Annotated in this window: 49 protein-coding genes (2 of these 49 running past the window's edge); 28 read left to right on the top strand and 21 right to left on the bottom strand. The window is 33.2% G+C overall.

The features are described 5' to 3' along the window. From porU to ACTU6T_RS03085, 7 genes are all read left to right on the top strand, one after another. On the top strand, window positions 1-3,720 hold the 3' portion of the coding sequence (porU, locus tag ACTU6T_RS03115) for a type IX secretion system sortase PorU (RefSeq protein WP_460219807.1). The gene continues 114 nt to the left of window position 1, outside the view; the window shows 3,720 of its 3,834 coding nt (coding positions 115-3,834); its start codon lies off the left edge, out of view; it ends in the stop codon at window positions 3,718-3,720. Between the two features lie 65 nt (window positions 3,721-3,785). After that, window positions 3,786-5,015 carry a type IX secretion system outer membrane channel protein PorV gene (gene porV, locus ACTU6T_RS03110; protein ID WP_460219806.1) on the top strand — a complete coding sequence of 410 codons (1,230 nt, stop codon included), beginning with the start codon at window positions 3,786-3,788 and terminating at the stop codon, window positions 5,013-5,015. A 72-nt stretch (window positions 5,016-5,087) separates the two neighbouring features. After that, window positions 5,088-5,570, top strand: a complete 483-nt coding sequence (cdd, locus tag ACTU6T_RS03105; protein WP_460219805.1) for a cytidine deaminase — start codon at window positions 5,088-5,090, stop codon at window positions 5,568-5,570. An 89-nt stretch (window positions 5,571-5,659) separates the two neighbouring features. Continuing rightward, entirely contained in the window at window positions 5,660-6,658 is a 999-nt protein-coding gene (gene pdhA, locus ACTU6T_RS03100; RefSeq protein ID WP_460219804.1) for a pyruvate dehydrogenase (acetyl-transferring) E1 component subunit alpha, read from the top strand. A 3-nt stretch (window positions 6,659-6,661) separates the two neighbouring features. After that, window positions 6,662-8,284, top strand: coding sequence for a 2-oxo acid dehydrogenase subunit E2 (locus tag ACTU6T_RS03095; RefSeq protein ID WP_460219803.1), 1,623 nt, complete (start codon window positions 6,662-6,664; stop codon window positions 8,282-8,284). Window positions 8,285-8,394: 110 nt separating this feature from the next. After that, entirely contained in the window at window positions 8,395-9,372 is a 978-nt protein-coding gene (locus ACTU6T_RS03090; RefSeq protein ID WP_460219802.1) for a M20/M25/M40 family metallo-hydrolase, read from the top strand. Next, on the top strand, window positions 9,359-10,048 hold the full coding sequence (locus tag ACTU6T_RS03085; protein ID WP_460219801.1) for an SDR family NAD(P)-dependent oxidoreductase: 690 nt from the start codon (window positions 9,359-9,361) through the stop codon (window positions 10,046-10,048). The genes ACTU6T_RS03090 and ACTU6T_RS03085 overlap by 14 nt, the downstream gene beginning before the upstream one ends. A gap of 23 nt (window positions 10,049-10,071) precedes the next feature. Here the strand turns inward: ACTU6T_RS03085 and ACTU6T_RS03080 are convergent, their stop codons facing one another. The 3 genes from ACTU6T_RS03080 to ACTU6T_RS03070 all read right to left on the bottom strand — a co-directional run bounded on the left by ACTU6T_RS03080 (window position 10,072) and on the right by ACTU6T_RS03070 (window position 14,608). After that, window positions 10,072-13,020 (bottom strand): ELWxxDGT repeat protein, encoded by a 2,949-nt coding sequence (locus ACTU6T_RS03080; protein WP_460219800.1) that lies wholly within the window; start codon window positions 13,018-13,020, stop codon window positions 10,072-10,074. A gap of 150 nt (window positions 13,021-13,170) precedes the next feature. Further along, window positions 13,171-14,157, bottom strand: a complete 987-nt coding sequence (locus tag ACTU6T_RS03075) for a peptidase associated/transthyretin-like domain-containing protein (protein WP_460219799.1) — start codon at window positions 14,155-14,157, stop codon at window positions 13,171-13,173. Window positions 14,158-14,260: 103 nt separating this feature from the next. After that, window positions 14,261-14,608, bottom strand: a complete 348-nt coding sequence (locus ACTU6T_RS03070; protein ID WP_460219798.1) for a DUF6249 domain-containing protein — start codon at window positions 14,606-14,608, stop codon at window positions 14,261-14,263. Window positions 14,609-14,748: 140 nt separating this feature from the next. Here ACTU6T_RS03070 and ACTU6T_RS03065 point away from each other — a divergent pair, with 140 nt between their 5' ends. Both ACTU6T_RS03065 and ACTU6T_RS03060 read left to right on the top strand, forming a co-directional pair. Beyond that, the gene (locus ACTU6T_RS03065) at window positions 14,749-15,339 is read left to right on the top strand and encodes an RNA polymerase sigma factor (RefSeq protein ID WP_460219797.1); all 591 of its coding nucleotides are present in this window, start codon (window positions 14,749-14,751) and stop codon (window positions 15,337-15,339) included. Further along, window positions 15,320-15,718 carry a hypothetical protein gene (locus ACTU6T_RS03060; protein ID WP_460219796.1) on the top strand — a complete coding sequence of 133 codons (399 nt, stop codon included), beginning with the start codon at window positions 15,320-15,322 and terminating at the stop codon, window positions 15,716-15,718. Before ACTU6T_RS03065 ends, ACTU6T_RS03060 begins: the two co-directional genes overlap by 20 nt. Here the strand turns inward: ACTU6T_RS03060 and ACTU6T_RS03055 are convergent. The 4 genes from ACTU6T_RS03055 to ACTU6T_RS03040 all read right to left on the bottom strand — a co-directional run bounded on the left by ACTU6T_RS03055 (window position 15,715) and on the right by ACTU6T_RS03040 (window position 20,761). Then, window positions 15,715-17,034 carry a hypothetical protein gene (locus ACTU6T_RS03055; protein WP_460219795.1) on the bottom strand — a complete coding sequence of 440 codons (1,320 nt, stop codon included), beginning with the start codon at window positions 17,032-17,034 and terminating at the stop codon, window positions 15,715-15,717. The two genes, ACTU6T_RS03060 and ACTU6T_RS03055, sit on opposite strands and share 4 nt — an antisense overlap. 58 nt (window positions 17,035-17,092) lie before the next feature. Further along, window positions 17,093-18,328: a DEAD/DEAH box helicase gene (locus ACTU6T_RS03050; protein ID WP_460219794.1), complete on the bottom strand. Its 1,236-nt coding sequence runs from the start codon at window positions 18,326-18,328 to the stop codon at window positions 17,093-17,095. Window positions 18,329-18,411: 83 nt separating this feature from the next. Continuing rightward, window positions 18,412-19,044: an MOSC domain-containing protein gene (locus ACTU6T_RS03045; protein ID WP_460219793.1), complete on the bottom strand. Its 633-nt coding sequence runs from the start codon at window positions 19,042-19,044 to the stop codon at window positions 18,412-18,414. Between the two features lie 64 nt (window positions 19,045-19,108). Further along, complete coding sequence (locus tag ACTU6T_RS03040; RefSeq protein ID WP_460219792.1) at window positions 19,109-20,761, bottom strand: serine hydrolase; 1,653 nt, start codon at window positions 20,759-20,761, stop codon at window positions 19,109-19,111. A gap of 274 nt (window positions 20,762-21,035) precedes the next feature. On the opposite strand from ACTU6T_RS03040, the gene ACTU6T_RS03035 reads away from it, so the two are divergent. After that, a complete protein-coding gene (locus tag ACTU6T_RS03035; protein WP_460219791.1) occupies window positions 21,036-22,412 on the top strand; it encodes a vanadium-dependent haloperoxidase in 1,377 nt (458 codons plus the stop codon). Between the two features lie 148 nt (window positions 22,413-22,560). Here ACTU6T_RS03035 and ACTU6T_RS03030 read toward each other — a convergent pair whose 3' ends face one another. After that, entirely contained in the window at window positions 22,561-23,145 is a 585-nt protein-coding gene (locus tag ACTU6T_RS03030) for a Crp/Fnr family transcriptional regulator (protein ID WP_460219790.1), read from the bottom strand. A gap of 239 nt (window positions 23,146-23,384) precedes the next feature. On the opposite strand from ACTU6T_RS03030, the gene ACTU6T_RS03025 reads away from it, so the two are divergent. Next, window positions 23,385-23,831, top strand: coding sequence for a hypothetical protein (locus tag ACTU6T_RS03025; protein ID WP_460219789.1), 447 nt, complete (start codon window positions 23,385-23,387; stop codon window positions 23,829-23,831). A gap of 112 nt (window positions 23,832-23,943) precedes the next feature. Here the strand turns inward: ACTU6T_RS03025 and htpG are convergent, their stop codons facing one another. Further along, complete coding sequence (gene htpG, locus ACTU6T_RS03020) at window positions 23,944-25,857, bottom strand: molecular chaperone HtpG (RefSeq protein ID WP_460219788.1); 1,914 nt, start codon at window positions 25,855-25,857, stop codon at window positions 23,944-23,946. Between the two features lie 185 nt (window positions 25,858-26,042). Here htpG and ACTU6T_RS03015 point away from each other — a divergent pair, with 185 nt between their 5' ends. Then, on the top strand, window positions 26,043-27,053 hold the full coding sequence (locus ACTU6T_RS03015) for a 3-oxoacyl-ACP synthase III family protein (protein WP_460219787.1): 1,011 nt from the start codon (window positions 26,043-26,045) through the stop codon (window positions 27,051-27,053). A 476-nt stretch (window positions 27,054-27,529) separates the two neighbouring features. Here the strand turns inward: ACTU6T_RS03015 and ACTU6T_RS03010 are convergent, their stop codons facing one another. Beyond that, on the bottom strand, window positions 27,530-30,013 hold the full coding sequence (locus ACTU6T_RS03010) for a TonB-dependent receptor (RefSeq protein WP_460219786.1): 2,484 nt from the start codon (window positions 30,011-30,013) through the stop codon (window positions 27,530-27,532). 160 nt (window positions 30,014-30,173) lie between these two features. Here ACTU6T_RS03010 and ACTU6T_RS03005 point away from each other — a divergent pair, with 160 nt between their 5' ends. Then, a complete protein-coding gene (locus ACTU6T_RS03005; RefSeq protein ID WP_460219785.1) occupies window positions 30,174-30,536 on the top strand; it encodes a CoA-binding protein in 363 nt (120 codons plus the stop codon). Here ACTU6T_RS03005 and ACTU6T_RS03000 read toward each other — a convergent pair. Beyond that, window positions 30,520-31,995: a sodium:solute symporter gene (locus ACTU6T_RS03000; RefSeq protein WP_460219784.1), complete on the bottom strand. Its 1,476-nt coding sequence runs from the start codon at window positions 31,993-31,995 to the stop codon at window positions 30,520-30,522. The two genes, ACTU6T_RS03005 and ACTU6T_RS03000, sit on opposite strands and share 17 nt — an antisense overlap. A gap of 145 nt (window positions 31,996-32,140) precedes the next feature. On the opposite strand from ACTU6T_RS03000, the gene ACTU6T_RS02995 reads away from it, so the two are divergent. From ACTU6T_RS02995 to ACTU6T_RS02980, 4 genes are all read left to right on the top strand, one after another. Then, window positions 32,141-34,642 (top strand): T9SS type A sorting domain-containing protein, encoded by a 2,502-nt coding sequence (locus ACTU6T_RS02995; RefSeq protein WP_460219783.1) that lies wholly within the window; start codon window positions 32,141-32,143, stop codon window positions 34,640-34,642. Window positions 34,643-34,738: 96 nt separating this feature from the next. Beyond that, entirely contained in the window at window positions 34,739-35,356 is a 618-nt protein-coding gene (gene recR, locus ACTU6T_RS02990) for a recombination mediator RecR (RefSeq protein ID WP_460219782.1), read from the top strand. Between the two features lie 3 nt (window positions 35,357-35,359). Then, on the top strand, window positions 35,360-36,457 hold the full coding sequence (locus tag ACTU6T_RS02985; protein WP_460219781.1) for a glycosyltransferase family 2 protein: 1,098 nt from the start codon (window positions 35,360-35,362) through the stop codon (window positions 36,455-36,457). Window positions 36,458-36,547: 90 nt separating this feature from the next. Next, window positions 36,548-37,876, top strand: a complete 1,329-nt coding sequence (locus ACTU6T_RS02980) for a dihydrolipoamide acetyltransferase family protein (protein ID WP_460219780.1) — start codon at window positions 36,548-36,550, stop codon at window positions 37,874-37,876. A gap of 202 nt (window positions 37,877-38,078) precedes the next feature. Here the strand turns inward: ACTU6T_RS02980 and ACTU6T_RS02975 are convergent, their stop codons facing one another. Beyond that, window positions 38,079-39,266, bottom strand: a complete 1,188-nt coding sequence (locus tag ACTU6T_RS02975; RefSeq protein ID WP_460219779.1) for an acetyltransferase domain-containing protein — start codon at window positions 39,264-39,266, stop codon at window positions 38,079-38,081. A gap of 128 nt (window positions 39,267-39,394) precedes the next feature. On the opposite strand from ACTU6T_RS02975, the gene ACTU6T_RS02970 reads away from it, so the two are divergent. The 9 genes from ACTU6T_RS02970 to ACTU6T_RS02930 all read left to right on the top strand — a co-directional run bounded on the left by ACTU6T_RS02970 (window position 39,395) and on the right by ACTU6T_RS02930 (window position 45,126). Continuing rightward, entirely contained in the window at window positions 39,395-40,171 is a 777-nt protein-coding gene (locus ACTU6T_RS02970; protein WP_460219778.1) for an exonuclease domain-containing protein, read from the top strand. A 9-nt stretch (window positions 40,172-40,180) separates the two neighbouring features. Then, entirely contained in the window at window positions 40,181-40,792 is a 612-nt protein-coding gene (locus ACTU6T_RS02965) for a fumarylacetoacetate hydrolase family protein (RefSeq protein ID WP_460219777.1), read from the top strand. Window positions 40,793-40,794: 2 nt separating this feature from the next. Next, complete coding sequence (locus tag ACTU6T_RS02960; protein WP_460219776.1) at window positions 40,795-41,136, top strand: Hpt domain-containing protein; 342 nt, start codon at window positions 40,795-40,797, stop codon at window positions 41,134-41,136. Then, entirely contained in the window at window positions 41,136-42,383 is a 1,248-nt protein-coding gene (locus ACTU6T_RS02955; protein ID WP_460219775.1) for a competence/damage-inducible protein A, read from the top strand. Before ACTU6T_RS02960 ends, ACTU6T_RS02955 begins: the two co-directional genes overlap by 1 nt. An 80-nt stretch (window positions 42,384-42,463) precedes the next feature. Further along, entirely contained in the window at window positions 42,464-42,700 is a 237-nt protein-coding gene (rpmB, locus tag ACTU6T_RS02950; RefSeq protein WP_460219774.1) for a 50S ribosomal protein L28, read from the top strand. A 28-nt stretch (window positions 42,701-42,728) separates the two neighbouring features. Further along, window positions 42,729-42,911 carry a 50S ribosomal protein L33 gene (gene rpmG / locus ACTU6T_RS02945; RefSeq protein WP_007648529.1) on the top strand — a complete coding sequence of 61 codons (183 nt, stop codon included), beginning with the start codon at window positions 42,729-42,731 and terminating at the stop codon, window positions 42,909-42,911. An 8-nt stretch (window positions 42,912-42,919) separates the two neighbouring features. Continuing rightward, entirely contained in the window at window positions 42,920-43,072 is a 153-nt protein-coding gene (locus ACTU6T_RS02940) for a DUF4295 domain-containing protein (protein ID WP_008271041.1), read from the top strand. 287 nt (window positions 43,073-43,359) lie between these two features. Continuing rightward, the gene (gene ftsY / locus ACTU6T_RS02935) at window positions 43,360-44,334 is read left to right on the top strand and encodes a signal recognition particle-docking protein FtsY (protein ID WP_460219773.1); all 975 of its coding nucleotides are present in this window, start codon (window positions 43,360-43,362) and stop codon (window positions 44,332-44,334) included. 42 nt (window positions 44,335-44,376) lie between these two features. Continuing rightward, a complete protein-coding gene (locus ACTU6T_RS02930; RefSeq protein WP_460219772.1) occupies window positions 44,377-45,126 on the top strand; it encodes a hypothetical protein in 750 nt (249 codons plus the stop codon). Between the two features lie 115 nt (window positions 45,127-45,241). Here the strand turns inward: ACTU6T_RS02930 and ACTU6T_RS02925 are convergent, their stop codons facing one another. Continuing rightward, entirely contained in the window at window positions 45,242-46,300 is a 1,059-nt protein-coding gene (locus ACTU6T_RS02925; RefSeq protein WP_460219771.1) for a hypothetical protein, read from the bottom strand. 172 nt (window positions 46,301-46,472) lie between these two features. On the opposite strand from ACTU6T_RS02925, the gene ACTU6T_RS02920 reads away from it, so the two are divergent. Together ACTU6T_RS02920 and rimO are read left to right on the top strand one after the other, a co-directional pair. Next, window positions 46,473-48,161, top strand: coding sequence for an amidase family protein (locus tag ACTU6T_RS02920; protein WP_460219770.1), 1,689 nt, complete (start codon window positions 46,473-46,475; stop codon window positions 48,159-48,161). A 39-nt stretch (window positions 48,162-48,200) separates the two neighbouring features. After that, a complete protein-coding gene (rimO, locus tag ACTU6T_RS02915; RefSeq protein WP_460219769.1) occupies window positions 48,201-49,505 on the top strand; it encodes a 30S ribosomal protein S12 methylthiotransferase RimO in 1,305 nt (434 codons plus the stop codon). A 96-nt stretch (window positions 49,506-49,601) separates the two neighbouring features. Here rimO and ACTU6T_RS02910 read toward each other — a convergent pair whose 3' ends face one another. From ACTU6T_RS02910 to ACTU6T_RS02875, 8 genes are all read right to left on the bottom strand, one after another. Next, the gene (locus tag ACTU6T_RS02910) at window positions 49,602-51,308 is read right to left on the bottom strand and encodes a serine hydrolase domain-containing protein (protein ID WP_460219768.1); all 1,707 of its coding nucleotides are present in this window, start codon (window positions 51,306-51,308) and stop codon (window positions 49,602-49,604) included. A 9-nt stretch (window positions 51,309-51,317) separates the two neighbouring features. Next, on the bottom strand, window positions 51,318-52,079 hold the full coding sequence (locus tag ACTU6T_RS02905) for a type 1 glutamine amidotransferase domain-containing protein (RefSeq protein WP_460219767.1): 762 nt from the start codon (window positions 52,077-52,079) through the stop codon (window positions 51,318-51,320). A 91-nt stretch (window positions 52,080-52,170) separates the two neighbouring features. Next, window positions 52,171-53,211 (bottom strand): helix-turn-helix domain-containing protein, encoded by a 1,041-nt coding sequence (locus tag ACTU6T_RS02900; protein ID WP_460219766.1) that lies wholly within the window; start codon window positions 53,209-53,211, stop codon window positions 52,171-52,173. A gap of 125 nt (window positions 53,212-53,336) precedes the next feature. After that, window positions 53,337-53,879 carry a DUF4287 domain-containing protein gene (locus ACTU6T_RS02895; RefSeq protein ID WP_460219765.1) on the bottom strand — a complete coding sequence of 181 codons (543 nt, stop codon included), beginning with the start codon at window positions 53,877-53,879 and terminating at the stop codon, window positions 53,337-53,339. Window positions 53,880-53,882: 3 nt separating this feature from the next. Beyond that, complete coding sequence (locus ACTU6T_RS02890; RefSeq protein ID WP_460219764.1) at window positions 53,883-54,470, bottom strand: SRPBCC domain-containing protein; 588 nt, start codon at window positions 54,468-54,470, stop codon at window positions 53,883-53,885. A 60-nt stretch (window positions 54,471-54,530) separates the two neighbouring features. Further along, on the bottom strand, window positions 54,531-55,361 hold the full coding sequence (locus ACTU6T_RS02885) for a DUF6597 domain-containing transcriptional factor (RefSeq protein WP_460219763.1): 831 nt from the start codon (window positions 55,359-55,361) through the stop codon (window positions 54,531-54,533). 104 nt (window positions 55,362-55,465) lie between these two features. Beyond that, complete coding sequence (locus ACTU6T_RS02880; protein WP_460219762.1) at window positions 55,466-56,422, bottom strand: cadherin repeat domain-containing protein; 957 nt, start codon at window positions 56,420-56,422, stop codon at window positions 55,466-55,468. Between the two features lie 225 nt (window positions 56,423-56,647). Then, window positions 56,648-57,671: the 3' portion of a tetratricopeptide repeat protein gene (locus ACTU6T_RS02875; RefSeq protein WP_460219761.1), read on the bottom strand. It continues 905 nt past the right edge of the window; the window shows 1,024 of its 1,929 coding nt (coding positions 906-1,929); the start codon falls outside the window, past its right edge — the gene reads right to left on this strand; its stop codon occupies window positions 56,648-56,650.

Raw genomic sequence — 57,671 nt, 5'->3', positions numbered from 1 at the left:
ACTATTGAAATTCCGAGTTTTGATAGAAAGCATTTTAATTTTTCTAGAGAGCAAGGAATTGTTTTTTATGCGCAATGGGAAAGTTCTTCATTAGTTGATGAAAATTCAGTAGAATTAAGTCAAGTCGTTTATCAAAACATAAGTGCTAATGATCTTAAAGATTTGCCTTTATCTACAATACAAAGCGAGCCTGAAGCTAGATTGCGAAATGCTATTGATAGAGATAAAATATACACATATCTTGAGATTTCACCAATTATAAATGACAGAGGTGTGTATAAAAAAATAACAGCATTTACGATTAATTATCAAAATGGTGTTCAAAATAGAACCAACCAAACTACAAATGAAATAACGAATTCAATTCTGAGCTCTGGCGATTGGCATAAATTTTATGTTGATAAATCTGGAGTGTTTAGATTGAGTAAGAGTTTTTTGAATTCATTAGGGGTGAATACAAATGTTGACCCAAGAACGATTAAAGTCTATGGTAATGGAGGCGCAATGCTTCCTTTGGCTAACAATGAGTTTTATCCATTAGATCTTACAGAAAATGCAATTCGTTTTATAGGAGAAGAAGATGGTGTATTTAATGATAGTGACTATATTTTGTTCTATGCTGAAGGTCCTAGAGAGTACAATCAAGAAAGTGATACTAACATTAATTTATATACTGATAAATCATATTATTTTATCAATACCGGAGGAGGTTTAGGTAAGCGTATCGAACCAATGACTCAGCCTGAAGAAGATGAGACAATTGAAATTAATACATTTCAGGATTATCAGTTTCATGAGTTAGATGAAGAGAACATAGCAAAATTAGGGAGGCGCTGGTTTGGAGAGCGATTTAACATAGAAAATGAACAGAGTTTCTCTTTTAATTTTCCAAATTTAATAAGTGAGGAGCCAGCAAGAGTGAAGGTGTTAGTTGGAGCGGTGAGTCAAAGTCCAACCCCTACGATGCAAATTGTTTTAAACGGAACCTTGGTTAGTACTTTAGGCTTTTCTGCTATTGATGATCCTATATTAGCATCAGGAAATATCTATTCTGAAAATGTACTTTTATCATCACCTGAAGTGACCATAGATTTGATATCTAATAATAATGGTAACCCATCTGGTTCAACCTATTTAGATTATATATCTATTGAAGCTACTAGAAGTTTAATTTTTGAAGGCACCCAACTAAGATTCAAAAATAAAGATGTGGCTCTCAGCTCAGGTGTCGTTAAATACAATTTAGAAAATGCTACTAATGTTCAAGAGGTTTGGGATATTACAGATAAGTACAATGTAACTACTGTTTCTAACGCAGAGCAAAGTCAAACATTTAGTTTTAAAGATATTGCTGGCACGAGTAAAACTTATATTACAGTTTCTAATTTAGACTATTTTCAACCCTCAAGAGATAGTAATACCACTGTTGCTAATCAAAATATTAAAGGGACTATCTTTTTAAATAGCCAGGGAGAGTTTGAAGATATAGATTATATTATCGTTGCTAGAAATGATTTTGTGTCTCAAGCTGAACGGTTGGCTCAAATAAATAGGGATATACACAACCTTAATGTGAAGGTCGTAACACTTAATGAAATCTACACCGAATTTAGTTCAGGAAACCAAGATATAGGAGCTATTAGAAACATGGTAAAGTATGTCTATGATAATGCTAGTAGCCCAACAAACCGTATTAAATATCTTTGTCTTTTTGGCGATGCGTCTTTTGATCCGAAAGACAGAATTTCAAATAATACTAATATTGTTCCTATTTGGGCTTCTCAACAAAGTTTTAGTTTAACATCTTCATTCATCTCTGATGACTTCTATGGGATGATGGATGTTAATGAAGGACAAATGACGTCTGGTGATTTGTTAGATATAGCTGTGGGACGTATGTTAGTAGATACACCACAGAGAGCAAAAGAGATGGTTGATAAAGTTGAAGGCTACTATGCTGAAGAAGCTTTTGGGAGCTGGAGAAATAATATCATAACAATTTCAGATGATGTTGATATTCCTACTTGGGAATTTATTTTGCAAAACACAACAGATGCTATTGCTAATGAAGTATCGCAAGAAAAGCCATTTATTAATGCTGTTAAAATTCATACAGATGCTTTTCAGCAAGAATCTACAGCTAGTGGTGAACGTTACCCAGCTGTTAATAAGGCAGTAAAAGATGCTATTGAAGTAGGCGCATTGGTAGTGAATTATTTTGGACATGGAGGTGAAGATGGATTAGCAGCTGAGCGAATTTTTACAAAAAATGATGCTCAAGATATAAGGAATGTGTGTAAATTCAATGTATTCATCACAATTACATGCGAGTATACGAAATTTGATAATCCACTACGACAAACAGCAGGAGAGTTTACTTATTGGAATAAGGAAGGTGGTTCTATTGCATTAATTACAACAACACGACAAATTTTCGTGACCACAGGTGTGGGCTATAATGTTGTGCTTGAAGAATATTTATTTAGTTATGGATCTAACGAATATCCTTCAATAGCTGAAGCACTGAGATTAACAAAAAATGACCCTTCAATTTCAGGAAGTTCTCAAAGATCATTAGTGTTTTTTATTGGAGATCCGGCGATGAAATTAGCTATTCCAAGACCCGAGATTAGGTTAACAAAAGTGAATGATGTTTCTATAGATCAACAAACCGATATCTTGAAAGCTTTGGATAAAGTTAAATTATCTGGTGAGGTTTATGATACTGCAGGGAATTTTCTTTCCAATTATAATGGTATTCTAACAGCAACTGTTTTTGATAAAGAAATAGACAGACAAACATTAGGAAATGATAATGGAGATGCTGTTATTTTAGATTTCAAAACTTTAGGTGAAACTATTTTTAAGGGACAAGCAACAGTGACTAATGGTGCATTTGATTTTGAATTTGTTGTGCCTCGAGATATTCTTATTCCTGTAGGTCAAGGTAAAGTGAGTTTTTACTCTAAACAAGATAATATTTTAGATGATAAATCTGGATACAGTTTTGATATTCAAGTTGGAGGGATTAATGAAAATGCTGAAGAAGATAATACAGGACCGTTGATTAGTTTATTTATGAATGACGAAAACTTTGTGTCTGGTGGTATTACCAATGAACAACCCACTTTATTGGTTAAACTTCAAGATGAAAATGGGATTAACACTGCTAGTGGTATTGGACATGATATTGTTGCTGTCCTCGATGGAGATGAAACCAATCCATTTATACTCAATGATTATTATGAAGCAAATGTTGATGATTATCAAAGTGGAAAACTGAGTTATTTATTTAGAGACTTAGAATCAGGGTTACATACATTATCCTTAAAAGCTTGGGATGTATATAATAATTCTTCAACAGCTGAAATTGAGTTTTTAGTGAAAGATAAAGATGAAGAATTGGTAATAACGAATGTGTTAAATTATCCAAATCCATTTATTGATTACACAGAATTTTGGTTTAACCACAATAGTTCCGATGTTTTAGACGTTTCAGTACAGATATTTACTGTGTCAGGTAAATTGGTTCGAACTTTAAATGGTCAAACCTCTGGAGGAAGTAAAGTTACCAGCTCACTATCAAAAGATATTGTATGGGATGGAAGAGATGATTTTGGTAGTAAAATTGGAAAAGGGGTCTATATTTATAAACTAAAAGTGAGATCTAACCGTTTAAATAAACAAGTCGAAAAAATCGAAAAACTTGTGATACTATAATAAAGATTTATATTTGCTTAATATATGCAGTGTAGAAATACATTGATATAAACATGAATTTACATATGAAAAGATACATTTTAGCCCTAATTGCACTTACAGTTTTTAATACCGCTAAGGCTCAAGAAACAATAACATTTGATAACCAATCAACAGTAATTACTACAGGTGTGCCTTTTATGCTTATTGCTCCAGATGCACGTGCTGCTGGTATGGGAGATATGGGAGTTGCGACTTCAGTTGATGCTTATGCACAACAATGGAATGCTGCTAAATATACATTCTCTGAAGCTAAATCGGGTATTGCTGTAAGTTACACACCTTATTTAAGTAAATTGGTAAATGATATATCAATTGCTTACTTAACCTATTTCAATAGAATTGATGAAAGAAGTTCTTTTGGATTTAGTTTTAAATATTTTGGATTGGGAGAAATAGAGATTCGTCCTGATGAATTTTCTGAACCATTAATTGAGAAACCAAACGAATTTACTGTAGATGCATCTTATTCATTACGTTTAGCTGATCAATTTGCAATGTCTGTTGCATTAAGATATTTACGCTCAGATTTAAGAATTCAAGCTGTAGATGCTAATGCCCAAGCAGCAGGTTCTTTTGGAGTTGATATTTCAGGATATTATCAAAGTGAAGAAGAGGCTTATAATAGTTTTAATGGTAGAACTCGTTTTGGATTTGCAATTCAAAACTTAGGTCCTAAAATTAAATATGATGATGGCGGACGAGAAAACTTTTTACCAACTAACTTAAGATTGGGTGGTGGTTTTGATTTCATTTTTGATGATTACAATAAATTAGCTGTTACAGCTGAAGTAACAAAATTATTAGTGCCAACTCCACCATTATTCGGTTTTGTGGATACCAATGGAGATGGAGAACAAACGTCTGATGATCCTGCAACTGCAGATATAGATGAAAGTGAGCCAACAATCATTACTGAAGGTCAAACTAACGATGTAAGTTTCTTGTCAGGCGTATTTCAGTCTTTTGGTGATGCTCCAGGAGGCTTTAGTGAAGAATTAAAAGAATTTACTTGGGCATTAGGAGCTGAGTACTTATATCAAGAATCTTTTGCTTTTAGAGCTGGTTATTTTAATGAAAGTGATGAGAAAGGAGCGAGAAAGTTTTTTGCTTTAGGAGCTGGATTTAAATACACAACTATTAATATCGATTTGTCATACCTATTCTCAGCATCGAAAGTTCAAAGTCCGTTAGAAAATACATTGCGTTTTTCTCTAACATTTAATTTTGGAGATGGAGAATATGATGAATATTAATCGTTATAGTAATTCGAATACAAAACTATTGTTTCTCAAAAGCAATAGTTTTTTTGTCTAAATACATATCTAATGAAAGACATAAAAATAGAATCGACGCTTACGGTTTATGAGCGTATTGATGAGCTTCCAGAAGCCATAACTTCACTTATGGAAAAAGCCGTAGAAGCAAGACTTAAGGCGTATGCGCCTTATTCTAAATTTTTAGTTGGCGCTGCACTTTTATTAGACAATGGAGAAATCATTACTGGCAATAATCAAGAAAATGCATCTTACCCTTCGGGCTTATGTGCTGAGCGTACCGCAATTTATTATGCAGGCGCTCAATATCCAGATGCAAAAGTTTTAAAAATGGCGTTAACTGCTGGTTCTCAACTGCAAGAAACCTCTACACCAATTCCACCTTGTGGAGCTTGTAGACAGGCCATAGCTGAATATGAAGTAAAGCAAGACACACCCATAGAAATTTTCTTCATGGGAGAAACAGGTAAAATTGTAAAATCAGCTTCACTAGCAAATTTATTACCACTCGGTTTCGACAGAAGTTTTCTATAACGTTTTCGTAATAAATTTACGATTTTCAGTTTTTTCATTACTAACTAAAGTGTTACTTTTGTTATTCGTTTAAATAATTAGCGTCACCAATGCAAAAAATCACAAAAGAAGTTTACCTTAAATGGTATGAGGATATGTTGTTCTGGAGAAAGTTTGAAGATAAGCTTGCTGCAGTATATATTCAACAAAAAGTAAGAGGATTTCTTCATTTATATAATGGTCAAGAGGCTGTATTAGCTGGAGCGCTCCATGCTATGGATTTGACTAAAGATAAAATGATTACCGCATACAGAAATCACGTACAGCCAATTGGAATGGGTGTGGATCCAAAACGTGTTATGGCAGAATTGTACGGAAAAGCAACAGGAACTTCTCAAGGTTTGGGAGGCTCTATGCATATTTTCTCAAAGGAACATCGTTTTTATGGAGGTCATGGTATTGTAGGTGGGCAAATTCCACTTGGAGCTGGAATTGCGTTTGGTGATAAGTACCATGGGAGTGATGCTGTAACCTTATGTTGTTTTGGTGATGGTGCTGCACGTCAAGGATCGCTTCATGAAACATTTAACTTAGCAATGTTATGGAAATTACCAGTGGTATTTGTTTGTGAAAACAATGGTTATGCTATGGGAACGTCTGTAGAACGAACAGCGAATCATACCGATATTTGGAAACTAGGTTTAGGTTATGAAATGCCTTCTGGACCTGTTGATGGAATGAATCCAATTAAGGTGGCTGAAGCATTTGATGAAGCCATTGGAAGAGCTAGACGTGGAGAAGGTCCTACATTTTTGGAAGTGAAAACATATCGTTATAGAGGACATTCAATGTCTGATGCGCAACATTATAGAACTAAGGAAGAGGTTGAAGAATATAAAAAAATAGACCCAATTACTCAAGTTAAAGATATTTTACTTGAGAAGAAGTACGCCTCAGAAGATGATATTAAAGTCATAGATAAACGTGTGAAAGATTTGGTTAAAGAATGTGAGAAATTTGCAGAAGAGTCTCCATATCCAGACAAAAACGTTATGTATGATGCCGTTTATGAGCAAGAAGATTATCCATTTATACAACACAAAATATAAGCTATGGCTGAAGTAATTAACATGCCGCGTTTAAGCGATACGATGGAAGAAGGTACGGTCGCGAGCTGGCTAAAAAAAGTTGGAGACAAAGTTGAAGAAGGCGATATTTTAGCTGAAATAGAAACCGATAAAGCGACAATGGAGTTTGAATCGTTCAATGAGGGTACATTACTTCACATAGGTATTCAAGAAGGAGAAACGGCAAAAGTAGATACTCTTTTAGCTATTATTGGTGATGCTGATGAAGATATATCTGGATTAATAAACGGAAGTAATTCTGGATCAGAAACTAAATCTGAAGAAGTTAATACAGAGTCTTCTGAAGATACAACAGAAGTTGTTGATAGTAGTGATGGTCAAGATTCGCAAGAGTTACCTGAAGGAGTCATTGTGGTTACAATGCCTCGTTTAAGTGATACCATGGAAGAAGGAACTGTGGCCACATGGTTAAAGCAAGTTGGTGATGAGGTAGAAGAAGGCGATATTTTAGCTGAAATCGAAACCGATAAAGCCACAATGGAGTTTGAATCTTTTCAATCAGGAACTTTATTGCACGTAGGATTACAAGAAGGTGAATCAGCAAAAGTAGATTCCTTATTAGCAATTATTGGTCCTACTGGAACAGATGTTTCAACTATTGCTAAAAACTTTAAAATAGAAGGTAGTCAGCCTACTGAATCTAAATCGGTTGAAACTCCAAAAGAAACACCAAAAGTTACGGAAGCGCCTAAACAAGAAGCGCCTAAGGTAATAAATACATCATCTAATACTAATGGTAGAATTTATGTGTCACCTTTAGCTAAGAAGATGGCCGAAGAAAAAGGTATTAATTTATCCCAAGTTAATGGAACAGGAGAAAACGGAAGAATTGTTAAACGCGATATAGAAAACTATACGCCAGTATCTCAATCAGCATCAGTTGGTAAGTTTGTACCAACAGGTCAAGAAGATTTTGATGAAGTAGCCAATTCTAATATGCGTAAAGCGATTGCTAAGAATTTAGCTAAATCTAAGTTTTCAGCGCCACATTATTATTTAAATGTGGAGTTTGATATGGAGAATGCTATGGCGTTTAGAGCACAATATAACTCACTTCCTGATACTAAAATTTCATATAATGATATGATTGTGAAGGCTTGTGCTTTGGCGTTAAAAGCGCATCCTCAAGTAAATTCACAATGGTTTGATGATAAAATGCGTTTAAATAACCATGTTCATATTGGTGTTGCAGTAGCTGTACCTGATGGATTAGTAGTGCCTGTAGTTCGTTTTGCTAATGAGCAAAGTTTAACTCAAATAGGTGCTGCTGTTAAGGAGTATGCGGGAAAGGCTAGAAATAAAAAGTTAAGTTTAGACGAAATGGAAGGCAGTACATTTACGATTTCTAATTTAGGAATGTTTGGTATTGAAAGTTTTACGTCAATTATCAATCAGCCTAATTCAGCAATTTTATCTGTTGGAGCAATTGTATCTAAACCTGTTGTTAAGGATGGACAAGTTGTTCCAGGGCATACAATGAAGTTAACGATGGCTTGTGATCATAGAACTGTAGATGGTGCTACTGGAGCTCAATTCTTACAAACCTTGAAAGGCTATATTGAAAATCCAGTAACAATGTTAGTATAAAGATTTAGATAAATCCTTCTGATGTTGATTCAGAATCTATAATATTTTTAAATCCTGATTTGATGTATTCAAGTCAGGATTTTTTATCTTTAAACGCAAATAAAAACACTATGAAACATATTTTATCCCTAACACTTTTACTGCTTATTGTAAGTTGTAAATCTGAACCCAAATTAGAAACCGTAACTATTACTAGCGATGAAGTTAAGGCAGCCGTGAACTATTTAGCTTCCGATGAGTTGCAAGGTAGACATACTGGGAGCAAAGGCATTGAAGATGCAGCATCATACATTGAATCTCAGTTTAAGTCGTTTGGTATAAAGCCTTACTACGAGTCCTATAGAGATCATTTCAAGGCTGATAGTTTAGATGCTTTTAATGTGATTGGTTTTATAGAGGGAACAGATGAAACACTAAAAGATGAAGTCATTATTTTGGGGGCACATTACGATCATATTGGACATGGTGAAGATGCCAGAAAGAAGAGTAGAAAAGGTAACATTACTGTATCAGATTCTATTGCCAATGGAGCTAATGATAATGCTGCAGGTACAGCAGGTGTAATTGCCATGGCTCGGTATTTTGCTGAAAGAAAAAATAATAAAAGAAGTATCATATTTGCTTTATTTTCGGCTGAGGAAATGGGACTGTTAGGTTCTAAACATTTGGCAAAACGTTTAAAATCTGAAAACCTAAACTTATATGCAATGGTGAATTTTGAGATGATTGGTGTGCCATTTAAAGACCGAGACTATGAAGCGCTTTTAACAGGTTATCAATTGTCGAATATGGCTGGAAAAATAAATGAATATGCAGGAAGGAACCTACTAGGAGAGTCAGACGTTGCTAAAAAGTATAATTTATTCAACAAATCTGATAATTTTCCATTTTATGAGGCATTTAATTTACCATGCCAAACGATATCATCCTGTGATTTGTCTAATTACAATTACTATCATCACGCAGAAGATGAGATTAATGAGTTAGATTATGAGTTTATGGCAAGTTTAATAAATAATACCGTTCCTGCTATTGAAGAAATGAGTAATACTGCTACTAAAGAGATTGTGATGTATGAAGCCAATTAAAAATATTATCATAACAGGAACGAGTCGTGGTATTGGTTTTGAATTGGTGCATTTATTTGCCAATCAAGGGCATAATGTGTTGGCTCTATCTAGAAATGCACAGCCCGTAAACAATTTACATTTTGAGAATATTTCTTCATTTGCATTCGATTTATGTAATCAGGACGATTATCAAAAGGTAGAACAGTTTGTTAAAAATGAGTGGAATCATGTTGATATTTTGATCAATAATGCAGGAATGCTCTTAAATAAGCCATTTTCAGAAACGACCTTTAAAGATTTCTCTAAAGTTTATGAAACTAATGTGTTTGGTGTATCTGAAATGACACGAATCGTTTTACCATTCATGAAGAATGACGGACATGTTGTAACTATAAGCTCGATGGGAGGAATACAAGGCAGTATGAAATTTCCTGGATTGGCGGCTTATAGTTCTAGTAAAGGCGCAGTAATTACTTTAACTGAATTATTGGCAGAAGAATATAAAGCCAGTGGCCCACAGTTTAATGTATTGGCGTTAGGCGCAGTACAAACGGAGATGTTAAAAGAAGCTTTTCCTGATTATCAAGCGCCTACGACTGCCTTAGAAATGGCCCAATATATTCAAGAGTTTTCTCTTAGCGGAAATAGATATTACAACGGAAAAGTGCTTCAAGTATCTAATTCGACGCCATGAAAATATAATTTTAAACAGTTCTATTATTGCTTTAAAATTTTACTATTATAGCTTTTCCCATTTAGTTCGAATTCAATGATGTAAAGCCCAGCAGTCAATTTTGAAATGTCTATTGTATTATTATTAATCCTATCAAATATATTGATTAGTTGTCCATTTATGTTGAAAATACTAGCGTTAGTAACGGATTGAGTCGTATTAAAGTGAATTGTATTTTTTGAAGGATTAGGAAATATTGATACTTCGGTAGTTACTTCTATAGACTCATTGCTTAATGTCTCTCCAGCAATTTTCCATAATTGTCTACCATGAGTTTCAGTAACAGCTGTAAAGAAAAGATCACCTTCAGAGGAAATAATATCTCTAGGGACTGATCCTGAAACACCAGGACTTATATCATCAGTTACATTTAGAGTTCCTGCTTCTGTACCATCGGTTTTCCATAACTCAGAACCTTGTGAAGCTTCGAATGCTTGAAAATATATGGTATTATTAATTTTTACAAATTCAGTAGCGTTAGAACCGCTAATACCAGCGTTAATATCTTTTATCAATACAGTCCCAGCTTCAGTACCATCTGTACGCCATAGTTCTGTGCCAGTAGAACCATCATTAGCTGAGAAATAAACAAATTCATCTGTAGTAAAAAACTCAGAGTTAAAGTCTAGTCCACTATTAACTCCAGCGAATATGTCTTTTAACAATGTAGTGCCACTTTCAGTACCATCTGATATCCATAATTCTCTTCCGTTTTCATTTGTAAAAGCAGAAAAAATTACACTATCTCCAAAAGCAATTAATCCATGTGGGATTGATGAATAGCCAATGCCAATATCCTTTACTAATTGAGTGCCTGCAATAGAACCATCTGTTTTCCAAAGTTCGATTTCACCATTTAAAACTTCTTGAGTTGAGAAAAAAGTATAATTATCTGTAACTGTAATATCGTTTATCGATTTATGAGTAGCTAAATTTGTTGTGCCTTCGATGTCACCATCGCTTACCCAAAGAAGAGAATCAAGGTTATTTGTATCAATTAGACTAATATAGATTAAACCATTTTTTTCAATCATATCTACTGCAAAAGTACTACCAAATGATTTTATTAATGTTCTATTGGTTCCATCAGTACTCCACAGTGATGGGGAATTTCCAGCTAGAAAATATAATAACCCTTGAGATTCTAAAAGATACCTTGGGTCTGAGCTTGATGATCCATTAAAAACATCCTGATTAATCACTGTTCCATTGATTGTGCCATCTGTTCTCCATAATTCCTCACCATAAGTTGGATTATAAGCACTAAAATAAATGTCGTTATCATACTCAAAATAACCACTTATCAATCCACCAGAAAATGAACCATTATTACCCGAATTTATATCCTGTAATAATGTGACGGTATTATCTGTATTATTATAAACTCTTGGTTCATCACCATTCGTATCATCCTTAGCGCCAAATACGATTTTGTCATTTATAACTGCAATATCATTTTTTCTTAAACCAGTAAAATTCCCATTATACTCCCTAAACCCTTCGTGATACGGATTTATATTATCAATTTGAATGCTTGTGTTACTTGTTGTATCATATTTCCAAAGCTCATTGCCTTGATCTACTGTTGGATAAGAGAAAAATAAATCGTCGTTATAGGAGGAAATTATTTCCAAATTGTCTAGTTCAGAAACTCTATTTGTTGATGCTTCAGTTAGGTTTGAAAACCAAGCTTCATTTTCATTGTTATTAGTTGGGATGCTTATATAGTAGGTGTTCGAATTTACTGTTTTTAAGGTGCCATAGTCTGCATAACTGTCGGCTGTTAATTCTTTTATCTCATTGACGCTGTAATCATTTAGATTAACACTTAGTAATGCGGTATTGTTTAATGAATTTGGTCCGCAAAAAAACAATGAATTCCCATTTGTTATTAAATCCGAAGTATGAAATATATCATTACGCTCTTCATCATATATAGTTTGAGCACTTTGAGTAATCAAATCTACCTCATAAATATGTAATTTATTTGGGCTAAATCTAGCAAATGAAATATAGATTTTATTATTAAGTTCAATAATTCTTGAAAAGTCTGAACCATAATAAATTGAAATATCGAATAGACCTACAACAGGAACAGTATTAGGAATGGTCCCATCAGTTTTCATTATTCCAACATTTTTTTGAGGGTCACCAAAATCAATAGAATTGCTGTGCACAGTGAAGTACAATTCATTGTTAAATTTAAAAAAGAGTGAGTTGTCGTTGAGATTTATAGAGAAAGCACTATTTAAGAAAGAAATAATTTGATAAGTTCCCTCATTAGTACCATCGCTTCTCCAAATTCTTAAACTTTCAACACCAAAAGTGGCAAAAATAAAAGTGTTATTTATTTTACTATAATGATGAGGTAGATTACTAAACTCTAAATCTCCTTTTACTAATATAGTACCAGAGCTAGTTCCGTCACTTTTCCATAATTCTTTAGTTTGCCCACTCCTTCGGATAAAGAAAAATAGTTCGCCGTTCACAAGAGTTAGTTGTTCAACATCATGATTTAAGAAATCTGTTATTCTAACTGTACCATCAGTCGTGCCATCAGTTTTCCATAATTCTCCATCAGAATTTCCGTCTGTTGCAATAAAATAAAGTTCATTATTTAAGATGGCTGTTTGTGTTTGGAATTTTCTAGATTGCGAGTTGGCTACAAAAGGATAACTAGTACCATTTTTACTACCTGGATTAATGTCTTTTAATAGAGTAGCACTACCTATTTCACCATTGGTTACCCAAATTTCTTCGCCATAAATATCATTCTCTGCTAGAAAGAATAATTGATTATTGAATTCAAAAAAGTCTGTTGGGTCAGCATCTTTATCTGCTGTTAAATCTGCAAAAGTAGTAAGTTGCTCCTGAGCCTGGCTTGATAATATAGAAAGTAAAATTAAAAAAATAGAAATTGAGACCTTTTTCATGCAAGTAGTTTAGATTGATAAGTTATTCAAATATAGAAAATAGTTTAAGAATTTCACTGCCGAGATTGAATTTAACTTAGACTAATAATTATTCAGTTTTATAAATGCCAAAACCCAATTCGTTACTTAATAATTACCCATAACCAAAGATTATTCATCCTTGTAGATATTATAGTTAATCCCGACGCCGTAATTGTTAAGGTTGGTTTTTAGCAAACTTGATTCAATACCATTACCTTTTTTAAATTGCACCCAATTATTGCCACTTATAAACACCCGTTTAATAAATGTATTATGTTCACTTATTTCATCTGTAAAAGGTAGGAGCGGTCTAAAATTAGTTGGAATTTTTACAATACCGTTTCTGCCTTTAATTTCTTTGTATTTTTTATTCGGGAGAAGTTTTCCATTTTGATCTGTGTAGCCCAATACTTGAATGGAGACAAAAAAGCCATCATTTGGTATAAATAAATCATGTTCTGAAACATCTAATTCAAACTCATCGCCGTTTTTTTCAGTAGCTCTAAAAACAATGTTTGTATAAGTCATGACATCGCTAGGGATTCCATTGTCATTTTTATAAAATTTCACCTTAAATAAGGTTGAGAATTTGCGTTTGTCTGCATTAGATCGTTTACGCTTTTTCCAATCTCTAGATTCTAAAGTAATAGGAAATAAAACCGATGTGATTTTTTTTAACTGTTCATTTTTATTTGGGAAAAATACGGCAATCTCACTCTCTATTGTTGGTAACCAACATTTGTAATAATCGTCATCAAGATAGGGTTTGATTGTTTCTTTTTTAAATTTTCGATTAACTATGGCAGTAACCACAACTTCATCTAATGTATTAGTTTCTATATCTAATTCTATAGTCTTTGGTAGGTTTATTGTCGAAATCGCTAAGTCTTTATAGCCGAGTGCAGATATGTATAAGGAATCAATATCTGGATACAATTTTTTTGTAAAAAGAAACATGCCATCATCATCTGCAAATAATCCTTGTCCGTCACCAAAAGATACGGTAGCGTATGATACAGGATATTTAGTTTCTTGATCTAATATTGTGGTTTGTGCAGATGCATTCAGTGTAAAAAGAAAGCTGAACGTAACAATGATTTTGATGAGATATTTCATTTTAGGGCAATAATTATAGGTCTAAATATACATATTAACTATTGGTAAATAAAAAAACCACTGTTGATTAACAGTGGTTTAAGATTGATTGGTTAGGTTTGGTTTATTCTTTATCTAAGTTTTTGGTCATATTAAAGCCTATAAACAATCCAACACCAGCCATAAAGAAAATCACTGCAGGGTAAATAGCATCTTCATCTAATGTAGAATAATTATCTATTACCGATGCAATAAAAGTGCCTAATCCTATACCCATTAATAAGAGTGCAAGATTTAAGATAAGTACTTTCCAAATGGGAGCTGTATGAGATCTTCCTCTCGTAAAAATTGTTGCATCTGCACCTTTTTCGATGAGTGCTAATCGTTCTTTGTTTCTTGTTGAAAGATATAAGTATATCACTCCAAACATTGCAAGAAACATACTAATTGGTATTAAAATTTCTCCGTCCATAATCGTGTTTTTTAATTGATTAATTTTATGTGTTACTGAGCTTATGACGATAGCAACTTAATTTTGGTTACACTTTATTAAAAAAAAAGTTTTTTGAAAATCATGTAACCATATAAAGAATAAGATCGTCTTACCCTAAAATGACCACCAACACCGATCAAATACTCATCAATCAAATCATCGATGGCGATACAAGTGCCTTTTCGGTATTGGTTGATACGTATAAAGATTTGGTGTTTACATTGGCATTAAGAATGTTGAAAAATAGAGAAGAAGCTGAAGAAGTTGCACAAGATACCTTTATAAAAACCTATAAGTCGCTTCATAAATTTAAAGGAGATTCGAAATTTTCAACATGGATTTATAGAGTAGCATATAATACGTGTTTGGATCGTATAAAAAAGAATAGAAAGTATTTAAACGATGTGGAAATCAATGAGTTTACGACGCATCAAGTCAAAACCATTGACAACGCTTTAGATAAATTAGAATTAGAAGAGCGCAATGAAGCCATACAGCGATGTATTAATCATTTGCCAAGTGAAGATAGTTTTTTATTGACTTTATATTATTTTGATGACTTATCTTTAGACGAAATTTCTAAAATTGTCGGTATCACAGCAAATTCAATAAAAGTGAAGTTGTTTAGATGTCGAAAAAAGTTGGCCACTATTTTAAAGTCGCAGTTAGAACCAGAAATAATAGAACATTATGAACGAGAACGCAGATAAACATTTAGATAACCTATCCCGTAAGGTGATAGGAAAATCATCGATTGATAGTCCATCGTTTGATTTTACACATACTGTAATGTCTCAGATCTATGCTTTAAATACATCGGTTACTACCTATAAGCCGTTAATTTCTAAGCGTGTTTGGTTTGTAATTATGGTAGCAGTTGTATCTGTTTTTTCTTATGTGATTTTTGGAAATTCAAGTACAGACATTAAATGGTTGAGAGATTTAAATATGCAAGGGGTTTCTTTAGATGTTTTTCCAGACTTTAAACCTTCACAAACTTTAGTGTATGCTGTATTACTTTTTGCTATTATGCTTTGTATCCAGATACCATTATTAAAGCGCTATTTTGATAAGCGTATAGAATCTTAATCTTTAAAATACCAAAATGGAATTCGTCGAATAGATTGCTTCACGGTATCTCCATTTTTTAGACGTTTTCTCATAACTTTTAATAGATGTTTGCCTTCTTGCAAATTACTAATATTAACATAAGTTTCGAAGCCTAAATTTTTTTGTTTGCTTTCTGTTAAGATGAATTCAGAGTCAAAATCAAGCGAATCGATCCTCACCGAATAGATGTCATTTACTGTATTAATGTAATCCTTTTTAAGTTGTCTTGTATTTTTCCAATCGGTATCATTAACTATAATGATATCACTTCTTAAGCCTCTTCGGTCTTTTTTTGGTTTAAGATCTGGGTTAATGCTAAACACATTATTTTCAAGATTATCTGTAAAACGTAAAAAAACATTCACATAAGATTCTTTTATAACTTTAGAAGATATAGCCACGTCGTCCATTAAATTGTTATTCTCGTTAATTAAATTGAGATAATTACCACTGTAGGCTGCATTTTCTGATGAATAATCTATTCTTTCAAAATAGTTGGAAAATTTATAATGGAATGATGTAAGTACTAATATGAGAAAATAAACAGGAAGCAAAATAAAGCTTAAGCGCTTCCCAAATTTATTGTCTAAAAAATTATACACTAGCGGTCTATATAAAAAGGAAAGCGTGATAAAACTAAAAACCCAATATACTGGAAAATAAATTCTTGAGGTCCATTTTTTCTTTTTCAACCAACCTTGAGTGATAAAATCTATAAACGTAAATATCATTCCAAAAACAATAAAAAGAATAAGAATAACTCCAATAATGGTTCTTAAAGTTTCAGGTAAACTATCATTACTAATAATTTGAGTAGCTATTAATGCTATGGTAACAATAGTAAAAGTAAGTGCTAAAACATAAAAGATTAATAAAAAGGACACTGCAAAAATAATGCTGCAATAATTTTCAAGTGTAGCAACATACTTGTCAAAAGAACCCACTTTTCTCTTTAAATATTTAGTAAATTTTTCACTGTAATTTAAAGTGTCGTAATCAATATCTCCAGACACATAACGAAGTCCTAATGCACCAATCCAAAGCCCTCGCAAAACTACATGTAATAATAAATTGAATATTAAAATAGAACAAGAAATAAGAGCAATAAATAATACAATTGCAGCAACCAATTGCTGCTTGTCTTTTGCAATCTGAGCTGCTTCTGTAATAGGGCCAAATGCCGTAAATAAACCAAAAATTGCAAAACCTGATATGATTAACTCTAATTGCCAACTTTCTTCTTGGAGACGCTGTAGTAGCTTTTTAAATGCTGGATTGTTATGATCTGAACTCATTTGGTTGGGTTTTGAGATTAAATATAATCAGATTTAAGGAAAATTGAAATACTAAAAATTAATACCAGCGTTTCTTTTTCTTTTTTGAAGCAGTACTTTTTCGCCCCTTTTTATGTTTACTTCCTTTCTTTTTATGAACAATGGGTTTCGCTTTTGGGTCTAAAGGATACGGATGATTCTCTTCAATAGGAATTTGGACATTAATCAATTGCTGTATCGTTTTGATGTATGATTTTTCATCTGCTGAACAAAATGAATATGAATGGCCAAATTCACCTGCACGACCTGTTCTTCCAATGCGATGTACATAGGTTTCTGGGATGTTTGGCAAATCAAAATTTACAACAGCATCCAATCCATTTATGTCGATACCTCTTGCTGCAACATCAGTTGCAATGAGTATGTTTACCTTACCTCGCTTAAAATCGGCTAATGCATTCTGGCGTTCATTTTGCGAACGATCACCATGTAATCGCTCTGCTGTATAACCATTTTTAATTAAAGTTTGGTGGAGTTTATCGACACCAAATTTGGTGCGTCTAAAAATGAGAATATTGCCTTTTATGGTATTTCGAAGCACATGTAAACACAGTTCTATTTTATTGCGTTTTGGAACATAGTAGAGTACCTGACTCACATTTTTTGCTGCAGAAGAGGTAGGTGTTACCTCAATACGTTCTGGAGACTTCAAAATAGAATTCGCAAGTTGCTCCACTTTGTAAGGCAAGGTTGCAGAAAATAAAAGTGTTTGCTTTGTTTCTGGACATAAACGTTCAATTTTTTTAACATCATCGATGAATCCCATATCTAGCATTAAATCGGCTTCATCAAGAACAAAGGTTTCCACATAATCTAAGTTGATCAAATCTTGTTTATGAAGATCAAGCAAACGACCAGGTGTAGCAACTAATATGTCAACGCCTTTAGCCAAAATGTCTTTCTGAGGTTCTATTGAGGTGCCTCCATACACCACTGCCGATCTCAAATTAGTATAAGTGCTATAGGTCGTGAAATTTTTTGTAATCTGGATGGCTAACTCACGTGTTGGACTTACAACTAATGCTTTTATTTTTTTGCCTTTTTTAGGAGCATCTTGCTTATCAAATAATAACTGTAAAATAGGTAAAGCAAAAGCTGCGGTTTTACCGGTTCCTGTTTGTGCTGAGGTAATCACATCTTTGCGATCCAATACAACTGGAATGGTTTGTTCCTGAACTAAAGTTGGATTGTCATAACCCGCTTCGGCTATGGCTCTTAAAATGGGTTTGTTAAGCTTTAAGTCTTTAAATGACATGCATCAGAATTTGAAGCAAAGGTATGCTATTTTACTTATACATTATTTCAGGAACGTGAATTCAATAGATAGACTTCGGTGTTTTAAAGTAACTTTTTTAAGCGATCTCGTTTTCGTTGAGGTAAAGCATCATTTTCTAAAACTAAATTGATATGTGCTTTGTTTTTATTTGGAGCGAATAAGAGTTCAAAAAACTGAAAGGTAGTAATACTATGTTCTGCTTTTTTTATAAGCTCAAACGTATCTCCATTTTTAACGGTTCCTTCTTCTAGAACACGAACATAAGTACCAGGGAAACCATGATCAATAAATTGTTTTAAAACATCTTGAGTGCCAAATTTTATGCCAAATTTATAGCAAGGTTCTCTAGGCTGCGTGATTTGCACTAGTGCATTTCCAACCTTATAAATGTCGCCAATGTTGAGTTGTCTTTCATCCAAACCTTCTACAGTTAAGTTTTCACCTAGCATGCCATAGGTCCATTCTAAATTAGGATACAGGTTTTTCCAATAGGGATAGTGGTCTGCAGAAAATAAATAACAGGCTTTAAATTCGCCACCATGCACTTTTCTATCTGAAACTTCATCACCTTTTACGGTTTCTTTTTCTAAATAAATAGCTGAATCTACAGGTTTTTTATTGATGCCAGTTTTTATGGCTTTACCATTCCAGATAAAGGTTGTAGGTTTTGCTATATTGGTTGAGATGATTTTCATGAAATAAAAGTACAAAAAAAGCCATTTCAATTGAAGTGGCTTTTTTTGTTATAAATCAAATCGTCTATTCTATTTTCTTTCCCAGCATCTCTTGTCCGCCTTGAAATAAGGTTAAACTTTCGATGGTACCATCTGCATTTCGGTTAAAGTGAATATCTGCAGGCGTTACTTTTAAAAAGAATTTGTCTTTAGCTTCAGCAAATAATTCGACTTCACCTTGACCAGTAGCAAGCCCATATACTTTATTATCTCTTACACTAATTGTGATTTCAAATCCTGGCTGAATTTCATATTTACCAATATATCCTGTAAGTGTTTCGGCATCTAATGTAATTTCTTGACGTTCAGATGGTGGCGCTTTGTCAATGCCTTTTCCTACAATAGATTGTCCGCCCAATTTCATTTTTACCATACGATTTCCGTCTTCAGTATAAAAATCATAAGTTGTGTCACCACCATCAAAAATGAAATTGGTTGCAGTCATTGGGTAGATTTCTAAGTTGGTACTGCCTTCACGTTGGCTAAATAATTGATTGTCTTTTAGCGTGATATGACGAATCACACCATCAAATTCATAAGCACCAACCCATTTGCTGAGCTGCGTTGCACTTAATGTAATCGCATCTTCTTTCTTCGGAAATGGTTTCCCAATAGCCATAGCTGCTACATTGGTAACGAGCGCACCAACATTTTTACAATCACAATTGGTTAAGCCTATGACGTACACATTGTCTTCAGGAAGAAAAATACCATTGGTTGTATAGCCAAAAATACCTCCAGAATGTTCTATCGTTCGCGATCCATTAACATCACCTTTAATCCAGCCATAACCATAATTAATGTCTTCGCCATTGTTTAGCTTTGAGCCATTAACAGCTTTGTCAAATGAACTCTTCTTAATAAGTTGATTGGCACTAATGGCGTTTTGCCATTTTAATAAATCTCCAGTAGTCGACATAATAGAACCCGCTGCATAAGGCAAGGTTAAGCTTAAATAATCAGCATTTCGATAGCCTGTTTCCGTTTCAGAATAACCACTAGCACGATTAGGAATTAAGTCCACCATACTGCCATAATACGAGTTGGTCATCCCTACTTTATCAAAAATTTGAGTTTGAATGAAGTCTGCATAACTTTTACCAGTAACCACTTCTATGATTTGACCTAACAAGATATAGCCTGAGTTGTTGTATTTGTATTGTGTACCAGGATCAAATTCCATAGGTTCATTTTTAAACTTATCAATCAGCTCTAATGGCGTCATGTCTTGTCGTGCTAATGTCCTAAAACTAGCCATACCTGTATAACTTTGGATGCCAGAAGTGTGATTAAGTAAGTGGTGTACGGTTATGGTTTTGCCTTGTGTTGGATAATCTGAAATGAATTTTGTAATCTCATCGTCAAGACTTAGTTTGCCTTGTTCTTCGAGCATTAAAATGGCAACGGCTGTAAATTGTTTTGTGATGGAGCCAATTTCATAAACGTGTTTTGGTGCGGCTTTAACATTGAGTTCTAAGTTAGCGATACCAAAGGCCTTATTGTAAATAACCTTACCATCTTTAGCAACTAATAGCGAAACACTTGGTGTTTCTGAAGTGTATTGCCCACTAATATAGCTGTCAATTTGTTGTTCTAAGGTTTGCGCAAAACTGCTTATAGATAGGAGTAAACAAATGCAAAGTGTTAGGGCTTTTGAAGTGTAATGCTTGCGTTTCATGTCGAAATGATTTTTGATTGGTTAAAGTTACATTTTTATTATCTGACGATAGTAAAGTCGTTTGGTTACAGAAAAGTGAGCATTACAGAACAATAATTAGTTTTTAACTTTCGTAGGTTTTTTTCAACCTTGAAATAAACATCATCTATTAAAATATTGGTTTCAACGATTTTTATGAATCAAATAATAATCTTAAGCTTGAGTTTTTATAATTTAATAGCAGTTCTAATTGAATTAATAGTATTTACTATGAACAAATCTAAGAATTAATATTATGAAAAAGGTTAGCTTAAAAGGGATACTCATTTTAATATTAACATATGCAATTTTCGAGTCATGTAGTAATGACGACGATAGTATAACTATTGATTCTGTAGGAATCACAAACGAAACGACCCAACTCATTATAGATTGGAACGATGTTTGGCTGGAAGTTGATCGCTATGCCTATGGTATGCGACCAACAGCTACAGCAAGATCATTGGCTTATATTCATTTGGCAGCTTATGAAACCTGTGTTTATGATATGGTGGGTTACACGTCTAATAAGAATAGACTTGCTGGTTTTGATATTGATGATAATGAGCGTGCAGCCGAAATTGATATTGATGTTGCTTTAAATACCTGTTATGCCACTGTTATAGATCACTTTATGTATAATATTTCTGGAGGTTTGGAAACATCAATTGCACAATTAGAGCAAGAAAAAGACAACGAATTGTCTGAAGGTTTGTCTGATCAATTGGCACAAAGTTCACGAGATTGGGGAAGCTATGTTGCCCAGCGTGTTATTGCTTACAGTCTTACTGATACCGAAGCACAACAGCAACAATTAGAACCACAACCTTTGTCGTATGAACCACCAGTTGGAGATGGTTTTTGGACCTACAGTGCAGATCAGGAACGTGCTTTATTTCCGTATTGGGAATCTGTGCGAACCTTTGTCATTTCTTCAGCGGAAACCTCTACTAATCCACCATCAATTTCTTATGATGAGACAACTGATAGTCCGTATTATAATGAAATGCATGAAGTCTATGAGGTGAATAATACAGCGAAAGCAGAAGACAATGAAGATTTATGGATTGCAGAGTTTTGGTCTAATGATGTTGAAGGCTTAATGATGAGTCCACCTGGCCGACAATTTTCAATTGCAGGACAATTGGTTGAACAGTTTGATTTAGAATCTGATGCAACATTAGAACTCTTTTTAAAATTAGGGTTTTCGCTCAATGATGCTGCTGTGTCGTGTTGGGCAGATAAATATGATTATATGGTGATGCGTCCAAATGTATATATCAACGAATTTATAGATGAAGACTTTCAAACAAATTTATACCGATTCATATTTTGGCCAAATCCGTCATTTCCTGGATACCCGTCAGGACATTCTACCTTTGCGTCTGCTGCGGCTGGAATTTTTATTAATGAATTTGGGAATGATGTCAATTTTACAGATACAACGCACGAAGGAGAAACCGAGTTTAGAGGCACGTCAAGATCATACAGCTCACTTAGTGATATGGCCCAAGAAAATGCGTTTTCTAGAATCCCATTAGGGGTCCATATGCGAATGGATTGTACAGAAGGGTATCGCTTAGGTTATGAGATATCTGATGCGGTTAATGCTTTTGACCTCTCATCAAATTAATTTATTAAAAAAGCGCAAGTTGGGTAAACTTGCGCTCGTCAGCTATTAATCATTAGGGATTTACTATAGTTAGTATGTTATGTCAATTTCCTAATGATGCAAATGTAAATGGATTAATTTTTAAAAAAATTGATGTATGTTAAGAAATTTAGAAATCAGACAATTCTTTTCTAATTCGGCTTAAAGTTTGAGTAGTCATTCCTAAATAGGACGCAATATGATAGTTCTTAACATTGCGCTCAATGTTTGGATATTTCTTAATGAAATTGGTATAGCGTTGAGCAGCTGATAGAGAAAGGTTGGCAAGAATTCGTTTCTGAAATGCGGCAAAAGCACGCTCTAATTTTTTTCTGAAAAAAGATTCTATTTTCGGAATTTGTTTATACAAAAACTCCTTATCTTCTTTAGATAGCTTATATAATACGGCATCTTTGAGTACTTCAATATTCATGATAGACTTATCAGAAGAAAAGAAAGCTGTATAATCACTCATCCACCAATCATTTATAGCAAATTGAACAGTATGTTCTTTACCATGAATATCAATATGATAAGATCTTAAGCAACCAGAAAGCACATAGTATTGTGTTGTCACAATATCATCAGCTTTGAGAAGCATCGAGCCTTTTTTGTATGTCACTTTGTGAAATACAGATTCTATGATCTTTATTTCTGTATCCGAAAATGTAAGATCCTTGAAAATCTCCTTTATTTTGGAGTTATCACTGCGCATTAGAATGTAATTGGTGAAATTAAGATACGCAAAATGATTGTAGAAATAGAGAAGTTTCGATGTGTCTTTAAAAAACTAGTTAATCGGTTCGTATTAACAAGAAAAATCGGTTGAAATACTATAGAAGGTTAATTGTTGTTTTACAGTAAACCACGTATATATATTCTTTTGCGCGTGTATTTACTTGATTGAAAAAGAGGTGATTACGCTCTAAAAAAACTCGTTTTGATTTTGGAAATTTGAACTGTATTTGTGAGTATGATTTTTCAAATACTGGCGAAAACCGAAAAGCCAATATAAACAGAGTAGGTGATTTAAATGATTTTATTATGGGATTTTATATGAAACAACCTGTAGATGCAGGTAAAACAACAGCAACGTATTTGTGGACTGGTTTGAGAACTCCAGGCATATTTATTATAGAAGTAGCTGGAGAGGCTCAAAACTACTCATATGGATTTACTTTAAAGCGCGACGAGCATTTTGTTGGCGGTTTAAAAATAGATGCAATGGGATGGACAGGCCCAGTGGGAAAAGGGACAACACCTTATAAGGTGAAAGGGTCATTTCCAGGTCAATTTACTCCAAAGATTGTAATTTCTGGAGCTAATGGTGATTTTATAGTTGATGTCAAAGAAGTACCATCAGATCAAGTTGATGATTATGTAAAATCTAAAGTTGGTTAATAGCTTTAGAGATTTGCACAAAAAAGCCAAAACATGTGTTTTGGCTTTTTTTTTGAAACAAACCACATTAAACTAATAAAGTGGTTTTTTAATATATAAAATAGTGTATCAACTATTTAATCATATCATAGCTACGCTTGATAAAATTGGTGAGTTCTTCACCTTTGAGTAAGCCTTGAGATAATCGAGCCAAGTCTAAACTTTGATTAATCAAACGTTCCTGCTTCTTTTTGGTTTTGGTGTTTAGAATATCGCCAATCAATTCAGAATTCGTATTTACCACAAGGTTATACATCTCTGGCATATTACCCATTCCAAACATGCCGCCTCCGCCACCAGTTTGTTGCATCTCTTTCATACGACGCATAAATTCTGGTTGTGTAATAATAAATGGGGAAGCATCACTATCCATAGCTTCTAGTTGAACCATAAATTTTTCTGAAGGAATAACTTCTTTTAATAAGGTGTCTAGAGCTGTTTTCTCTTCTTCGGACAATTTAGAAATCGTCGTATCGTCTTTTTTAATTAAGTTATCAATATGATCACCATCTACACGAGCAAAAGAAATGTTCTCTTTTGTAGTTTCTAGCTTTTGAATTAAGTGAGATACAATAGGAGAATCAAGCAACAGTACTTCATATCCTTTAGCTTTTGCTGTTTCGATATACGAATGTTGTGCATCTTTATCTGAAGCATATAAAATGACAAGCTTATCATCTTTGTCAGTTTGCTTGGCTTTTATTTTATTGTATAACTCTTCATACGTGAAGAAATCACCATCTACTGTTGGATATAAAGCAAAGGCATCTGCTTTTTCAAAGAATTTTTCTTCAGAAAGCATACCGTATTCAATAACAATTTTGATATCATCCCATTTCTTTTCAAAATCTTCACGATTAGCATTGAAAAGTGACTTCAATTTATCTGCTACTTTACGTGTGATGTATGATGAAATCTTCTTAACGGCACCATCAGCCTGTAAATAGGAACGCGATACGTTTAACGGAATATCTGGTGAATCAATCACACCTCTTAACATGGTTAAGAATTCTGGTACAATACCTTCCACATTATCAGTAACAAATACTTGATTTTGGTATAATTGGATTTTATCTTTTTGAATGTTTAAATCATTCGTCATCTTTGGGAAATACAAGATTCCCGTTAAGTTGAACGGATAATCAACATTTAAATGAATGTTAAATAGAGGCTCTTCAAACTGCATAGGATAGAGTTCTCTATAGAAATTTTTATAATCCTCATCTTCTAATTCTGTTGGTTGTTTAGTCCAAGCAGGATTAGGATTGTTTACAATATTGTCAACGGTAATTTGCTTATGTGGCTCTGTAGTTTCTTTGCCGTCTTTATCCGTTGTTGTTTTTGGTGTAAAATCTGGATCGTTAATCTCTTTTGTTCCAAATTTAATTGGAACTGGCATGAACTTGTTGTACTTGGCTAACAATTCTCCAATACGACCATCTTCAAGAAATTCAGTAGAATCTTCAGCAATGTGAAGAATGATTTCTGTACCTCTTTCAGTTTTATCAGAAGCTTCTAAAGTAAATTCAGGAGAGCCATCGCAAGTCCAATGTGCTGCTGGTTCATCTTTATGAGATTTTGTAATAATTTCTACTTTTTCGGCAACCATAAAAGCAGAGTAAAATCCTAGCCCAAAATGACCAATAATTCCTGAGTCTTTGGCTGCGTCTTTATATTTGTCTAAAAACTCTTCAGCTCCAGAAAACGCAACTTGATTGATGTATTTTTCAACCTCTTCAGCGGTCATCCCTAAACCTTGATCAATGATGTGAAGCTTTTTAGCATCTTTATCAATTTTAACTTCAATTTGCGGATTTCCATATTCGCTTTTCGATTCACCAATACTTGTTAGGTGTTTAAGTTTAAGTGTTGCATCAGTAGCATTACTGATAAGCTCACGTAAAAAGATTTCGTGATCGCTATACAAGAATTTTTTAATGAGCGGAAAAATATTTTCTACCGATACATTAATGTTTCCTTTTGTCATGATATATAAGTTTTATGTATAATAATATTGTTGCTTTTACCAAGGCAAAAAAAGTACCAAGACAGGTAAGGTGACAAACTGACATTTTTTATAATACTATGCATGCATAACGAATTTGGTTTCTGTTTAAAAAGATGTATTGTGTAAATGGTTAAATTGCACCACTTATCTAATACTAAAATACTATGTACAATTCCAAAATAATAGGTTTAGGGCATTATGTTCCTGATAACGTGGTGACAAATGATGATTTATCCAAAATGATGGATACTAATGATGAATGGATTCAAGAACGTACTGGAATTAAAGAACGTCGTTGGGTTGTTAAAGGTACTGGTGACACAACAGCTACAATGGGTGTAAAAGCTGCTAAAGTGGCTATTGAACGTGCTGGAATTGATAAAGATGATATTGATTTTATCATTTTTGCTACATTGAGTCCAGATATGTATTTTCCTGGTCCAGGTGTTCAAGTGCAACATGCTTTAGATATTAAAACTGTTGGAGCTTTAGATGTACGTAATCAATGTTCAGGGTTTGTGTATGCCTTATCTGTAGCAGATAATTTTATCAAAACAGGAATGTATAAAAATGTATTGGTAATTGGGAGTGAATTACATTCTCATGGCTTAGATAAAACAACTAGAGGTCGTGGTGTGTCTGTAATCTTTGGTGATGGAGCAGGAGCAGCTGTTCTTACTAGAGAAGAGGATCCGAACAAAGGAATTTTATCTACACACTTACATTCTCAAGGAGAACATGCCGAAGAACTGGTTCTAATTGCCCCAGGAATGGGCAAGCGTTGGGTAAATGATATCATAGCTGAAAATGATCCTGAAGATGAAAGTTACTTCCCATATATGAATGGACAATTTGTATTTAAAAATGCTGTGGTTCGGTTTAGTGAAGTGATCATGGAAGGCTTAATGAAAAATCAACTTCAAGTTGATGATATTGATATGTTAATACCACATCAAGCTAATTTGCGAATCGCCCAGTTTATTCAGCGTAAGTTTAAGTTAGAGGATGATCAGGTGTTTAATAATATTCAAAAATATGGAAATACAACAGCGGCATCTATTCCAATTGCTTTAACTGAAGCCTGGGAAGAAGGTAAAATTAATGAAGGTGATACTGTAGTATTGGCAGCATTTGGTAGTGGCTTTACTTGGGGTAGTGTGATTATGAAATGGTGATACCATTATTGTAGGTATAACATACAAAAAATCCCAGAACTGATGTTCTGGGATTTTTCTGCTATTAACCAATTTAACTAAAAACACTAAAACTATAAAAGAGTGATTTTTTAAACTGATTAGCTTTAAAACTTATCACATCTTAAAGACGCTTAAAAGTGTAATTTATTTTATCTATTAACATTTTTAACATCAATTAACAGAAGTGAGCCGGCACAATAAAAAATCCGAAACATAAGGATGCTTCGGATTCTTTGCTATTAACCAAATGTTATATCTCTTAAAATTCTAACTTGTAAAACTAATTCAAATGCTTTACAGTCTCTAAGTCGTAAACCAAATTGATTCATTACAAATGATACTATAAAAAAGCAAAAACCCAAAACAAGCGTTTTGGGTTTTCTTATTTAATAACCAAACATTAACACTAACCATCAACTATTATATGAAGGTTACTAAATATTACTTTCATGTTTTTATAAGAATCCTCCACTCCCTGACTTTTCATCATTATCACGGCGTTTACGAGATTTAGCTCTGTATTTACCACCACCAAAGCGGTAATTTAAACTAATATTCCAAGTATTACTTTCCCAGTTAAACTCACCAGTTTGTGGAAAAGGCCTCTTGCCATCAAATCCAAATCTCATGGTGTCAAATATATCATTGTAATTAAAACTAAATGTAGCTCTGTTGCCTTCTAAGAAGCTATAACGCATACCGAGATTTACAAAGTACATCGGTTTAATATCAAATTGTAAAGTTTTATTTTTTCCTCTGTAAAATCCAAATGCAGTAAAGGCTAATTTTTGATTAACTCTAAAGTTGTTAAACATTCTTAAGTTCCAAGCCGCATTGTCTACTTCTGTAATACTAGTTTCTATATCGTTAATTGTAGCTGTTTCAATGCTGACGCCATCTGTAAAGGTCTCAGCAATACCTTTTTGTGTTTGAGAGTAGAAATCAAAACTACCATTAATACTCCACCATTTTGTTGGTCTATAATTTGCTGATACTTCTACACCATATGCCGAGGTGTCGTCAAAATTATCATGCGTTAAAATAATTCTACCTGAATTTACATCACTACGATCTATAAACAGAGCTCTATTAATTTCGTCTGTAATGGCACGATAAAATATACCAGCTGTGATGCTTCCTTTTCTATTATTAAGAGTTCTAGTATAATTAACTTCTAGCGAGTTTGTAAACTGAGGTTCTAATTGCTGGTTCCCGAAAGCCGAAATTAAAGGTGTGCTAAACTCTTTAATTGGGTTTACCTGACCAATTCCTGGACGATCCACTCTACGGCTATAACTTAATTGGTATGAGTTTTTCTCTGAAGGTGTATACGTAAAGAACGCAGAAGGATATACCTGTGTGTAATCATTTTCAAAGTTAATCTCTGTAACTGCGTTAGTTACAACATCAGTTTGTTCGGCAATGGCATCTACATTGACATTTTCAACTCTAAGTCCAATTTGATATGTCCATTTTTCAAATTTCTTGCTATACGTTCCATATGCTGAATAAATATCTCTAGTATAATCAAAATCGGTACTTGGTGTTGGTACTAAGCCCCCCATGTCATTGAAAGAATTTCCAGTAGAAGAATAAGCAATGTCTGAATTAAATAAACGAGCTTGAACTCCTAGTTCTAATTTAGTGGTTTCTGATAGTGGATTTACATAGTCTAAATTAATTGTTGTTCTAACTCTATCTGTAAAATTAAAATCATAATAATCAGATAGAGGACCAGCAATTTGATCAAAAAATACTGGATTTTCACCTTCATAAATATTATGATCTACTTCTAATTCAATATTAGAACCTTCCTTAGCAAAGTCTAACTTATAATCAAAGTTGTATTGTTGAGATGTGTTATCACCAACATTTGAAAAAATTTGATCTTGGTTAAAACTCATGTCATCATAAAAGAATGCTGTAGTTCTACCAACTGTACTATTGTTTGAGCTGTTTTGATTTGTAAATACTGAAATTGTATTATTATCATTTAAGTAAAAATCAACGCCTAATTTATACTGATGGTTTTCACGCTTATCTAAAAACCTGAAAATTTGTTCTGAGTTGTTTTCTGGCCTAAAAACATTACCTCTATTTCTGTTTTTAGAAATGTTATTACTATAATTACCAAAGAAATTAAACTTACCATTTCTGTAGTTCATATTTAATGCACTATTGAATTTAGGTTCTCTTTCATAACTTAAACCAACATTAGCACTTCCATTAAACCCTATCATTGTATTTTTATGTAGCACAATATTGATAATGCCACTCATGCCTTCAGGATTGTATTTGGCTGAAGGGTTAGTAATTAATTCAATAGATTTAATTGCAGTAGAAGGAATTTGTTTTAGCAGTTGAGCAGTAGGTATATTAGATAATTTACCATCTACCATAACACGTACATTTGAATTACCTCTTAAGCTAATGGTTCCAGTTTGTGCATCTACACTTACAGATGGAATACCCACCATAAGCTCTGAAGCAGTACCACTAGCAGCTAAATCTTTACCAATAGTAATGACCTTTCTGTCTACTTTTTGTTGTATGGTTGATACTTCTGCAACCACTGTAACTTCATCTAAACTCGCAAGGTTCTCTTCTAGTTTGATGTCTCCTAGGTTAACCTTGTAGCCATCTTCACCTAGATTTATAGGTTTGGATACTGTTTTATATCCTATATATTGAATTGAGACAATAATTTTTCCCTCAGGAATTTTGTTGATTTCAAAAGTACCATCGTCTTTAGTAATTCCGCCAGTGATAATTTGCTCATTAGCATCCTTGATAACTACATTTACATAGGGTAAGGGCTCATTGAGAGTAGCATCGATAACACGTCCGGATATCGTACCATCTCTAAATTCTAATTTCGAAGGTTGTGCTAAGGTTACTACAGCGAATAGAAAAATGCACAATTGTGTAATTGTTTTCATTGATTGATTTTTTGATTGATTAGTTTTTTAAATAAAACGGTTGTTATAGCATAGACGACAACTAGAAGTAAGTGTTACTTATTTTAACACTACTTAACATCTTTTTAACATTTGACACGCATGATTTGATATTGAACTGTATTTTTGTAATAAAATTGATATGAGTAAAAAAACTTTGGTGTTAGGAGCTTCTTTAAAAGCACATCGCTATTCTAATATTGCGATCCATAGATTGGTGGATGCTCACCATGAAGTTGTGGCTTTTGGTTTACGTGAAGGACAAGTACATAATGTAAATATTGATACGACATTAGTCTCTTATAACGATATAGATACCGTTACGTTATATCTTAATTCTGAGCGGCAGAAAGCATTTTATGATTACATCATATCTTTAAGTCCTAAGCGAGTAATATTTAATCCAGGTACTGAGAATATTGAATTTCAGAAGTTATTAAAGGAACACCAAATTTATTTTGAAGAAGCTTGTACTCTGGTATTATTATCTACGAATCAATATTAGATGTTGACTTTTTTGATATTAGAAATAGTCCTAACATGGTTATTAAACCATTAATAGGTAATACTTCCCAGTGAAATTTATAATTACCGATGATAGACTCAGGTAAAGATGTAAGACCATAGGTAATTAAAATAGCAGCCAAACCAATAATCCAAGTATATTGATCTAGTAAAGTTCTTTTAGAGAGTATTCCAAATGCAAATAAACCTAATAATGGACCATAGGTAAATGTGGCGAATTTGAAGAGATTGCTTACTACGCTGCCTTCGAGACTATTAAAAATAATAACCACTATGATGAGCACTATTGATACACCAACATGCACTTTTTTACGTAATGGTTTTTGTTGAGAAAGCTCTCTTTTTTCAATATTCAGAAAGTCTACAGAGAATGAGGTGGTTAATGAAGTAAGTGCTGAATCAGCACTTGAGTATGCTGCTGCTATCAAGCCAATAATAAACGTAATGGCTAGTCCTTTTCCTAATCCTTGATTCATTGCTATCTCAGGAAATAATAAATCATTTCTAGTTTTACCATCTACCACAGGAATATCTACGCCAAATTGTTCGGCATATATAAAGAGTAAGGCACCTAAACTTAAAAACACAAAATTTACGATTACCAATAATATCGACATGGAAAACATGTTTTTTTGAGCTTCCTTTTGATTTTTACAGGTCAGATTTTTTTGCATCATATCTTGATCTAAGCCGGTCATGGCTATAGTGATAAAAATACCACCGATAAAATATTTCCAGAAATATACTGTAGCGTTGGGGTCGTCAAGAAACAAGATTTTACTTTTCGAAGTAAAACGATTATTACTTAAAATTTCTGAAGCCGACCACTCTAATTTATTCGCGATTAGTATTATAGCTACAATAACGCAAGTCAGCATTGCAAGCGTTTGTAAGGTGTCTGTCCAAACAATAGTTTTTATGCCACCTCTATTGGTGTAGAGCCAGATTAAAAGAATCGAAATAACAACAGTCATCCAAAACGGAACACCTAAGGTCTCAAAAACGATGTATTGCATGGCTAAAGCAACTAAATAGAGTCTAAATGAGGCTCCAGTGACTCTAGATAGTAAAAAGAAAAAGGCTCCTGTTTTATAGCTTACTTTGCCAAAACGATGTTCTAAATATTGATAAATTGAAGTAACATTAAGCTTGTAGTAAAGTGGTAAAAGGACTAATAACACAATTAAGTATCCCACAAAAAAACCAAACACACCTTGCATATAAGCAAACTGTTGCCCATCAACTAGCCCTGGTACCGATATAAATGTAACACCAGACAACGATGCACCAATCATCCCAAAGGCAACTACATACCAAGGAGATTGTTTTTTTGCTTTAAAAAACACATCATTTGTGTCTTCTCGACCAGTGAAATAAGAAATTAGAATTAGTATTCCAAAGTAGGCTAGAATAAGTAATAAGATGGCATTCGTCGACATAATTGTGATTTTAACAGATTTTTACGTGAAAAATCTTATTTTCGTTAAAAAATTGTAAAACAATATTAAGTAATTTCTAATTAGAAATTGTGTTTTAGTATACAATAGATTTAGAAACTACTTATACTAACCCAAACTTATGAAAATGAAAAATTATTATTATGTATTACTTGCATTCTTAATGTCTGTTTGTGTGTCTTGGTCTCAAGATTATAGACAGATGATTGCTGAAGGTACTTATACAGTTGCCGAAATTCAAGCAGTTGCAGAAGCACATTTTGCCCAAGTTGGTACCGAACGTGGTAAAGGTTATAAGCCTTACAAACGTTGGGAGTATCAAGCTCTAAGAAATATGGATGAAAATGGAATGCTTAAATCTCCTGAATTTTATTATAACGAATTAGAAAATTGGAATGAGTATTTAAATGCTAACTTTCCTCAAGCAAGAACCACAGTTGGGGCATGGGAGTCTATGGGTCCTACGTCTTGGAATGCTACTAGTGGTTGGAATCCAGGAGTGGGCCGAATTAGATCTGTTGCTGTTGAAGTGGCGAATCCAATGCATATCGTAACCGGTGGTGACTCTGGAGGTGTGTGGAGATCTACAGATGGAGGTTTGACTTGGACCGTATTAACGGATAACTTGTCAAATTTAAATGTTTATGCCTTAGCTATAGATCCAGTGATAAATACAACATATTTTTGGGGGTCAACTGGAGGTACGATTTTTAAATCAACCGATAGTGGATCTACATGGAATGTTTTAGCTGATGTTGGGTCTGGTGCAGTAAATAAAATTCTAATAGATCCATCGAATACGAATAAGATGTATTGTTCTGTCCAAGGAGGTGGAATATTTAAATCTACAGATGCTGGTGCAACGTGGGATAGAATTTTGTCGACCGCTTTTAATGGTTATGATGTAGAATTTAAACCAGATGGGCTTTATAGTACAATTTATGCTTCTGGTAATGAAGTATATGTGTCTACAGATTCTGGAGCCACATTTTCTGAGATTACAGGTTTAGGAAATGGTCCTAAAATGATAGGCGTTTCACCTAATGATACCGATGTTGTTTATATACTAGAAGCCTCAGGCGGCGCATTTGGAAATTTATATAAGTCAACAGATTCTGGTACTACCTTTACTACATTGGACCATTCAGGTAAAAATTATTTTGGATATAGTTCAGATCCTGAAGATCCAACCGATGCAGGTGTTGGTCAGGCTCCAACACATATGGATATCGCAATAAGCCCTACAGATGTTTCAGATGTTCATATTGCTGGCGTTAATACGTGGAGATCTACTGATGGAGGAACTTCTTTTTCTATAACATCTCAATGGCAACCAGGAATGGCTAATGGACAAAACATAGGCTATTGCCATGCTGATGTTTGTGAACTTCAGTTTGTTGGTGATAAGCTATATGTTGGTACAGATGGAGGTGTTTATGTTGCCGAAACTCCTACTGTTGTGTCTTCTGGATATTATAAAGATTTAACTGCTGGTTTAGGAATACGACAATTTTATAGAATAGGAATTAGCCAAACAGATCCTGTGGTTGTAACTGGTGGATCTCAAGATAATGGTACCTCTATTATGGATGCCAATGGAAATTGGACAGATTGGTTAGGGGCTGATGGTATGGAGACCTTCATTGACAAAACAGATCCTAACCTTATTTATGGGACATCTCAATTTGGAAGCTTATACAAGTCTTTTAATGGTGGAAATAATTTGTCTTTTATTAGCACTCCAGCATCGGGAAATTGGATAACTCCATTTGAACAAGATCCAGCCAGCCCTAATACATTATATACAGGGTATAGACAAGTATACAAATCGACAGATGGCGGAAGTAATTGGTCTACAGTCTCACAAGACTTTGGAGGTGCTTTAAACCATTTAAAAGTGGCGCCTACTAATGGTAATGTCCAATATGCAGCTAGAGGGTCTTCTTTGTATAAGAATAGCTTTGTTGGTGTGATAAATACTTGGAATCAATTATCAGGTTTTTCAGGTTCTATCAACTCTATTGCGATACATCCTTCAGATCCTAATAAAGTTGCAATAGCTACAACTGCTAATCAAAAAGTTTATGTTTCAACAGATGGAGGTGTATCTTGGACATCATATCAATTAAATCTGCCTAACTTTAGTGCGCAAGCATTAGTGTGGCATGATAACGGTCATGATGGGTTGTATTTAGGAATGAATTATGGAGTGTATTATATTGATAATAACTACACAGAGTGGCAACCATTTAGTAATGGTTTGCCTAATGTTATCATTAGTGAATTAGAAATAAATACAGCTGATAATAAATTATATGCAGGAACATATGGTCGTGGGTTATGGAGAACAAATGTGTTTGATGATACATTGAGTGTGGATGATTTAGAATTAAATGGTATAGCTATGTATCCAAATCCTTCTAATGGAGAGATAACATTGGAATGGGATAGACCAGATCAAGTGTCAATTAGAATATATGATACTCAAGGAAAATTGATGTATTTCTCAAAAAATCAAGATTTATCTCAACCTAACAAAATTGATATTTCAAACTATGCATCTGGTTTATATTTTGTGAAAATTAATAATTTAAGTGGTGTTGTCACTAAAAAATTAACAGTAAAATAACTATCCAATAATCAATCTAAAACCACTATTATTTGATGATAGTGGTTTTTTTGTGGATTACTTCTAGAAATGCCGTACAAATTGTAAATTCGTACCATGGAATTTTCTTCTAAATTATTAGAAAACGCAGTAAATGAAATGTCTCAATTGCCAGGAGTTGGTAAGCGCACTGCATTGCGTTTAGTATTACATTTGTTGCGTCAACCTAAGGCTCAAACACTAAATTTCGCAGAAGCATTACGAGTTATGCGTACAGATGTAAAATTCTGTAAAAGCTGTCATAATATAAGTGATACAGAACTCTGTGAAATTTGTTCAAACCCAAATCGTGTTGAAGATGTAGTTTGTGTTGTCGAAGATATTAGGGATGTGATGGCTATAGAAAATACAAGTTCGTTTAAAGGTTTATATCATGTGCTCGGAGGAAAGATATCTCCTATGGATGGTATTGGTCCAAATGAATTAAATATTCATTCATTAGTTGAAAAAGTAAAACAAGGAACTATCAAAGAACTTATTTTTGCTTTAGGATCAACAATGGAAGGCGATACAACAAATTTCTATATTTATAAACAAATTCAGGATTTTGATATAAAAACGTCTACGATTGCACGAGGAATTTCAGTAGGAAATGAATTAGAATACACAGACGAGATTACACTTGGGCGCAGTATAATTAATAGAATTCCTTTTGAGGCATCCTTGAAATCTTAATATTTGAAACTATCTGTTGTCATATTAAATTATAATGTGCGTCATTTTTTAGAACTATGTCTAAAAAGTGTAGAAGTAGCATTAGTAAATATTGATTCTGAAATTATTGTTATTGACAATAATTCCGAAGATACAAGTTGTAAAATGGTTAAGGAATTATTTCCTAAGGTAGTACTTATAGAAAATAAAAAAAATTATGGTTTTTCTAAAGGTAATAATATTGGCGTAGCCAAAGCACGAGGCGAATTTGTTTGTATTCTAAACCCTGATACAGTAGTTGCCGAAGATACCTTCGAGAAATTACTAAATCTTGCTAAACTCAAGAATAATCTTGGGATATTATCTTGTCGTCTTATAGATGGTCAAGGACATTTTTTACCAGAAAGTAAAAGAAATATTCCAATACCATTTATAGCTATAAAAAAAATATTAGGATTTTCTTCATCTTATTATGTGTCAAATTTAAATGAATTTGGAACAGCGAAAGTTCCAATTTTTGTAGGGGCTTTTATGTTGATGTCAAGACCTGTTTATAATCAGGTTGGAGGCTTTGATGAGGATTATTTTATGTATGGTGAAGATGTAGATTTGTCTTACAAAGTATTACGGGCTGGTTTTGAAAATATTTACCATGGAAATACTACCGTAATACATTTTAAAGGTGAAAGTACTCTGAAAGATAAAACTTATGCCAAACGATTTTATGGTGCAATGCAAATTTTCTACAATAAACATTTCAAATCAAATTTCATTTTTGATACCATTGTTTGGTGCGGAATAAAGCTAAGTCCATTATTTCAAGAGTCTTCGGAAATTGTCAAGCAACAAATAAAACAGTATGTGTTAGTCTCTTCGGAAGTTAATGAAGACTTAAAACAGGTGTTAAAGCACGACCTGAAGTTGCAATCTGAAATAGAAACCTATGATAATGACACCGAATATATTTTAGACCTTAACTACCTTAATTTTAAGTCGGTTATTGAAATCATTTCTAACAGACCTAAAAATAGTAAAGCAACGTTTAAAATTCTACCAAAAAATTCTAACTTTATCATTGGAAGTAACAGCTCCAAAAGCAGAGGAGAGGTGATATCCTTTTAATTGTAATTAATTGAAAAAATCTCAATGATTGTTTTGATTTTTCATTAATTTTGCAAACAATAAACGAATTATTGACCTTAGATTACAGATATGGCAAAATTTGAACTTAAGCTTCCTAAAATGGGAGAGAGTGTTGCAGAGGCAACAATTACATCTTGGTTAAAAGAAGTTGGCGATACTATAGAAGCAGATGAAGCTGTTTTTGAAATCGCTACTGATAAAGTAGATAGTGAAGTACCAAGTGAAGTTGATGGCGTTTTGATTGAAAAACGCTTCGATGTTGATGATGTTGTTCAAGTAGGTCAAACCATTGCTGTAATTGAGATTGAAGGCGATGACTCCGGTGCAATAACTGAACCTGAAGTCGCACCTATTCAACAGGAATCGTCATCAGAACCGGTTTCAGTTAGTGAAGTTACACAAACTGTAGTAGCAGCTCAAGAAACTGTAGCTCCAATTGCAAGCTCTGGAGATCGTTTTTATTCTCCTTTGGTGAAAAATATTGCCAAGCAGGAAGGGATAGCCCAAGAAGAATTAGATGCTATTTCTGGATCAGGTAAAGATGGTCGTGTCACCAAAAATGATATTCTGTCATATATAGAAAACAGAAGTGCGCAACCAGTTGCGATTAAAGCAGAAGTCGAAAAACCAATAGCTCAAGATAAAGTTGAGCCGAAGAAGGCAACATCTGCTCCAATTTTAGCAAGTGGCGACGATGAAATTATCGAAATGACCAGAATGGGTAAATTGATTGCACATCACATGGTGGAGTCAGTACAGACATCAGCTCATGTTCAAAGTTTTATCGAAGCAGATGTAACTAAAATTTGGAACTGGAGAAATAAGGTAAAGAATGAATTCAAACAAAGAGAAGGTGAGAATTTAACCTTTACACCAATTTTTATGGAAGCTGTTGCGAAAGCATTACGTGACTATCCAATGATGAATATTTCTGTTCAAGGAGATTCAATTATTAAAAAGAAGCATATTAATCTAGGTATGGCTGCTGCTTTACCAGATGGTAATTTAATTGTACCAGTTATAAAAGATGCAGACCAACTTAACCTTGTTGGAATGACTAAAAAAGTCAACGATTTAGCAGGTCGAGCTAGAGAAAATAAATTAAAACCTGATGATATTGCTGGAGGAACGTATACAGTAACCAATGTTGGTACCTTTGGAAGTATCATGGGAACACCAATAATAAATCAACCTCAAGTTGGTATTTTGGCTTTAGGAGCTATTAGAAAAGTACCTGCCGTAGTCGAAACACCAGAAGGCGATTTTATTGGAATTCGTTATAGAATGTTCATGTCCCACTCTTATGATCACCGTGTTGTTAATGGTGCGCTTGGAGGGCAATTTGTAAAAGCTGTTAAAGATTACCTTGAAGCTTGGGATTCAGACCGAGAAATTTAATGAAATCTATTGACTATTATATTGATAAAATAGTCTCTTTTTTTAAAGAGTTCATTGAAACCATTGTCTATTGGTTGGTAGGATTCTTTTTTATAATTTTTATTTTTTATTTGATTGCAGAAGTTGTATTCTGGATTGTGTTTTAACACATTTACTTATACAAAAATCACCATTTTTAAATGGCGATTTTTCTTTCTTTTAATCATAAATAACTTAACCACCACTTATCTCTGTTATTAGCTTTATAGGTCATATATCTTTTACACAGTGGGTATAGTACTACTAAGGTAATAATCCAAATAATATAAGTAACCCACAAATCAAAGCCTTTATCGGCCAAATATCCACTAGAAAACCGTTGAGGAGTATAAATGAGTTCTTTCCAATTTTCACCTAACACGCTAAGTCCAAGAAAACCAATGAAATGAATAATATATAAATGTAAAATATAATAGAAAAATGGAACACGCCCAATAACTACGAGCACTTTTGTAAACCAATTTTTAACAGATTCTATAGCATATAAAAAGAGCATTGCTGGGCCAAGAGTCATTAGAGTATATAAAAGTGATGGCGGGTATTTAGTTGTATTTAGAAATGACATGATTGTATACGTGAAATTCTTTTGTGAACTCCAAGGAGTTAAATTTCCGTAAAGATTAATAATACGGATTAGAATAAATAGAGTAATAGCACCAATTCCCAAATAAAGCAACCATTTTTTACGAATCTTGATATCAAATCCCTTTTGATAAAAATGACCAAAACAATAGCCTAAAATCATGATGCCTAACCAAGGAACAAAAGGGTAAGCGATAAATAACATGCTTTCTCCATTATCAAAAACAGCAACACCTTGTTGGTGCGTGTAATACCATAATATAGATAATGGGTCATTGCCTTGCATCGTAATTCCATCTAATAGGTTATGACCAAAAAGAATTAGAAGTCCTAATGCAAGAAGAATTTTTTTATTCAAGAAAATGAGAGCAGCCATAAATATCATGCAAACACCTATCGCCCAAATCACTTGAAAAATATGTAAGTTTAAGCCAATATCAAAAGTCCAAGCAAAATTAACAACAGTTAATTCAATAAAAATGAGCCATAGACCACGTGTAAAAAGAAACCTTGCTAAATCTTTTTTGTTTGCCTTTTTAATACCATAGAGAAAAGCAGAAGTTCCCGCTAAAAACACAAATACAGGTGCGCAAAAATGAGTAATCCATCTAGTGAAGAACAAAAATGGAGTTGTCGTATCCATATTTGTTGGGTCTGAATAGAGATACCCAAAATTCGAATAATCTCTTACATGATCTAGTGCCATTATAATCATAACAAGCCCTCTTAAGATATCTATAGACTCAATACGGTTGGATTTAACTGTCATAATAGTTGCTGTGTTGGTTAGTAAACGCGAATAAAATTTCGCAAGCCATTCAAGTTCGCTATTTTATTCCATAACTCAAAATCTCCTTTTCAACTTAATCTCATTATCTTTGTTTAAAAATTGTTTACATGCAACTCAATCTTATAAAACCTATTTGTTTTTTCGATTTAGAAACGACAGGAATTAATATAACCAACGATCGCGTCGTTGAGATATCAATCTTAAAAGTTTACCCTAATGGGAAGGAGGAAACTTACACTCAACGTGTTAATCCAACTATTCCAATTCCGCCACAAGTGACTTTAGTTCATGGGATTTCTGATGCAGATGTAGCGGATAAACCTACCTTTAAGGAGATTTCTAAAGTGGTATATAATATGATAAAAGATTGTGATTTAGGAGGTTTTAATTCTAATCGATTTGATATTCCATTGCTAGCAGAAGAACTGTTGCGTGCCGATGTCGATTTTGATATGAAGAATACCCAATCTGTAGATGTACAAACTATTTTTCATAAAATGGAACAACGTACTTTGAGTGCTGCATATAAGTTTTACTGTGGAAAAGATCTAGATGATGCTCATAGTGCCGAAGCAGATACATTGGCAACTTATGAAGTGCTGAAAGCTCAATTGGATAAATATGATGAGTTAGAAAATGATACTAAATTTTTAGCCGAATTTAGTTCACGTAAGAAATTTGCTGATTTTGCAGGATTTATTTCATTTAATAAAGAAGGAGATGAGTGTTTTTCTTTTGGAAAGCATAAAGGAAAATTAGTGACCGAAGTATTGGAAAAAGAGCCAGGTTATTTTGGATGGTTGCTCAATGCTGATTTTCCATTATATACAAAAAAGGTGTTAACTGCAATCAAGTTAAGAGCCTTCAATAATAAATTGTTTTAAGCCTAGTCTATGAAACTTATTTGTATAGGGAGGAATTATACCGAACATATAAAGGAACTTGAAAATGAAAGGCCAATTAATCCTGTTGTGTTTTTGAAACCTGATACTTCTATATTGTTAAAGAAGCAACCTTTTTTTATTCCAGATTTTTCAGAAGATGTGCATCATGAAGTCGAAATCTTAGTGAAGATTACTAAAGTTGGTAAACACATCGCCAAAAAATTTGCTCATAAATATTATGACCATATAGGATTAGGAATTGACTTTACAGCTCGTGATTTACAAGCCAAGTTAAAATCAAAAGGCTTACCTTGGGAAAAAGCTAAAGCGTTTGATGGCGCAGCAGTAATAGGTGAATGGTTGCCAAAAACAGATTTTGCTGATGTGAACGATATTAATTTTAGTTTGAAAAAGAATGATGCCATCGTTCAAAATGGGAATACCAGTTTAATGCTTTGGAAAATTGATGAAATCATAGAATATGTCTCAAAATATTTTACTTTAAAGATTGGAGACATTATCTTTACGGGAACTCCAGCAGGAGTTGGCAAAGTTATTGCTAATGATAAATTAAAGGGATACATCGAAGACAAGCAATTGTTTTCAATTACAGTAAAATAATAATGGAACAACATTACAAATTATCAAGAGTTCGAGAATTAGCTGATCATGATGAAGATTTCGTAGCTGCTTTAGCTGCCGCTTTTTTAGAAGAGGTGCCAGAAGATGCTGCGCGTCTAAAAAAAGCAGTAGCAGAAACAGATTACTACAATGCGTATCAAGCCGCTCATAAAATGAAACCAACAATAGATCTTTTTGAGTTAGGTGTGCTTCAAGACCTAATCGTTGTTCAGGATTGGGGAAAATTTGAAAAATCTGGAGAAGACTGCTCTCGCGAACTTAATTTAGTATTAACAGCAGTAGAGAATGCTACTGCAGAACTCAAGCAAGATTTCAATCTATAATGCTAGCAGAAATTATTACCATTGGTGATGAGATTCTCATTGGTCAAATCGTTGACTCAAATTCAGCATTTATTGCAAAGCATCTTAATAAAATTGGAGTTTCGATATATCAAATTACATCAGTACAAGATGATAGAACTCACATTTTAAAGGCATTAGCCGAAGCCGAAGTTAATGCTGATATCGTTATTATTACTGGAGGTCTAGGGCCTACTAAAGATGATATCACAAAAAAAACTATTGCCGATTATTTTGACGATGTACTCGTAGAAAGTAAGTCTGTACGTAAAAATGTCGAGCATATTTGGGAAGTGTATATCAAGAAACCTATTAAACAAGTCAATCTTGATCAGGCTCTAGTGCCTTCCAAAGCTGAGGTTTTGATGAATAAATATGGAAGTGCGCCTGGTATGTGGTTAGAACAAAATGATACTGTATTTGTGTCATTACCTGGTGTGCCTTTCGAAATGAAAGCTTTAATAAAGGATGAGGTTATTCCGAAACTAAGAGACCGATATCATTTTCCATATATAGAACATAAAACGTTTTTGACCTATGGAATAGGAGAGAGTACATTAGCGGAACGCATTCAAGCCTTTGAAAATGAATTGCCAGATTTTATAAAATTGGCCTATTTACCTAATCTTGGTCGTGTGCGTTTACGTTTATCAGCAAAAGGAGATGATAAAGCACGAATCAAAGCCGAAATGGATAAACAAACCCAAATGTTACTACCTCAAATTCAAGACGTTTTTGTTGGTTATGAAGATGACTTATCTATTGAAGCAATTATTGGAAGACAACTAACAGATCAAGGAAAGACTGTCGCTATAGCCGAAAGTTGTACAGGCGGACTTATATCCGAACGCTTTACCACTAATCCTGGTGCTTCAAAATATTTTAAGGGGAGTGTGGTTAGTTATACAAAAGAAACCAAAGTCAATGTCCTTAATATTTCCGAAGCTATTATTAATGAACATTCAGTGGTGAGTGCAGAAGTTGCAGAAGCTATGGCGCATAATGTGAGATTATTATTGCATACAGATTATGCCATTGCTACGACAGGTAATGCAGGACCAACTAAAGATGATACTAATGAAGATATAGGAATAGTGTATATCGCCATTGCTACAAAAGATAAGGTGTATTCTGAACAATTTAGTTTTGGAAATCATCGAGTCAAAGTGATTAATAAAGCGGCAAACAAAGCCTTTGAAATGCTACAAAAAGAAATTTTAAAAAAGTAGCGCTTTTAGTTTGTGGGTATTGTAAAGTTTTACTAAATTTGCACCCTGTTTTAAAGAAACATAATTAAAGATAGAAAGAAATGTCAAGAGTTTGTGAACTTACAGGAAAGAAAGCGATGGTTGGAAACAACGTTTCTCACGCAATGAATAAAACGAAGCGTAAATTTAACGCTAACTTAATTAAAAAGCGTTTCTATATTCCTGAAGAAGATAAGTGGGTAACTTTAAAAGTATCTGCTGCAGCATTAAAGACGATCAATAAGATTGGTGTTTCTGCTGCAATTAAAGAAGCTAAATCTAAAGGATTTTTAAAATAATAGCATAACGCGTTAAAGAACACGTACAATGGCAAAAAAAGGAAATAGAATACAGGTTATATTAGAATGTACAGAGCATAAAGAGTCTGGACAACCAGGAACGTCTCGTTACATTACTACTAAAAATAAAAAGAATACGCCAGATAGAATGGAGATTAAGAAATTTAATCCAATTTTAAAGCGTATGACAGTTCATAAAGAGATTAAATAAATAGAGTCATGGCAAAGAAATCAGTAGCATCATTACAAACAGGATCTAAAAGACTTACAAAAGCGATCAAAATGGTAAAATCACCAAAAACTGGCGCTTATATGTTTGTTGAGTCAGTAATGGCACCAGAGTTTGTCAATGATTTTTTAAACAAAAAATAAATTAAACATTAGGTGTTTAATTGTGAACTGCTTTCATATTTGAAAGCAGTTTTTTTATGTCTATATTTGAGCAAGTATGACAACTTAGCATGATGTCAATAGAGGCAAGGTTGTTGTATTGTTTTTTTTATGGCGTTACTCTCCTCCGCATTGGCTACAGAGAGTCGGGCTTTCCGCTAAATCTTTTATTTGTTTTTATTTCGACTACGTTCAATATGATAAATAAAAGGATATCGCTGTAATCCCTAACGCAATGTAGAACAACAACAAAATGACTAAATAATAAAATGAGTTTTTTTAAAAAAATATTTTCTTCAGAAAAAAAAGAAACCCTAGACAAAGGGTTAGAGAAATCAAAAACATCGTTTTTCTCAAAATTAAATAAAGCAGTAGCAGGGAAATCTAAAGTTGATGATGATGTATTAGACAATCTAGAAGAAGTGTTAGTAACTAGTGACGTTGGTGTAAATACAACCCTTAAAGTTATTGAACGCATTGAAGAACGTGTTGCTAAAGATAAATATTTAGGGACTTCAGAGTTAAATCGAATCTTACGTGAGGAGATTGCAAGTTTATTATCTGAGACCAATTCTGGAGAAGATACCGATTACGTAATTCCAGAATTACCAAAACAAGCGAATGGCTCTAAAACACCATACGTATTAATGGTTGTTGGTGTTAATGGTGTAGGTAAAACAACAACAATAGGTAAATTAGCTTATCAGTTTAAAAAGAAAGGTTTAAAAGTAGTTCTAGGAGCTGCAGACACCTTTAGAGCGGCTGCAATTGACCAGCTACAAGTATGGGCAGATCGTGTTGAGGTGCCAATGGTAAGGCAAGATATGGGAAGTGATCCAGCTAGTGTGGCATTTGATGCGTTACAATCTGGTGTTAATCAAGATGCTGATGTCATTATTATAGATACAGCTGGTCGTTTACATAACAAAGTTAACTTAATGAATGAGTTAACCAAAGTAAAACGTGTTATGCAAAAAGTGGTTGGTGATGCACCGCATGATGTGTTACTGGTTTTAGATGGCTCAACAGGTCAAAATGCTTTTGAGCAAGCCAAACAATTTACTGCAGCGACAGAAGTTACCTCATTGGCAGTAACAAAACTTGACGGAACAGCCAAAGGAGGTGTTGTCATTGGGATTAGTGACCAATTTCAAATTCCGGTGAAATACATTGGTGTTGGTGAAGGTATTGAAGATTTGCAAGTCTTTAATAAATATGAGTTTGTTGACTCTTTCTTTAAGTAATATTTTTTGATTAATTTTAAAGATCAATTGAAATCAAAAAAAATGAAAAATGTAATTATCACAGCAGTATTAGTGCTTTTTTTAGCACCAACCGTTTCAATAGCTCAAGCTGTAGCTGGAGATCCAAATCAGTATGAAACATCATGGCGTTTAAAACAAGTTATTCGTGATAAATTAAACGTTCAAGAGAGAGCAAACCCGATTGATTTCTCAGACATTAAAGGAAGTCCTTATTTAAATGAAAAATTTCAAGATGGTCAATATTTCCTAAATGGTAAAAACCAGGGACATTTTTATCTAAGGTATAATATTTATAATGATCAAATTGAGATTTTGTCAGATGCAAGTCCTCAAAATATGCAGAGTGACAATCCTGTGTATGATGCATTTCTCAAAACAGATAACAGTAAGGTTCTTTTAGATAATAAAACCATCAAATCGTACTATTATGAAGATGAAAATGGAAATTCTACAAATAGCTATTTTATAGAAGTTAATCAAACAGATAAGCACATTTTATTGCTTAGAAAGCGATGTGTATTAACACCTGCAGAAAAAGCTGCAACACCAAATCAAGCCGACAGAGCTGCAAAGTTTACAATATATAATGATTATTATATTTTAGATAAAGACAAAAACTATCCTCAAAAAATTGAATTAAAGAAAAAACGATTTCTTAAGGCGTTTCCAAAATATACAAGTGCTTTAAAAGATTATATTAAAAAGGAGGATATTAATTTGAAAGAAGAAGATGACTTAGTGAAAGTTACTAATTTCATGAATTCACTATAAGGATCTTAAACTTATATTATTTAAGGCGCATCAATAACTTAGATTTTGATGCGCTTTTGTTTGATATTTATACTCTAGAAATGTTTATGATTTAATTTCTCCGTTAGGTTAAACCTTATAATTGTTTAGTCAATGTAATGGTAACTTCATTTTCCGATTGCTCACAATTTCCGTCATTATTGTTATAAAACTCTACAAAGGAGAACATAATTTCATCGTCTGAAAAAATATCATATTGCCAAGGATCTCCTACAGATGTAGGACCTAAAAGAACATTGCTTGTCCCAGAACAAGAAAAATTTGTGTTTTGATTAGGACTAACAATCACATGACCATTACAATCTAAGGCAAACTCAAACTGCATTGTATTATGAGTATATCCAAGATCTTTTAAATATTGTACAGAGATGCGTCTTATATTGTCAGATGGAGCAGTTATGGTCACAATATGTGGATCACCAAAAACATGCGTACCTATATTAGGTTCTAATGCCATACTAGTACTTGTAGTACATAAGTAATTACCTATGTATCCTACAGGATCAGAACTCGCTTGAATAGGTCCTGCATAGTCACCAACTCCATTAATACTATTGTTGCAAATACCTCTTATATAGATGTCATAATTGGTTCCTGGAGTTATATCTGTTAATGAATAAGGAGAGTTTGAAACTTCAATAGTAGTTCCTGTTCCTAATTGAAAGCCTGGAGAGCCATATTCAATTTCCCAAGAGGTTGCACTGCTAATATCCCATGATAGATTAATAAAGCAGGCATTTACATTTGTAACTTCAAAAAATGAAGGTGTAAGACAAGGATTTGTTGTAGTGAAACTAAGTTTATTACTCCAGTCACTAAAAATATTGACATCACAAATTGCCCTTACATAAACATCATATTGTGTAAAACCTTCTAAATTTAATATTGTGTGTTCTGGTGAAGTTACTATAATTGATGTTCCAGAACCGATAGAGAAACCAGCAATACCGTATTGAATTTCCCAAGCCATGTCATTAGCTTGAGACCAACTTATGTCTACTCCGCTACTAAAAACTTCGCTAGCAATAAGATTATTTGGTTTACTGCATTGAGAATCAGATGATGGCCCATCATCTGAACTTGAGCAAGAAAAAATAGTAATAGCGAAAAGGAATAAAATTAATTTCTTTAACATAATAAAGAGTACTTTGATTTGGGAGCCAAACTTACAAAACAGAATGAAAATTAGTTGCTTTTTAAAAGAAAATTTCATTCAAATTTGTAAGGCGAAGATTACTAATTAGTTACTTGTTTAATTTTTTTAGACTTCATTCTTTATTTGTTATTTTTATTAAAAAAAACGAGCCATGCGATATTTACTTCTATGTTGTCTTTTAATTTTAGCTTATAATTGTAAACCTTCCAATGATAAAAACGAATCATCTCCAACTCAAGTTGACTCATCCAACGAGGAGAAAAGTGATGCGTCTCTATCTAAAGACGAAAATGATCTTAGTGATATTTCTACAAAAGACTTTAGGGAGTTCAAGATTTTAGATTCTAAGCATATTAAGATCGATGATATATGGAATGCACTTAATTCTGAGATGCAAGATTTTTCAGAAACCGATTATAATACCTTAAAGCCATTGATATTGGAGCAGGACATTCCAACACTTCAAAAGTATATGGCTGAAGATAAACTAACTTATGAAAAACTCACCAAGTTTTACCTATATCGTATTAGAGCATTTGATAGAGATAACTACCTGTCCTTAAATTCTGTGATTTCTATCAATCCCAATGTAATTAATGAAGCCAAACAAAAAGATATCGAATTCAGAAACCGAAAACTAAAACATCCAATATTTGGCATGCCCATTTTATTAAAAGATAATATTAATACCGAAGCTATGCCAACAACTGCTGGTGCAGTTGCTTTAAAAGATAATATTGTAGAGGATGCTTTTATCGTTACACAATTAAAAGCCAAAGGTGCTTTGATTTTGGGTAAAACGAATTTAAGTGAATGGGCTTATTTTTTCTGTGGTGACTGCCCAAGTGGCTATAGTGCTATTGGAGGTCAAACTTTAAATCCTTATGGCAGACGAATTATTGATACTGGAGGTTCTAGTTCTGGTAGTGGTGTGGCTGTTGCGGCTAATTTTTGTGCAGCTGCCATTGGTAGTGAAACATCGGGATCGATTTTGTCACCATCAAGTCAAAATTCTATTGTAGGTCTAAAACCAACCATTGGTTTGGTAAGTCGTGGAGGTATAGTTCCTATTTCATCTACTTTGGATACGGCTGGACCGATGACTAAAACTGTGACCGATAATGCTATCGTATTAGATGCTCTTTTTGGTGAAGATACTAGTGATTCTAAATCGATTTATAATCTATGGGAAAGTCCGTTTTACTATAATGATTTAAAAGATGCTTCGTTAAAAGGGAAGCGTTTTGGAGCATTCAACAATCTCATGGAAGATGAACTGTATGCAGCTGCTATAACGATTATAAAAGAGCAAGGTGCTGAGATTATTCAAATAGACCCTTTGGAAATTGATTTGCCTGCGTTTATTAGATTACTTAATCTAGATATGAAAGTGGATTTAGTTCATTATTTAGATGCTTATGGAAATAAAGATTTAGGATATAATTCTATTGAAGATATTATGAACTTTAACCTAACGGATAGTTTAAATATCATGCCATATGGTCAGCGTTTATTTCAAGGTATATCTGATGATATAGCCACAGATGAAGAATTTGCACAAATAAAAAACGTGTTAAAAACTAATGGTATGCGATTTTTTGATGAACCTATGAAAGCCAATCAGCTAGATGGTATATTATCAATTAATAATTATCATGCAGGTTATGCTGCGGTTGCTGAATATCCAGCACTTACCGTGCCTATGGGGTATACTGAAGAAGGGGAACCAAAAGGACTCACATTTATAAGTACAAGATTAAAAGAAAAGCAACTTTTAGAATGGGCTTACGTTTATGAGCAGGCATCAAAACAACGAGTTGCTCCTAAAAATTACAATTAGACAGATTTTAGATGTATCTTTGCCCTCTGAAATTTGATTATGAGAACTAAATCACTTAAGAAGAATAAAATTAATGTCGTCACTTTAGGTTGTAGTAAAAATGTCTACGATAGTGAGGTGTTAATGGGGCAATTAAAAGCTAACGGTAAAGAGGTTGTACATGAAGAGGAAGGTAATGTTGTAGTGATTAATACCTGTGGGTTTATTAATAATGCCAAAGAAGAAAGTGTAAATACCATTTTGGAATTTATGCAGAAAAAAGAGGCTGGTGATGTAGATAAGGTGTTTGTGACTGGCTGTTTAAGTGAACGTTATAAACCAGACTTGCAGAAAGAAATTCCTAATGTAGATCAATATTTTGGAACTACTGAATTGCCACAATTACTAAAGGCATTAGGTGCTGATTATAAACATGAACTTATAGGTGAACGTTTAACGACGACACCAAAAAATTATGCATATCTTAAAATTGCTGAAGGTTGTGATCGTCCGTGTAGTTTTTGTGCAATTCCATTAATGCGAGGGAAACATAAGAGTACTCCAATTGAAGATATTGTCATTGAAGCTGAAAAGTTAGCAGCAAATGGTGTTAAGGAACTCATTTTAATTGCTCAAGATTTAACCTATTACGGATTAGATTTATATAAGAAGAGAAACCTTGCTGAATTATTAGAGCATTTGGTAAAAGTGGATGGTATCGAATGGATTCGATTGCATTATGCATTCCCTACGGGATTCCCTATGGATGTTTTGGATGTGATGAATCGTGAGCCTAAAATTTGTAATTATTTAGATATTCCTCTCCAGCACATTTCAGATGCTATTCTAAAAAGTATGCGTCGTGGGACCACTAAAGAAAAAACGACCAAGTTGCTAAATGAATTTAGAACAAAGGTTCCAGAAATGACTATAAGAACAACCTTGATTGTTGGGTACCCTGGAGAAACTGAAGCCGATTTTCAAACCTTAAAGCAATGGGTTAAAGATATGCGTTTTGAACGATTGGGGTGCTTTACCTATTCACATGAAGAAAATACACATGCCTATAATTTAGAAGATGATGTTCCTGAAGATGTGAAAATTGATAGAGCGAACCAAATTATGGAAATTCAGTCGCAAATTTCTTGGGAATTGAATCAAGCTAAAATTGGGCAAGAATTTAAAGTAGTGATCGATCGTAAAGAAGGGAATTACTTTGTAGGTCGTACCGAATTTGATTCGCCAGATGTGGATAACGAAGTATTGATTGATGCCACTAAAACCTACTTAAAAACTGGAGAGTTTACTACAGTTAAAGTTATTGAAGCTGAGGATTTTGATTTGTATGCTGAGGTCATTAACTAAACTCAAATAGTCCTTGTTCAATAAAAGGTTTTTCATTCGTTATGTTTTAAAATTATTTAGGTTTTTTAGTATTCAATTGGTTATCAAATAACACATTCATTCAGATTTTGTAAAGTTTTCATTAGGGCTAACTTCCTTTTGAAACCATATATCATTAACTCCATTTGTAGATAACTTAAATCCATTTATAGATCCATTTGTATCTCTCTGAAACTTTAAAGCTGAAAAATGCCTTTGATTTCCTGTGAATGTGTCTTTTATTCTAGGACTTAATTGAATAGTCTCTAATCTAGGGTGTTGGAGTATGAGATTGCTTTTGCTAATAGATAAAGAATAAGAAGTATTTAAGTCTTGTGAGTAGTAGTTTCCTATAAATGGACTTAAATCCTCACTCCAGCCTGCATTGAGCTTATAAGCAATCAAATTAAAAGTGTCATTTCCGACTTTTACAGTCATAGTTTTAGGAACAACATTAGTATCAAAGTGTACCATTACTTCCCCTCTTGTAATCATCTTAAAAGATTTATTGTTAAGAGGTACAAGTGGGCTTTCATTTCCAGAGCCTCTGAAATATCTTAAAGTATCATTAGCGACATAAATTTTTCTTGAAGTGTGACTATCAATATCCCAATAATCTCCCTCAAATGCTTTAAGTTGTTTTTTTGATATTTTTTTAGAGGCAATTTGTGTAGCTTCTTGCTTTACAGGATTTTCAAGGAAATCTTCAATATAGAGTTCACTGGCTCCTGTAGCTGCATATCCGTTATAAGTACCATCGTTTCCCATTATCACTACAGCAAGATCATAATCTGGATACCGAATTAACTTACTGGCATATCCTCCAGCAACTTCAATGTGGTATAGCTTTTTAGCACCTCTAAAATTCCAAAATCGATGACCTCCTGTATATAATGCGGTATTTGTCTCTTCAACTTCTTTGTTATTTACAATTGATAAGCTATCGAATTTTTCTACCATTTGTTGTGTTCCTATTTTAGGATTTAGAAGTTCTTTTGCCCATAAACACATATCTTCAACAGTTGTATAAACATCTGAAATGATGGTTTGACTTGGATTCATAGTAGAACAAACAAAGCTGTTGTTACTAGGAAAATATCCTTGAGCTTTGTTGGTGATTATTGCCTGTTGTGTATCGAATACAGAATGTTTCATTCCTAGAGGTTCGAAAATTTCTTTCGATATAAATTCAGCATAGGGCATTTTGCCAACCATGGAAATAAGATCTTCTAGAATCATAAACCCAGCATCCGTATAACGTTGTGTAGTACCACTAGCAGGTAAGTTGTGTGCTTGATTCAAAACCAAATCGTATGCTTGCTCTTTGGTAAATACATCATCTGCTTTCCATCCAGCTAATGCCTTAGAAACTTCAGAATTATTTAAACCACTTGTATGATGAATGAGCTGTTTTATACTTATGGTATTTGGTAGGGTAGATAATTTGGGTATAAATTTTCGAACATCGTCATCCAGTTTGAGCTTTCCACGCTGTTCTAATAATAAGAGTGCATAGACTGTAAACTCTTTAGCTAAGTCTCCAATGTGAAACTTAGTTTCAGGATTGACAGGAATTTTATGCTCCAAATTTGCCAATCCAAAACCTTTGGCGTATTCTATTTTTCCGTCATTTAGGATGCCTACTGCTATGCCAGCTTTATCTTTGGTGTCCCATTGTGAAAAAATAGCATCGATTTCTGTACTTGTGATTTGTCTTTTTTGAACCTCTTGAGAGAAAGAGATCATCATTACAAAAAATGTAAGAGTCGCAAATAATGTTTTCATAGTCTTAGTTTATAAATGTTTTAATGTTTGAATGATTTTTTTAGCTACAGAAGCTGCTGCAGTAGGATCTTGTCCAGTAATGAGTCTACCATCAATTTTATAGTAGTTATCCCAACCGTCTTTAGAATAGTTAAAATTTCCACCACGCTCTTTTATAATGCCTTCTATTGAAAACGGAAATGTCTTGTAATAATCAGCATCTTTGTTTTCGAACAAATCAGGGAATCCATTAACTTGTTTTCCATTATAGAGATAGTTGCCATCTTTAGTTTTAAGATGTACAATACCTGCAGTTCCGTGACAAATTGCAGAGACAATACCATTATTATTATAAATAGATAAACTTATATCTTGGATATTTTTGTTTTCAGGAACTCCAAACATGGCAGCTCCACCACCTACGTAATAAACGGCCTTATAATCTGTTGAAGTAATTGTTTCTGGCTTTAAGGTGTTTTTAAGCTTTTTCATAAAGTCAAAATCATACAAATATTGTTTTTGTAAATGATTTGAAGTTGCTAAATATCCAATTGGTATGGCACCTCCTTCTGGACTCACAAAATCCACATCATAACCTTCGTTAACCAAAACATCATAAGCAAATACTATTTCGCCAAAATGATTGGCAGTATTTATGTTGGTATTACCATAAGTATGTTGATTAGAAACTATAAAAAGAATTTTATCATTACTTGTAGCTACATCTGGTTTAGATGAATTAGTACAACTAATAAATAATAGAATTGTTAAAAATAGAGTTAAGATTCGCATTGCTGATTTTTATTTTCAGCAATATTTAGATTTAGAATTAAAAATCAATTTTGAGTTATAAATTAGAAGTTCGGATTTATAAAATAGAACTTTAATATTGGTTTTTGAATTGTGAAGGCGTCATGCCTACAAGTTTTTTGAAGGTTGTAAAAAAAGTAGACTTAGAATTAAATCCACATTCATATCCAATAGCTTCTAAGGTTAAATTAGTATTGTTTTTAAGCATTGATTTGGCCGCTTCAATTCGATATTCATTTACAAATAAAGCGAAGTTCTTTCCTAAATTGTCATTCAATAATTGTGAGAATTGATGTGTTGTTAACCCTGTTTTTTTCGCTATATCAGACGATTTTAAATTGGCATTTTTATATAATGCGTCTTCATGCATAATGGTGTTTAATTTTTGGGTTAATTGTAAGGCATCTTCTGTAGCGATCTTCTTGTCAGCGTATTTATCTTTATTATAAAAGAGTATCGATTTATTTTTTTTATTGTAAAAAACGAATAGTAATAGAATATATAATAGAAAAGAAAACGTAAGTGCGCCAGATATATAATTTACGAAACTTGTAAAGTAATATGAGGCAACTAGTAATAGATTACCAATTAAAATGCTAATTAACCATATGTCTAAACCAGTGACTTTGTTTTGCCTAATAAATAGGTTTTTAATCCGATTGCGAATAACAAAGGCTGTTGCCAAAATATATATAAACCATTGAATATATATAATATTTATAATATAAGGCCTCCATAAACCTATATGTGTTTTAAAAGGGTATAAAAAGCCTGTTATTAATGCAATAGGAATCAAGAGAGCTAAATGATACCTCCATGATGTAAATGCTTTATCTGAAGTGTTTGTAATAGATTTTACATAAAAATATAAAAATGGCCCCACAAAAAAACAGGCCGTTAAACCAAATTGTAAATAATGAAAGGATAGCTCTGTGTTAAAATGAAAAAACACCGATTTACCTACTCGAATACTTAGCATGCCTAAGAAGGTTCCTAAAAATAAATTAGAAATATGTTTAGGTTTTGCAAAAAATAAAAAATAAAGACCTAAGACGAGTCCGTTAAAAGCGCCTAAAGCACTAAAAAAGAATAAAAGTTCTCTACTTACTTCCAAAAAATAGGTTTTATAGATTATTAGTCAAATCTATAAAAAAATAGTTTTTCAAATAAGGTTACTGAAGGATTTAAGAAGTTAATACTCATTATTTAACATCTAATATTGGTAAATATTTGACATGACTATTGTGCTTTTTCATAAGCTAGTTTCATCCAATCTATCAATTCTTGATCTATTTCAGATTCTGAAATGAGTTGAACACGATGTGTGCACATAGTTCCAAATGGACCAGAATTACCTAAGCGATTTGTAGTAGGAACATTTTTTAGTTTTAAGCCCAAGTCTATTCGTGTTTTAGTTGCAGGTTTTATCAAGACAAATTGTCGTTTTCTTATTACACTTACACTGGTTTTTTTGGGAGTGATTGTAATGTCATTTCCAAAAGGTTTTATAACTGAAAGCAGCTTTTCGTAAATTGGAAATAACATTTCTTTACCTTTATATTGTGCTGTAACTAAATCTTCGTCAGAATTATTTTCCTCTTTTGATAAGGTAACAATCGTATTGGCAAAACCATGTGTGACGCCATGTTCTTTTTTTAAAAAGTTTACACCTTCTGAATGTTTGGTAAAGGTTTTAGTTTTTAATATTGATTTCCATTCATCTAATGATTTGCCTGTTTTCTCTGGCATATTATTAATCATGGTTTGTAGTGCTTTGTCCATAGTTTAATTGTTTACTGAAGGTTGCCCTGTTTCCAAATAAGAGATTAAATTGAGATAAGATTGTGCGTTGCCTTGAATGAAAAATTTCATTAATGACATGTACTTCTCATTGTTTTTATAACCAATTCCATAAGATACTACTTTGGTTTTAGAAGGTTCTATGGCTTCAAATAGAATCATGTTGAATAGGTCTTTTTCGTCAGCTTTCATGAACTCAGGAAAGTTTTTAGTGAGTTCTGCCTGAAATGTTAGCATTCGTTTAGGTATATAATTAACAATATGTAGTGTAATGGTTGTTTCATCACCTATTTCTCCATCTTTATTATAATTGGTTTTTACAATACCATTTATTTTAAAATCGATTTCAGCTTTGGTAGTTGCCCAGTTTTCCCACCCTTTCTTTGTGGTGTAAGCATTCCAAACAGAATCCAAAGGCACGTTAACTACAAATGATTGTTTTAAGACTAAGTTATCGGCTATAGAAGAATCGATAACTGATGTGATTCTTTTTTCTGAAACGTCGTTGTTGTTTTGTGCATAGAGGCTTATCGAAAAGCAAAAGATGATAATTTGAAATAGATATGTTTTCATAATTCTAAACGAGATAGATTACAAATTAAGAAACTTATTGTTAACTGTGATAGTAAAAAATTAACCTTTCCTGTCTAATGGAAAAAAATTCGTTTCATCATTTTGGAAACCCGCTTTTATAAATTCTTGAGGATTAAAGCCCGAAAATTCTTTGAATTCCTTGATAAAATGAGATTGATCCACGTATCCAAATTCGTGAGCGATTTGAGACCATTCTAGGCTCTGTTTCTGATGTATTTGCTCTAACAAGTCATTAAACCTAAAGATTCTATGAAACACTTTAGGTGTTAAGCCAAAATAGGTTTTAAACTGATTAATAAGATGTTTTTGAGATTTCTTATACGTTTCTGTAATGGTATTGTTTTCTCGTTCAGATTTTGTTTTAAGTAAATTTAAAACTTCAACAATAGATGTGTCTGGTGTTTTTTTAGCATCATAATTTTTATTTAGCCATTGTTCGACCAGTTGAAATTTTTCTGAAATGTCATCTTGTTTAATGATCTCATCTCTCAACTGTAAAATAGCATCACCAAATAGTTCTTGAGCATTAATGACCCTATTATTCAAATCGTGTATTCGACAATTAAAAAATGGATAAGCGCCATTGGCCTTAAACTGAATTACTAGCATTTCAGAATTTTGATGTGCCGAAATAGACAAATAACCTTTGTGCATTCCAGACACCCAAACATTTTTAAAATTTCCGTTAGGCTTTAACGTCTCATTATCATATGTGTGTCTCTCAAAACCATCTAATTCGAAAATAATGAATACATGTCCAGTTGGTACTACACGTTCAATAGAATGTTCGGGTTGGAAGTTTTTAAAATAGAAGATAGATTCTATATGATTTAAAAGCGGTTGTTCTAGGATATGAGTTTCAAAAATCAATAATTTATGTTTTGTAATTCTTCAAACAAGTTCGACAATTTTTCAGAATAAAAAAAGAGTAAACTTTTACGCTTACTCTTTTTTAACAAACTAAAGGATTTTGGCTAATCCCATTGTTTTAATGTCGTGCTTAAGCCTTGATATAAAAAAACAGCGTTTACATTTCCATTGGTAATCATATCGGTATCACCTCCATCTCCCCAGCCATAGGTGGTTCCATTGATGCTTTTAAAACCTACACTTAAGCTTGAAAATATAGCTAGATGAGCTTCGTTACTGGTAGTTGTCGTATTTCCTTTAAGAACAAAATGATTGTATTCATCATTATGTTGTGGTAATGTATTACCTATAGGATTGTAAATTCCAAATTCATCACCTTCTGAGATTTTTACTTTAGTTCCTGATACATTGTTTGCCCAAGAATAGTATTTAAATGCAAACAAATAACTGCTTCCTGGTATGGTGTTTCCATTTCTGTTTGCTAGTAGTACATTTCCTGGATTTTGTTGAACATTCGCATTGCTTAAAATATGATTATCTGTTGCTCCACTTTTAGTAACTTGAGATAAATAATTTGCTAAGTCGTTATATTCGCTTTCGGTGATCATAATCCAATCGCCATTGTTAGCGTTGTCATAATCACTTAATGAACTATTTAAAAATGCAGCAATATCGTCTACATCGTTTATTGAAACAATAATAAGTTTATTTTCAGTATCAGTTCCGTTACTAATCTCAACTGAAGCGGTTATGCTTGGGTTTGTTTCAAAATCATAAACTTGCCATGCTAAAACACGGATTTCTCCAGTTGAGCTATTGATATCAAATGCCTGAGATATAGATTGTGTTGTAATACTGAAATTTAAGTTACCTGATAGATTAGATGTGACTGTAGTTATTAGGTCTCCTGAATTAGGATATTCATTTATAGAAACTTCTATATTAGTATTAGTAGGTGGGTTATCTGAAGAGTCATCTTCACTACTACAACTAAACGAAGTGGCTGCAATAATTATTAGGATTAGAAAGGACTTGATGTTTAAAGTGTTTAAGAAATTCATAATACTTGTGTTTTGTGGTTTGTTGTGAGTTTTCGTAGCGTCTTGCAACTGGTAAAGTCTGCAGCCTAACCAGAGCAAGGCACCACAAAACTGGTTGTCAAATTAATGACAGTACAAACATAGAATCTGTTTATTATGAATTAAAATATTGATGGTGGACAACATGTGGACAACCCAATAATTTTTATTGGACAACAAGTGGACTAAACAAATTAAACGGTTGATTTACAGCTCAATAACTAATTCTTGTAATGAGTCTTCTGTAGACAGATTGAGTTTTTTACGTAGACGATATCTCGCTTTTTTTACACCTTCAGTAGAAATATTTAAAATATTTGCAATTTCCTTTGAAGATAAATTCATCTTCAAAAGTGACATTAATCTTAAGTCGTTTGATGATACTTCTGGATAGGTTCTGATTACCTTTGCGTTAAAATCTTTATGAACCTCTTCAAAGTATGTTCTAAACTGTTCCCAATTATTGTCGTTGTTGATATCTAAATTTATTGTGTTTATGACTTTTTGGAAGTTTCTAGAATTATCAGAACTTGATTTCAATTCTTTTAATTGAGATTTTAAATCTAGTAGTACTTCATTTTTATGCGCCAAATGTAAGGCATGAGTCGTTAGTTCTTTCTCTTTAAATTGAAGTGAGTTGTCCAATTTTTCACGTTCCACTTTATTACGTTTTATTTTTTGTTGAAGTCCGTAGATTAAGGCTCCGGCAAAAAGGATTAGCAAAACACTACCAATCGCCAAAAGTAGTTGTCTGTTTTTTGAGATGTCTTCTTTTTGTTTCAAGACTTCAATTTCGGCTTTTTGAAGTGCTAGTTCTTTCTCTTTCTTTTCGGTTTCGTATATGGTAATGAGTTCCTCAATATTACGTTCATTATTCACTTCTGAAAGGCTATCTTTTAATTTGATAAACTGTTCTTGATCTAAATAAGCTTGTTTAAACTGACCTCTATTAAAGTTGAGTTTCGATTTATATAAATAAAACTCTTGAGATTCTCTAGGCGCGTTTATAGTATCTGCAATTAATAGTCCTTCATTATAGTACGTTTCTGCCAGATCATATGATTTCATATTATCGTAGACTTGACCTAACACCAATAAGGTTGAGTATATGGCGTTAATATTTTGTTCTTCTCTAAACGATTTTAATGTGCGTTCTATAATAGTTTTAGCTTGAATATGGTTCCCTGTTTCATTCAGAATAATTCCTAAATTAATTTGCGATATATTATAA

The sequence above is a fragment of the Psychroserpens citreus genome (assembly GCF_055686305.1).
The sequence above is the reverse complement of the archived record's forward strand: the minus strand, read 5'-3'. Positions and strand labels throughout refer to the sequence as shown.

Bases quoted from the DNA above. Each gene is read 5' to 3' on its own strand.
- porV (WP_460219806.1), top strand. From the start codon at position 3,786: ATGAAAAGATACATTTTAGCCCTAATTGCACTTACAGTTTTTAATACC.
- cdd (WP_460219805.1), top strand. From the start codon at position 5,088: ATGAAAGACATAAAAATAGAATCGACGCTTACGGTTTATGAGCGTATT.
- pdhA (WP_460219804.1), top strand. From the start codon at position 5,660: ATGCAAAAAATCACAAAAGAAGTTTACCTTAAATGGTATGAGGATATG.
- ACTU6T_RS03095 (WP_460219803.1), top strand. From the start codon at position 6,662: ATGGCTGAAGTAATTAACATGCCGCGTTTAAGCGATACGATGGAAGAA.
- ACTU6T_RS03090 (WP_460219802.1), top strand. From the start codon at position 8,395: ATGAAACATATTTTATCCCTAACACTTTTACTGCTTATTGTAAGTTGT.
- ACTU6T_RS03085 (WP_460219801.1), top strand. From the start codon at position 9,359: ATGAAGCCAATTAAAAATATTATCATAACAGGAACGAGTCGTGGTATT.
- ACTU6T_RS03080 (WP_460219800.1), bottom strand. From the start codon at position 13,020: ATGAAAAAGGTCTCAATTTCTATTTTTTTAATTTTACTTTCTATATTA.
- ACTU6T_RS03075 (WP_460219799.1), bottom strand. From the start codon at position 14,157: ATGAAATATCTCATCAAAATCATTGTTACGTTCAGCTTTCTTTTTACA.
- ACTU6T_RS03070 (WP_460219798.1), bottom strand. From the start codon at position 14,608: ATGGACGGAGAAATTTTAATACCAATTAGTATGTTTCTTGCAATGTTT.
- ACTU6T_RS03065 (WP_460219797.1), top strand. From the start codon at position 14,749: ATGACCACCAACACCGATCAAATACTCATCAATCAAATCATCGATGGC.
- ACTU6T_RS03060 (WP_460219796.1), top strand. From the start codon at position 15,320: ATGAACGAGAACGCAGATAAACATTTAGATAACCTATCCCGTAAGGTG.
- ACTU6T_RS03055 (WP_460219795.1), bottom strand. From the start codon at position 17,034: ATGAGTTCAGATCATAACAATCCAGCATTTAAAAAGCTACTACAGCGT.
- ACTU6T_RS03050 (WP_460219794.1), bottom strand. From the start codon at position 18,328: ATGTCATTTAAAGACTTAAAGCTTAACAAACCCATTTTAAGAGCCATA.
- ACTU6T_RS03045 (WP_460219793.1), bottom strand. From the start codon at position 19,044: ATGAAAATCATCTCAACCAATATAGCAAAACCTACAACCTTTATCTGG.
- ACTU6T_RS03040 (WP_460219792.1), bottom strand. From the start codon at position 20,761: ATGAAACGCAAGCATTACACTTCAAAAGCCCTAACACTTTGCATTTGT.
- ACTU6T_RS03035 (WP_460219791.1), top strand. From the start codon at position 21,036: ATGAAAAAGGTTAGCTTAAAAGGGATACTCATTTTAATATTAACATAT.
- ACTU6T_RS03030 (WP_460219790.1), bottom strand. From the start codon at position 23,145: ATGCGCAGTGATAACTCCAAAATAAAGGAGATTTTCAAGGATCTTACA.
- htpG (WP_460219788.1), bottom strand. From the start codon at position 25,857: ATGACAAAAGGAAACATTAATGTATCGGTAGAAAATATTTTTCCGCTC.
- ACTU6T_RS03015 (WP_460219787.1), top strand. From the start codon at position 26,043: ATGTACAATTCCAAAATAATAGGTTTAGGGCATTATGTTCCTGATAAC.
- ACTU6T_RS03010 (WP_460219786.1), bottom strand. From the start codon at position 30,013: ATGAAAACAATTACACAATTGTGCATTTTTCTATTCGCTGTAGTAACC.
- ACTU6T_RS03005 (WP_460219785.1), top strand. From the start codon at position 30,174: ATGAGTAAAAAAACTTTGGTGTTAGGAGCTTCTTTAAAAGCACATCGC.
- ACTU6T_RS03000 (WP_460219784.1), bottom strand. From the start codon at position 31,995: ATGTCGACGAATGCCATCTTATTACTTATTCTAGCCTACTTTGGAATA.
- ACTU6T_RS02995 (WP_460219783.1), top strand. From the start codon at position 32,141: ATGAAAAATTATTATTATGTATTACTTGCATTCTTAATGTCTGTTTGT.
- recR (WP_460219782.1), top strand. From the start codon at position 34,739: ATGGAATTTTCTTCTAAATTATTAGAAAACGCAGTAAATGAAATGTCT.
- ACTU6T_RS02980 (WP_460219780.1), top strand. From the start codon at position 36,548: ATGGCAAAATTTGAACTTAAGCTTCCTAAAATGGGAGAGAGTGTTGCA.
- ACTU6T_RS02975 (WP_460219779.1), bottom strand. From the start codon at position 39,266: ATGACAGTTAAATCCAACCGTATTGAGTCTATAGATATCTTAAGAGGG.
- ACTU6T_RS02970 (WP_460219778.1), top strand. From the start codon at position 39,395: ATGCAACTCAATCTTATAAAACCTATTTGTTTTTTCGATTTAGAAACG.
- ACTU6T_RS02965 (WP_460219777.1), top strand. From the start codon at position 40,181: ATGAAACTTATTTGTATAGGGAGGAATTATACCGAACATATAAAGGAA.
- ACTU6T_RS02960 (WP_460219776.1), top strand. From the start codon at position 40,795: ATGGAACAACATTACAAATTATCAAGAGTTCGAGAATTAGCTGATCAT.
- ACTU6T_RS02955 (WP_460219775.1), top strand. From the start codon at position 41,136: ATGCTAGCAGAAATTATTACCATTGGTGATGAGATTCTCATTGGTCAA.
- rpmB (WP_460219774.1), top strand. From the start codon at position 42,464: ATGTCAAGAGTTTGTGAACTTACAGGAAAGAAAGCGATGGTTGGAAAC.
- rpmG (WP_007648529.1), top strand. From the start codon at position 42,729: ATGGCAAAAAAAGGAAATAGAATACAGGTTATATTAGAATGTACAGAG.
- ACTU6T_RS02940 (WP_008271041.1), top strand. From the start codon at position 42,920: ATGGCAAAGAAATCAGTAGCATCATTACAAACAGGATCTAAAAGACTT.
- ftsY (WP_460219773.1), top strand. From the start codon at position 43,360: ATGAGTTTTTTTAAAAAAATATTTTCTTCAGAAAAAAAAGAAACCCTA.
- ACTU6T_RS02930 (WP_460219772.1), top strand. From the start codon at position 44,377: ATGAAAAATGTAATTATCACAGCAGTATTAGTGCTTTTTTTAGCACCA.
- ACTU6T_RS02925 (WP_460219771.1), bottom strand. From the start codon at position 46,300: ATGTTAAAGAAATTAATTTTATTCCTTTTCGCTATTACTATTTTTTCT.
- ACTU6T_RS02920 (WP_460219770.1), top strand. From the start codon at position 46,473: ATGCGATATTTACTTCTATGTTGTCTTTTAATTTTAGCTTATAATTGT.
- rimO (WP_460219769.1), top strand. From the start codon at position 48,201: ATGAGAACTAAATCACTTAAGAAGAATAAAATTAATGTCGTCACTTTA.
- ACTU6T_RS02910 (WP_460219768.1), bottom strand. From the start codon at position 51,308: ATGAAAACATTATTTGCGACTCTTACATTTTTTGTAATGATGATCTCT.
- ACTU6T_RS02905 (WP_460219767.1), bottom strand. From the start codon at position 52,079: ATGCGAATCTTAACTCTATTTTTAACAATTCTATTATTTATTAGTTGT.
- ACTU6T_RS02895 (WP_460219765.1), bottom strand. From the start codon at position 53,879: ATGGACAAAGCACTACAAACCATGATTAATAATATGCCAGAGAAAACA.
- ACTU6T_RS02890 (WP_460219764.1), bottom strand. From the start codon at position 54,470: ATGAAAACATATCTATTTCAAATTATCATCTTTTGCTTTTCGATAAGC.
- ACTU6T_RS02880 (WP_460219762.1), bottom strand. From the start codon at position 56,422: ATGAATTTCTTAAACACTTTAAACATCAAGTCCTTTCTAATCCTAATA.